Below are 52,900 nucleotides of genomic sequence, written 5' to 3'. Positions count from 1 at the left end.
TTGTTATGACGCGCTTACTTTAGAATAGTACGTTATAGATGTTAAAATATTTCTAGAAATTAATTTGACTTTCCTAATCGATTTGTTCACATCTTGTTTTAATCTACTATATATAGGGTACTTGAAAGGCTATCATCGGACAAAATAAAGAAGGCATGATATAATATAAAGTAGATTTCTATATCATAAAACAAGAACTGTTTGGACATTATTCATTTGAAGATTCTCTATGTTCAAACAATATTAAATTAAATAAGGGGCTCTAAACCCTTGCTACGAAAGGAAAAAACTCAATGGCTACTATTCAATGGTTGGTCTAGAAGATTTAAAATAATAAAACATTGTGAAGTAGAATAAATACTTAAAACCCTTGAAATTCAAGGGTTTTTATTGGTTTAGATTTTAATTATTCACATTGTTATATGTGCTTGATTGAGCAATAATCATCAATAAAAACATTTTTTTGGTGTTGAGTTTGGTGTTCAAATATTTATTATGTTACGGAAAGGAATTTCACAATCTTTCCGTTTTTTTATTTTCTGGAGGAAAAATGACAAAAGAATTACAATCATCACGCTATATTGTCATTTCATTTTTAGTACGTGAAATGGGAATTGATATTGTTGAGGCCATATCTCTTATGGCTGAATTAGAAAAAAGTGGCTTGGTTCGCTTCGAATCAAGTGGAGATTTAATACTCAAAGAACTTGGAGGAACGCTATGAAACGAATTACCGCAAATCAATACCAAACTTCAGAACGGTATTACAAATTACCTAAAATTCTTTTTGAGGATGAGAAATATATGGATATGAAACTAGAAGTAAAGGTGGCTTATTCTATTTTAAAAGATCGTTTAGAATTATCTCTCAGTCGTGGTTGGATAGATGAAGAGGGAGCGGTCTATTTAGTATTTTCTAATTCTAAACTGATGAAGCTATTAGGTTGTTCGAAGTCAAAATTACTGTCCATCAAAAAAACTCTTAAAGAATATGACTTAATTGATGAAGTTCAACAGTCTTCAAGTGAGAAAGGAAGACTAGCTAATAAGATTTATTTAGGGGAATTATCTTCTACCCCAGTAGCTAATTCAAACAGGCCTAGTGTTAAAAAAAGACTAGGGCAGGGTGAAAATGAAACGGCCCCCGTCTCACATTCAGCCCCTAGTGAGACTGAAGTTAGTGAGACTAAATATAGTGAGACTGATTCTTTATTTATTGAGGATGAGGAGGAGAGGGATACTCAACCTATCTTGAAAAGAAAAGTAGAAAAGGTCACAAAATATGATCGAGATTATATTTGGGGATTGGTGCAAGATCAATTTAGACGAGAGGGGTTTTCTGAAACAGCCAGTGAAATTGCTATGACTGATTTTGAGAGAATCTATCAGTATGCTCTTGACAATGTTCGCTTTGTTAGACGAGCGGAAGTACTTGCTGAATTTGTGTTTAATGGCTTGTATTCCGTTTGGAACAACCGTGTTAGAAAAGGAGGTGGTTAAATGTCGCCAATCGAGTGGATATTAGTTATGCTCATTGTCATTTCAAGTGGAGTGACAGTTCTGACAATGATAGTCGATAAGAAAGGGGGGATAAAGAAATGAGATTTATTGATTTATTTTCAGGTATCGGTGGCTTTCGACTAGGAATGGAAAGTGTCGGACACGAGTGTATTGGATTTTGTGAGATTGATAAATTTGCTAGAGAATCTTATAAGTCCATTTTTCAAACGGAAGGAGAAATTGAATTTCATGACATACGAGATGTTTCAGATGACGAATTTAAAAAACTTAGAGGGAAAGTCGATGTCATCTGTGGAGGATTCCCTTGTCAAGCATTTTCAATCGCAGGAAGACGATTGGGATTTGAAGATACTAGAGGAACTTTATTCTTTGAAATTGCTCGAGCGGCCAAACAAATCCAACCACGTTTTCTTTTTCTTGAAAATGTTAAAGGCCTACTCAATCACGATAAGGGACGGACGTTCACCACAATCCTTACCACGCTTGATGAATTGGGGTTTGATGTTGAGTGGCAGATGCTTAACAGTAAGGATTTTGGCGTTCCCCAAAACAGAGAGAGGGTGTTTATTATCGGACATTCTAGAAAGAGAGGTACCAGACTCTTATTTCCTTTCAGACGAGAAGGTCAAGCAACTAACCCTGAGACTTTAAAAATATTAGGGAATTTGAATCCATCAAAAAGTGGAATGAGTGGTAAAGTCTATTATTCAGAAGGTCTTGCGCCAACCTTAGTTCGTGGAAAAGGAGAAGGATTTAAAATTGCGATTCCTTGTATGACACCAGACAGATTAGACAAGAGACAAAATGGTAGACGTTTCAAGGATAATCAAGAGCCAATGTTTACTTTAAATACTCAGGATCGCCATGGTATTGTCGTTGTTGGAGATTTACCAACTAGCTTTAAGGAAACTGGTAGAGTCTATGGAAGTGAGGGCTTATCTCCAACACTGACTACGATGCAAGGAGGAGATAAAATCCCCAAAATACTGATTCCAGAACCAATCCAATTTCTAAAAGTCCGAGAGGCAACGAAAAAAGGATATGCTCAAGCAGAGATTGGGGATTCAATCAATTTAGAAAGACCAAGTTCTCAGCATCGTCGTGGTAGAGTTGGAAAAGGTATAGCTAATACGTTAACAACTAGTGGGCAAATGGGAGTAGTAGTGGCTAGCTATGAAGGAGAAGATAAACAAGTTTACCAAGTAGCTGGTGTTTTAATAGATGGACAATTTTACCGTTTGAGAATACGACGAATCACTCCTAAAGAGTGTTTTCGATTGCAGGGCTTTCCTGATTGGGCTTTTGAAGCTGCTAGAAAAGTCTCTAGTAATAGTCAGCTCTATAAACAAGCTGGTAATAGTGTAACCGTTCCTGTGATTGCCGCAATCGCAAAGAAATTAAAAGAAGTAGAGGAAAAAGATGAAAGCATTAAATAAAGAATCAATACTAGATTGTGATGAATTAGAAACAGAATTACATGACGCAGAAATCAAACAGCTGGATGAACAAATATTTTTGATGCCCAATTATCCATGTGAGTTTGAGGTGACATTTTTAGATGATTACCATAAAAAACACAACTACCCCCTATTTTACGAATCCTATCTTCAAAACATTATGGAATTCCTTGAAAGTCAGGATATAAAGAACGGAGCTGATGCCTTTGTAGATGATCATCAGAATCTTGTTTTTGTTTTATATGGACAAGGCTATAGAGCTGAGGGAAAAGAGGGAATACTTACAACCCAAGTAACTGTAAAAGCTTTTGATGAAGACAAGAAACCGATTAACTTCGCAAATTTATTAGATTCCTTAATCGTCTCAGAATATCAAATGGAACCGAATCTTTGGGAGGTCTCCCATGATTGATCTCTATCTAAGTAAAAATAGCCAAAGAAATCAACTTCTTTTAGACTTCTTCCAAAACTATGGCATCGATGTATCTTGTCATTCAGTTTCTGAAATGACAAAGGACAAATTAATTGAGATGATGAGCTATTCTTCAGATTGTTTCGAGTTTTTATCTCCAAATTTATTACGTTTTAAGAATCGAGATAACCTAAAATTAACAGATTTCATCGAAATGATATTAAAAAATCCTGAACTAACCATCAGACTTCCTCTTGCGGTTTCAAATAAGCGAGTTTATCCAAATCTGAATCTGGAGGAGGCTAGAGCTTTATTGCCAAGAGATACGAAACAATTGATTTACATGGCACAAACACATTATTTATCTAACTAAAGGAGAATCAATATGGCAGAACGATTTTGGGAGAACTTGTCCATTATTTTGGCTGAAAGAAATATCAGCTGGATTGAGTTAACCAGAAAAATGTTTGCGGGAGAGTTTCACTATCCAAGTGAATTGAATCGTTTGTATCAAAAGATTCGTCACTATAAGATGGAACAACGAATGCCTCAAAGTCCATGGGTAGAAAGGATTGTGCAGGTATTAGATTTAGATTATGAAGATTTATTTCGGAGGTAACTATGAAAAGAATAATTCCAGTTTATATATTCCAACAAGTAAATGTCCTATTGGTATCTCTATACTTACTGAAATTTCTTTGTATCGGTGAGTTAACTATACTAGAGATTCTCTATGGAGCGTCGCTCATTTCTTTTTTATGGATGTATGATCAACGCAAACAAGCTCATAAGGTCAATATGAAAACTAGGATGAAATGGCTTGGTGTTGGATTTGTTAGCCTACTGATTATAAGTCTATGTTTTAGCCTAATCCATGCTCAAGGAACCACGAATCAAGCAAACTTAATTGGGCTTCAACATCAAGTTCCTTGGTTTTCATTTTTATTGTTTTTAATCAATGCGAGTATGGTTGAAGAATTTCTGTATCGAGAAATTTTATGGAACTTGGTTAGAAAATTAGATATTCAAGTTGCTTTGACAAGTGTTTTATTTGCCTTAGTACATCATCCAGGAACCATTCTAGCTTGGTGTTTGTATGTTTCATTGGGAATGTTTTTAGGGATGGTGCGCTATAAATCGGATTTATGGGGCAGTATGGGGCTACATTTGGTGTGGAACCTACTAGTTTATAGTTTGATGCTTGTTTAAAATAGGTGGTCTGTCTTACTTATAGATTCAGTTTGAAATAAAAAACTAAATGAATTGATTTTAAAGAAATAAAATGCTAACATATATAGAAGATGTTAGTATTTTGTTTCTAAGAAAGGAGAATGATATGGTTGATAAAAGAGAAAAACTGATGAACTATTTCAATCAGTATGGTTTTTTAACTTTTAAACAAGTAATAGATGAAAATTTACACTACAAAACCTTATTGAAAATGATTACAGAAGGAAAAATCGATGCTGAAGAAAAAGGGCTATATCGCTTACCTGATATTTATTTAGATGAGTGGTTTGTCCTTCAGTATCGATTTCCAAAGGGAATCTATTCTTTGGAGACAGCACTTTGGTTACATGGTTTATCTTTGACTATCCCTTTTAACATGACGATGAGTTTTCCTTATGGTACGAATACCAAAAACATTAAGGAAGCAGATATATGTCCTATTATTTTACGCTCTCACTATAGTGAAGGAATTATTGAAATAGAGCGTCTTCCTGGTCAATTTATTAAAGTTTATGAAGTTGAACGTGTTTTGGTTGAATGTCTAAGACCAGTTCATCAGGTGGATCTTCAAATTATTGCACCAGCGTTTAAGAAATATTTTCAACAGAATCAAATTCATTTACACAAATTATTTTATTATGCCCAACTATTTAAAGTAACTGATAAGTTACAATCTTATACGGAGGTGCTATCTTAATGTTTTCAAATGCGAATAGCTTTAAAGCAAAAATCAAAAATATTTCAAAAGATAAGGGAATTCCAGCTCAACAAGTACAACAACATTATTTAATTGAGCAAGTGTTAAAGATGATTTCTACTAGTCCTTATAGAGATTCCTTCATTGTAAAAGGAGGGTATCTAATAGGTCAAATGATTGGACTAGATAAGCGAACCACAATGGATTTAGATGTCACTCTGAAGGGAACCGAAATGAGCAGAGAAAATTTGATTCATATCTTTGAAGAGATTCTTTGTTCAAAAACTGATGGATTTTCATTTTCAGTAGATAAGCTAGAGCCTATTCGCCAAGATGATGAATATGTAGGATTTTCATTAAAATTAAATGCGACTTTTGATACATTAAAGGAGGTTGTTTTTATTGATATTACTACTGGTGATAAGATCACACCAAGAGAGATAACTTATTCAATGACTTCTATCTTTACTAATGAAAGCATCAAGATATGGACATATAATTTAGAGACTGTACTTGCTGAAAAGTTAGAAACGATCATTAGTAGGGGATTAGCTTCGACACGCCCACGTGATCGATATGATCTTTTCACCTTGTATAAACTTAGAAAAGAAGAGATTAATCTTGAAGTATTAAAAAATGCACTTGAAAATACGGCAGAAAAACGTGAAAGTAAAGATACTATTTATAATTGGGAAGAACAAGTGAGAGGAATTGAAATTTCTGATTATCAGAAAGAGCTATGGATTCGTTATCAACGCCAATTTAAGTATGCTAAAGATATCTCATTTGATAACTCTGTTCAGGTTATTAAGGAAATTATGCAACAAATATTTTAGTACAAAAGTAACTCATTAGTAAAGCAGTGAGTTGCTTTTTTTGTTCCAATAACTCCAAAAATGTGATAAAAATTTCAACTACTCTTATCTATAATAAAGCTACCTGTTCTTTGAAAATTGAATCCACTCCGTCTTGATTAGCGTGCCTGTGTAAGTAGGGACTGAGAGTATTTCCCTGTGAAGGGCAACTGGCACAAGACGTGTGTGAGAATTTTCTAACAGACACGGAGTTTATCGTTACCAGACTTAAACGATGCGACAAACTAGATAAAGGAGTTAATCATGAAAGTAGTAAACTTGTATGATTTGAAACAAATGGGAAATAAAGGTGGTTGTACCATCCAATTGATTCATCACTTTCCCTTTGGTATGGGCTTAGGACATCTCAAAAAAGACTACATTGAATTTAAACGTGTTGGTATCTTTGATGGGAAAGCAGTAGAAGTTACTCTTCGAGAACCTTATTCGAGAGATCTACTGCAGGTTGTCAAGTCGATTAAGCAACGTCAGAAATTGATAGCTTATCGTTATAAAGAAGGAAAGCTGCTATTTGTTAAGAAGGAGGCCTCAGATGTCCTCTGAACAACAGGAACGAATGGCAGTTCAATATGCTGAGCGTAGTCTTTTATTTACTGTAAAAAGTCTTTTAAAGATTCTAGAATGGTCTAGACGTCAGGCTTTAGCACAGGATTCCGCCTATAAGATAGGGGTGCAGAAATTAGAAGAATTGCTACAATCTCCCTATGCGATTGATACGATTAATCTGAAAAAAGATTTTTTAGACAAACCAATTGATATAGAGAAGTTTAAAGCTTTTTTAGAAAAAGAAGAGATTCCTTTAGCCATCGCTTGGCAAGGGGATTCTCTACATTTCTATACGAAAGATCGTTCGATTCTAGACAATCATTTAGACCATCTGCTAGAAAAAATGGTTAATGATCCAGAGAAATTAGCTGATTTTACCATGGATAAGTCATTAGACGATGCAATTGATGAGGCTAAATCCCAAATTACCTTTAGACAAGAAGGAGCCGTCAAACAGAAAGAGATGGTGAGATGATGTACAGTGGAAAGAAATTCCTACTATTCTCACTGTTAGGTATCTTACTAGGCTATCTTTTTCATCGTTTGACGCTTTTGTATGATTCCTATACTGGAAATAGCTTAGATAAATGGACTCATCTTCTGATGGAAGGTCAAGATGAAGTTCTTCAGTCGCCATGGAATGTTTCTTTTACTGGAAAATCAAGTGCTTTTTTTCTACTAGGCTTTGTGATGATGTTGCTGGTTTATCTCTATTTAGAGACTGGCAAAAAACAATACCGAGAAGGGGTAGAATACGGGAGCGCCCGTTTTGGAACTCTAAAAGAAAAGAAGCTCTTTTACGGTAAGGAATTTTCTCATGATACGATCTTAGCACAAGATGTTCGTCTGACATTATTAGATAAAAAACCACCCCAATATGATAGAAATAAGAATATTGCGGTGATCGGAGGTTCAGGAAGTGGGAAGACATTTCGCTTTGTGAAACCCAATCTGATTCAGATGAATAGTTCAAATATTGTCGTGGATCCTAAAGATCACTTAGCTGAGAAAACTGGAAAACTCTTTTTAGAAAATGGTTACCAAGTAAAGGTGTTAGATTTAGTCAATATGAAGAACTCAGATGGCTTCAATCCTTTTCGCTATATAGAGACAGAAAATGATTTGAATCGCATGCTGACGGTATATTTCAATAACACCAAAGGCTCTGGATCCCGTAGTGATCCATTTTGGGATGAAGCTTCTATGACTTTGGTTCGAGCTTTAGCCTCTTACTTGGTCGATTTCTATAACCCACCTAAAACAAGAGAACAGCTCATAGAAGAAAGTCGTTTAAGTCAAAAAGAATACCAAAACTTGTTGAAACGTCAAAAAAAAGAAGTGGAAGAGCGAAAAAAACGAGGGCGTTATCCAAGTTTTGCTGAAATCTCAAAACTCATTAAACACTTATCCAAGGGTGAAAACCAAGAAAAAAGTGTCTTAGAAATTCTATTCGAAAATTATGCTAAAAAGTATGGAACTGAAAATTTTACTATGCGAAATTGGGCAGATTTTCAAAATTATAAGGATAAGACTCTGGATTCTGTTATAGCTGTAACCACTGCTAAATTTGCCCTCTTCAATATTCAAAGTGTCATGGATTTGACCAAAAGAGATACCCTTGATATGAAGACATGGGGCAAGGAAAAATCAATGGTTTACTTAGTTATCCCAGATAACGATAGTACCTTTCGCTTTCTTTCAGCCCTCTTTTTTTCAACCGTATTTCAAACCCTAACAAGACAAGCAGATATTGATTTTAAGGGTCAATTGCCTCTTCATGTGAGAGTTTACTTAGATGAGTTCGCAAATATCGGAGAAATCCCAGATTTTGCTGAACAAACCTCAACAGTCCGTTCTCGGAACATGAGTCTCGTTCCTATTCTACAAAATATTGCCCAACTTCAAGGGCTCTATAAAGAAAAAGAAGCTTGGAAAACCATTCTTGGGAACTGTGATAGCCTAGTATACTTAGGTGGTAATGATGAAGATACCTTTAAATTTATGAGTGGGTTACTCGGTAAACAAACCATTGATGTTCGAAATACTAGTCGTTCCTTTGGCCAGACAGGTTCAGGATCCCTTTCTCATCAAAAGATTGCTCGTGATTTAATGACACCCGATGAAGTCGGAAATATGAAACGGCATGAATGCTTGGTTCGAATTGCCAATATGCCTGTCTTTAAAAGCAAAAAATACAATTCAACCAAGCATCCAAACTGGAAGTACCTAGCCAATCAAGAAACAGATGAACGGTGGTGGAACTATCAGATCAATCCTTTGAATCGAAGTCAAGAAAACCATCTTGAAGGCCTTAGAATTCGTGATTTAACTTTTGAATCTAGTTTAAAATAAAAATAGAAAAGAGGAAATAGATGATTACGCATTTTAAAGGTTTTGTTTATGGAGTAGACGCAAGTGCCATGTTTGCACAAGCTATGTCTTTGTTGCAGAAGGGATTGATTGCAGTTGGTGCCTTTCTCGTTGTTGTAGGGATTGTCAATCTTGCAACCAACATTAAAGATGGTGGACCAGGTGTTCGGAATGCCATTCTTGAAATTGTCGGTGGAGTTATGGTCGGGGCTGCTGGAGCCTTTGTAACCCAGATTTCAATTTAGGAGGATAAACAATGACATGAATCTTAGTTTAGTCTCACCCTTTGTTTACCTTGCATCTGAAAAAATATCAGCTGAAAATTTATTTGAAGGATTTAATGTGGATTTACAATCTACGGTAGATCTGATTAAATCTCTATCTAGCTACAATCCAACCGTTTGGACTTATATGTCTAGTATTACTAAAAGTGTCATGCAGCCTCTTGGAGTTGCGATTTTATCAGTTGTTCTCATCTTAGAATTTTCAAAGATGGCAAAGAAAATTGCTAACTCAGGTGGAGCGATGACCTTTGAAGCATTAGCACCGATGTTGATTAGTTATATTATGGTCGCAGTTGTGATTACCAATACAACTGTGATTGTAGAAGCTATCATCGGGATTGCGAGTCACGCCATTGAACAAGTGGCTTCGATCGTGGCTCACGGTGGGGCAAAGTATGATACCATCTCTGGATTAAAAGGGTCAGGATTTATTGGCCGGATGATTGTGGGCTTTTTCGCCCTCCTCATTTGGCTTGTTCGGATAGTAAGTGCAGCCATGGTTAATCTTTTGGTATCTATTCGATTTATTCAACTCTACCTTATGATCCCATTTGCACCTCTTACGATTCCAACATTTCTAAGTGATGAGTGGAAGTCTATTGGTATTGGCTATTTAAAAAATATTATGGTCTATGCGGTACAAGGAGTTCTTATTTTTCTGATTGTTTCTCTTGTTCCTTTATTTGAATCTGCTGGGAAAATAGCTGTTTCAAATGGTGCAGGAGTCTTGCAATCACTTGCGATTATGTTTGGTAGTTTGATACAAGCTATCTTACTGATTATTGCCCTCGTTGGTTCTCAACGTACGGCGCGCTCAATCTTAGGTATGTAATTAGATAAAGGCTAGGAAGTGATTACTTCTTAGCCTTTTTAGAAAGGAAAGTCATGAATACACGTGTCTTTAAAGACATCTCAAAATACCAACACAGGGCTTGGTTAGGCTTCACCACAAGACAAATCATCTTTGTTTTACCAGCCTTTATTGTCACAATTATTGTTTTGGGCTTGAATCTCTTTTTCTGGCAATTTGGGGATTGGTTTGTTTACGGTTTTGTGTTTGCCTTTACCATCCCCCTCATGCTTTTTGGAGTCTATAAACCCAATGATTTATATTTTGAACATTATTTGAAATACCGTCTTCATTTTGAACTAACGGTTCCCCTACGCACAATTACAGGAAAGAAAGGACCTGAATATGATAAGAAAATCAAATACATTAAAGAAACAGAAAACTTCAATGACTAATCAGAAAGAAGTAGTTAAAGGGAAAAAAGAGGAAGTGTTACCCTCTACAGCGAATAGCCTTGCCTATCAAGCCCTGTATCAAAATGGTCTGATGCAGGTAAAAGAAGATTATTTCTCACAAAGCTATTTACTTGGTGATGTCAATTACCAGACCGTTGGTTTAGAAGACAAGGGCGCAATCATTGAGAAGTATTCTGATTTGATTAACTCTTTAGACGATCAAACCAACTTCCAATTGACCATCTTTAATAAAAGATTGAATTTAGAAAAATTTAGACAAAGTGTTTTGTATGAGGAAAAAGAAGATGGGTATGATAGCTATCGTAAAGAATTGAATCGGATGATGAATCAAAATTTAGACAGTGGTGAAAATAACTTTTCAGCTGTGAAACTGATTAGCTTTGGTAGAAAGGATTCTAATCCCAAACAAGCCTATCGTTCCTTGTCCCAAATTGGAGAATATTTTAAGAGTGGTTTCTCAGAAATTGATGCACGATTTGAATCCTTGGCTGGAGAAGAACGGGTGAACTTGTTGGCCGATATGCTTAGAGGAGAACACCATCTTCCTTTTTCTTACCGTGATTTAACGAGATCTGGTCAGACAACTCGTCACTTCATAGCGCCTAATCTCTTGGATTTTAAAAACAAGAATTACCTACAAATCAATGACCGCTTATTGCAGATTGTCTATGTCAGAGACTACGGTATGGAATTAGGAGATCAGTTTATTCGAGACCTCATGCAAGGAGATTTGGAATTGATTGTAAGCCTTCATGCTCAAAGTTCGACCAAGGCGGATGCCATGAAGAAACTACGAACAAAGAAGACCTTGATGGAATCCCAAAAGATTGGGGAACAACAAAAACTAGCTCGTACAGGTATCTATTTGGAAAAAGTAGGTCATGTATTAGAAAGCAATATCGATGAAGCTGAGGAACTCTTAAAAACCATGACCGAGACAGGAGATAAACTGTTTCAAACAGTCTTCTTGATTGGTGTCTTTGGTCAGGATGAAGAAGAACTTAAACAAGCCCTAGACACGATCCAACAAGTGGCCGGCTCAAATGACCTAATGATTGATAAACTACCATATATGCAAGAAGCAGCCTTTAATAGTTTGCTGCCATTTGGTTGTGATTTTTTAGAGGGAGTATCACGGAGTTTATTAACGTCCAATATAGCAGTGAACTCTCCATGGACTTCAGTAGACTTACAAGACCGTAGTGGGAAATATTATGGTATCAATCAAATCTCAAGCAATATTATTACCATTGATCGTAGCCTATTAAATACACCGTCTGGTCTGATTTTAGGAACATCTGGAGCTGGGAAAGGGATGGCAACCAAGCATGAAATTATCACGACCAAAATCAAGGAATCTGGTGAAAATACTGAAATTATCATTGTGGATCCAGAAGCAGAGTACAGTGTCATTGGACGGGCTTTGGGGGGAGAAATGATTGATATTGCGCCCGATTCCCAAACCTATCTCAATGTTCTTGACTTGTCTGAGGAAAATATGGATGAAGATCCTGTAAAAGTAAAATCAGAATTTCTTTTATCCTTTATTGGCAAGTTATTGGATAGAAAAATGGATGGGAGAGAAAAATCGATTATCGACCGAGTCACCAGACTTACCTATCAGTCATTTAAAGAGCCTTCTTTGGAAGAATGGGTTTTTGTCTTGAGTCAACAACCAGAAGAAGAAGCGCAAAATTTGGCACTTGATATGGAACTGTATGTCGAAGGTTCTCTTGATATTTTTTCTCATAAGACCAATATTCAGACAGGATCTAATTTCTTGATTTATAACGTTAAGAAGTTAGGAGATGAGCTGAAACAAATCGCCCTTATGGTAGTGTTTGATCAGATATGGAATCGTGTTGTTCGGAACCAAAAATTAGGGAAGAAGACCTGGATTTATTTTGATGAAATGCAGCTTCTCTTATTAGATAAATATGCCAGTGATTTCTTCTTTAAATTGTGGAGTCGTGTCAGAAAATATGGAGCCAGTCCTACTGGAATAACTCAAAACGTCGAAACCTTATTGTTAGATCCAAATGGTAGACGGATTATTGCAAATAGTGAATTTATGATTCTCCTCAAGCAAGCAAAAAATGATAGAGAAGAACTGGTTCAACTCTTAGGCTTGTCAAAAGAACTTGAAAAATACCTTGTCAATCCAGAAAAAGGGGCAGGACTGATAAAAGCTGGTTCAGTTGTTGTTCCCTTTAAAAATAAGATTCCTCAAGGTACTCAATTGTTTGATATCATGAGTACAGATCCTGATAAAATGGCTTCTAATTAAGGGGAAGGTAAATGAAGGATAAAAGAGAAATCATACGTGCCCGAAAGGCATTTAGAAGAAGTCTAAAAGATGAGAAGAAATTCTTGAAACAAGGAAAGAAGGAGGTGAGGAAACAGAAAAAAGATTCCGCTGGACTGGATGAAAAAAGATGGAAAAAAGAGATAAAAGAAAAGCTAGAGGAGATGAGAGAAGCTTCAAAGGAGAGAGTAAGACAAGCAAATGAAGACTACAATCATATTCTTCAAAATAGTCCTCCATCTCTTTTGAATCGGAAAGAATTAAGAGACAGACGGTTGCCTCATGCTAGGAAACGATTGAAAATAGCCAAGAAGCAATTTAGAGAAGCCAAGGTAGAAGCAAAAGAAGAAAGAAAAGAGAGTCGTAAAGAAAGAAAAATCAATCAAAAATTTCTCTACGGTCAGGAATCGAAACAAAAATCTAATTTTTTCTTTCAAGGGAAGAGTTTAGAAGAATTAAAAGCTAAGAAAGAAGTCAAGGCCGCAAAAGAGAATCTAAAATCTACTAAACAAGCCTATAAGTCCAAAAAAGTCAGTAGGAAAGCCAAAACTTTTCTTTATGTCCTTGGACGTGAAGGTGGAGAGTTAGCTTCAGAAAATGAAGATTTAGAAGGCTATCGCACACTTCAAGAGACAATTAGAAAAGGGAAACGCTACAGTCGCCTTTCTTATAACCTTGGAAAAGCTAGTGTCAAAACAGGACAAGCAACAGGTCGTTTTACCAAGAAAAGACTGACCAACACAAAAGAGCGATACCATCATTTTAAGGATGGAAAAGGATGGAAACTAGCGAAAGATAAGCCAAGTTCCTTTAAAAATCGGTTTCGAAAATTAAAGAAACAAGGTCTTACAAGTGTCCGAAATATCTATCAAAAACTAAAAGCAGCCTTTTCCTTCTTTACATTTGCGGCTGGAAATCCTGTAACCTGGATAGTTGGAGGAATAGTCTTTCTTCTTTTACTTATAATGAGCTTCTTTTTAGGATTTTCATCTGCTAGTTTGATTCAACAAGATGAATTTGAATTAACAAAAGCTTATACCCACCTAACTTGGGAAGATGCAGAACATACTCGCACAAATGACAAAGGAATTACTTATTACACAAAAGTTGATGATGTGATGGGGTATATGAACTTTAAATTCCATGACTATGAGTTACACAAACCAGTTCACTTATTTAGTTCAGAAACTTACAAGGATTATCTGTCTACTTTGTGGCATGATTTAAACGATGGGGAAGATTTGAAATCCATGCAAGACCTCTATGAAAGTCCTAAGTATAAACTATCGAAAGACGATCAAGAGGAAATTAAGGAACTAAAAGAAGAAGGTGTCTATGCTTCCATGCAGGAATTGGACAATCCATTTGAGGGGAAAAGCAACGAAGATAGTCTAACCATGACTTATCGTTATGGATACTATGATTTAGACGGAAAACCTACTCTTCAGGAGTACATTCTACTAGAAGCGAAGGTTCACCAAACAATTGTCGCACCAATGGATGGTGTTGTATCTCTAGACGGAGATGATGTTATTCTCACTAACGGAAAAGGAGAGAATGAGAGTCGATTGACCTTGTATTCTATTCATAATGGTCGTGCGATTGAGGGGACAAGAGTCCTAACGGGTGATATTATTGGTGAAACACCAGACGATACAGGTTTGAAAGTTTCCTATCAAAAGTATAAGAACAAGAAAGAAAAATTGGTGTATGTCAATCCGCAATTTTATTTTCCAAAAGTCATTCAACTTCAGACAACTATCTTACCTGCCATTGGTCAGTTTGGTGGGGATGAGTTTGAACGAGCAAAACATATTTATGAGTTTTTGAAATCTCAAGGGGCAAGTCCCCAAGCCATTGCGGCAATTTTAGGAAATTGGTCGGTAGAGTCTTCTATTAATCCTAAACGAGCTGAAGGAGATTATTTATCTCCTCCTGTTGGCGCTACCGATTCCTCATGGGATGATGAAAGCTGGTTAGCGATTGGAGGTCCAGCCATTTATAGTGGTGCTTATCCTAATATTCTTCATAGAGGTCTGGGTTTAGGGCAATGGACGGATACTGCAGATGGGTCAACACGGCATACAGCCTTGTTAAATTATGCACGCACCCAAAATAAGAAATGGTATGATTTAGACCTACAACTTGATTTTATGCTTCATGGGGATAGTCCTTACTATCAAAGTTGGTTAAAGGATTTCTTTAAAAATACAGGCAGTGCAGCCAATCTGGCCCAACTCTTTCTGACCTATTGGGAGGGAAATTCTGGTGACAAACTACTGGAAAGACAAACCAGAGCAACGGAATGGTATTACCAAATTGAAAAAGGCTTTAGTCAAACAAATGGAGGACAGGCAAAAAGTGATCCACAATCCCTTGAAGGGGTTCGTGGGGACTTGTATGATCATTCTGTTCCTGGTGGTGGAGATGGTATGGCCTATGCTTATGGACAATGTACATGGGGTGTTGCGGCTCGTATGAACCAGTTAGGCTTAAAATTAAAAGGTAGAAATGGAGAAAAGATTTCAATCATTAATACCATGGGAAATGGTCAAGACTGGGTTGCGACAGCTTCAAGTCTTGGTGGGGAAACGGGCTCTACACCAAGAGCAGGTGCTATTGTTTCTTTTGTAGGAGGTACACATGGTACACCAGCCAGCTATGGTCATGTGGCTTTTGTCGAGAAGGTCTATGATGATGGTTCTTTCCTTGTGTCTGAAACCAACTATGGGGGCAACCCTAACTATACCTTTAGAAAAATCTCTCAAGCAGATAGTGCCATCAGTTTTGCTTATACGACCAAATAGAAGAGTTTACACTTGAAATTGTAGCTATTTAAAGATACAATATGTCTATAAATGAGTGGTCGGCTCATGGTCAATCTGATAGTAATCTTGGACATAAGGGCCAAGCGGTGGCGGACACCAGAACAAAATCCGATAGCAATCTTGGACGTACGGGCCAAGCGGTGGCAGACACCAGAATAAACCGACTGATTAGGTGGCTTACAGGTTCAGTAAGTCATCTTTTTTATATAAAAAATAGCATAAAAATCTAGTTATCCGCATAAAAACTGGACTTATCACACTTTATCAAGGTCAAAACCACTCAATTTACTACTAATTTACTACTTATGAATGAGCTTTGATACGACGATTTATCCTTGAAAAGTGAAGATATAAAGATACTTCCAATAAAATTTGAATATTTAATAGGTAGACACTTCAAAAAATGAGGTGTCTATTTTTTTACCCGATTTTGAAAGGAAGTGAACTTATGAAAACAAAAAATCAAGAATCAAAAGGTCGTTCCCCACTCTTTAAGACCATCAAACATTCATTCAGCCAATAAAAAAGAAAGGATAGGTAAAAATATGGAACTTAAATTTGTGATTCCCAACATGGAAAAAACATTCGGCAATTTAGAATTTGCTGGCGAGGATAAAGTCGTTCAGCGAAGAATCAACGGACGGCTAACTGTCTTATCAAGAAGCTATAATCTCTATTCTGATGTTCAAAGAGCAGATGATATTGTGGTGGTGCTTCCTGCTGAAGCTGGCGAAAAACATTTCGGCTTTGAGGAACGTGTGAAGTTAGTCAATCCACGTATTACCGCAGAGGGCTACAAAATCGGCACTCGTGGTTTTACAAATTACCTTTTACATGCTGACGACATGATAAAAGAATAAAGAAAGAGAGGAAAAATGATGAGATTAGCAAATGGCATTGTATTAGATAAAGACACGACTTTTGGAGAATTGAAATTCTCTGCTCTACGTCGTGAAGTGAGAATCCAAAATGAAGACGGGTCGGTTTCAGATGAAATCAAGGAACGTACCTATGACTTAAAATCCAAAGGACAAGGACGCATGATTCAAGTAAGTATTCCTGCCAGCGTGCCTTTGAAAGAGTTTGATTATAACGCACGGGTGGAACTTATCAATCCCATTGCGGACACCGTTGCTACTGCCACCTATCAAGGAGCAGATGTTGACTGGTATATCAAGGCAGACGATATTGTGCTGACAAAGGATTCTAGTTCATTCAAAGCTCAACCACAAGCAAAGAAAGAACCGACACAAGACAAATAGTCGCTAGGTAGAAAGGAGACTTTTTCGCATGAAACAGCGTGGTAAAAGGATTCGCCCATCTGGTAAAGATTTAGTCTTTCATTTTACGATAGCGTCACTCCTGCCTGTTTTCCTGCTGGTTGTCGGACTGTTTCATGTGAAGACAATCCAGCAGATCAACTGGCAGGATTTTAACCTATCACAAGCAGATAAGATTGACATTCCCTATTTAATTATCAGTTTCAGTGTCGCAATTCTTATCTGCTTGCTGGTAGCGTTTGTATTCAAACGGGTTCGCTATGATACGGTTAAACAACTTTACCACCGTCAAAAACTGGCAAAGATGATACTTGAAAACAAGTGGTATGAATCTGAACAGGTCAAAACAGAGGGTTTCTTTAAAGATAGTGCTGGTCGTACAAAGGAAAAGATAACCTACTTCCCTAAAATGTATTATCGACTTAAAAATGGCTTGATACAGATACGGGTGGAAATCACGCTGGGAAAATATCAAGACCAACTCTTACACTTGGAAAAGAAATTAGAGAGTGGCTTGTACTGTGAGCTGACGGATAAAGAGTTAAAGGATTCCTATGTGGAATATACTTTGCTCTATGACACCATAGCCAGTCGTATTTCTATTGATGAAGTAGAAGCTAAAGATGGTAAACTTCGCTTAATGAAAAACGTATGGTGGGAATATGATAAGCTCCCTCATATGTTGATTGCTGGTGGTACAGGTGGCGGTAAAACTTACTTTATACTGACACTGATTGAAGCCTTGCTTCATACAGATTCAAAACTGTATATTCTTGACCCGAAAAATGCTGATCTTGCGGACTTAGGTTCTGTGATGGCAAATGTCTACTATAGAAAAGAAGACTTGCTTTCTTGCATTGAAACATTCTATGAAGAAATGATGAAACGTAGTGAGGAAATGAAGCAGATGAAGAACTATAAGACTGGCAAAAATTATGCTTACTTAGGTCTCCCGGCACACTTCTTAATCTTTGATGAATACGTCGCTTTCATGGAAATGCTGGGAACAAAAGAAAACACCGCAGTTATGAATAAGCTGAAACAGATTGTCATGTTAGGTCGTCAAGCTGGCTTCTTTCTAATACTGGCTTGTCAACGTCCAGACGCAAAATATTTAGGCGACGGAATCCGTGATCAGTTTAATTTCAGAGTGGCTTTAGGTCGTATGTCTGAAATGGGCTATGGCATGATGTTTGGCAGTGACGTACAAAAGGATTTCTTCTTAAAGCGAATCAAAGGTCGTGGCTATGTTGATGTAGGAACAAGTGTCATATCAGAGTTTTATACTCCCCTTGTACCAAAAGGATATGATTTCTTGGAGGAAATTAAAAAGTTATCCAACAGCAGACAGTCCACGCAGGCGACGTGCGAAGCGGAAGTCGCAGGTGTGGACTGATCTTGCTGGCTGGTGTGGCAATAGCCACGCCAGCACTTAACCCCCCGTATCTAACAGGGGGGTACAAATCGACAGGAAACAGTCAAAAAAACATTAGAAAATCCTTTGGTTACAAGGGATTTACAAAATTTCAGCGTATGTCAAATGGGCTTTAAAAGTTGACATACGCCTTTTTGATTGGAGGGATTTTTACTGAATGAACAAACTTGGTTACAGCATTTAAAAGAAAAACGCTTGGCTTATGGACTATCTCAAAACCGTTTAGCTGTTGCGACTGGTATTACAAGGCAGTATCTAAGCGATATTGAAACAGGAAAAGTCAAGCCATCAGAGGATTTACAGCAGTCCCTTTGGGAAGCTCTGGAACGCTTCAATCCCGACGCTCCCCTTGAAATGCTGTTTGATTATGTAAGAATTCGCTTTCCGACAACAGACGTACAGCAGGTGGTCGAAAACATCTTACAACTGAAACTGTCCTATTTTCTTCATGAGGACTATGGTTTCTATTCTTATTCAGAGCATTATGCTTTAGGCGACATATTCGTCCTTTGCTCCCATGAACTGGACAAAGGAGTTCTGGTGGAATTGAAAGGTCGTGGGTGCAGACAATTTGAAAGCTATCTTCTGGCACAACAAAGAAGCTGGTATGAGTTCTTTATGGACGTTTTGGTGGCTGGCGGTGTGATGAAACGCCTTGACCTTGCCATTAACGATAAGACAGGGATTTTAAATATCCCTGTACTCACTGAAAAGTGCCAACAGGAAGAATGTATCTCCGTCTTCCGCAGTTTTAAAAGCTATCGCAGTGGCGAACTGGTACGCAAAGAGGAAAAGGAATGTATGGGAAACACCCTCTATATCGGTTCATTACAAAGTGAAGTTTATTTCTGTATCTATGAAAAGGACTACGAGCAGTACAAGAAAAATGATATTCCCATTGAAGACGCAGAAGTAAAAAACCGTTTTGAGATTCGATTGAAAAATGAGCGTGCCTATTATGCAGTCCGTGATTTACTCGTCTATGACAATCCAGAGCATACCGCCTTTAAAATTATCAATCGGTATATCCGTTTTGTAGATAAAGACGATTCCAAACCTCGTTCTGATTGGAAACTGAATGAAGAATGGGCTTGGTTTATTGGGAACAATCGTGAACGATTAAAACTAACCACAAAACCAGAGCCTTACTCCTTCCAAAGGACGCTGAACTGGCTATCTCATCAAGTTGCCCCGACCTTAAAGGTTGCGATTAAACTTGATGAAATCAACCAGACGCAGGTTGTAAAAGACATTCTCGACCATGCGAAACTGACAGACCGACACAAGCAGATTTTGAAGCAACAGTCAGTAAAAGAACAGGACGTGATAACAACAAAAAAATAACTCAAATACAAATTCATTGAATATAGAGAGGAGAACATTTTTATGAATTTTGGACAAAACCTTTATAACTGGTTTCTATCAAACGCTCAATCACTGGTGCTTTTAGCAATCGTTGTGATTGGCTTGTATCTTGGCTTCAAGCGTGAGTTTAGCAAACTGATTGGCTTTTTAATTATTGCGATTATTGCGGTTGGCTTAGTCTTCAACGCTGCTGGAGTAAAAGACATTTTACTAGAGCTATTCAATCGCATTATTGGTGCTTAAATAAAACCGTTCTTTTGTGGAATATAAGTGGTTTTCTTATGTTCCGCAAAGGAATGGTACACCAAACGAAGTGCGGTAGGGATTTTTGAATCTCTACAAAGAAAGGACGTGAATATATGGACGATATGCAAGTCTATATTGCGAATTTAGGCAAATACAATGAGGGCGAATTGGTCGGTGCGTGGTTTACCTTTCCCATTGACTTTGAGGAAGTCAAAGAGAAAATCGGCTTGAATGATGAATATGAGGAATACGCCATTCATGACTACGAGTTACCCTTTACGGTTGACGAATACACTTCCATTGGCGAACTCAATCGACTATGGGAAATGGTATCGGAATTACCCGAAGAATTACAATCGGAGCTATCTGCTCTGCTCACTCATTTTTCAAGCATTGAAGAACTAAGCGAACATCAAGAGGATATTATCATTCATTCCGATTGTGATGATATGTATGACGTGGCACGCTACTACATTGAAGAAACGGGTGCTTTAGGCGAAGTACCAGCTAGTCTTCAAAACTATATTGATTATCAAGCCTATGGTCGGGATTTAGACCTTTCAGGAACGTTTATCTCAACCAATCATGGGATTTTTGAAATCGTCTATTAAATCTGTCGGTACATTACTACTGGCAGATTTTCTATTTTACGGGGTGGCTCAATCAGCTACCCCTATTTTTTATGAAAGGATTGATTACATGAAGAAAATACGAAGCTATACCAGTATCTGGTCTGTGGAAAAGGTACTGTATTCTATCAATGATTTTAGACTTCCGTTTCCCATAACCTTTACGCAAATGACATGGTTTGTCGTGTCACTCTTTGCAGTGATGATACTTGGCAACTTGCCCCCTCTTTCCATGATAGAGGGAGCATTTCTCAAATACTTTGGGATTCCTGTGGCTTTCACATGGTTTATGTCTACAAAAACTTTTGATGGTAAAAAGCCTTATGGATTTTTGAAGTCTGTCATTGCTTATGCACTGCGACCAAAGCTGACCTATGCAGGAAAAAAAGTAACGCTTGGCAGAAACCAGCCACAAGAAGCCATTACAGCAGTTAGGAGTGAATTTTATGGCATATCCAATTAAATACATTGAAAACAATCTCGTCTGGAATAAAGACGGGGAATGTTATGCTTACTATGAGCTTGTTCCTTACAATTACTCATTTCTAAGTCCAGAACAGAAAATACAAGTGCATGATTCTTTCAGACAGCTTATCGCACAAAATCGTGATGGCAAAATTCATGCTTTACAAATCAGTACAGAATCCAGCATACGTTCTGCACAAGAGCGTTCCAAAAATGAAGTCACTGGCAAGCTCAAAGCGGTTGCCTATGACAAAATCGACCAACAGACAGACGCTTTAATATCCATGATTGGCGAAAATCAAGTGAACTACCGTTTCTTTATCGGCTTTAAGTTGCTTCTCAACGATCAGGAGTTTTCTATGAAAAGTCTTACCGTTGAAGCAAAAAATGCTTTGTCTGATTTTGTCTATGATGTGAACCATAAGCTGATGGGCGATTTTGTTAGTATGAGTAATGATGAAATCCTGCGTTTTCAGAAGATGGAAAAGCTCTTAGAAAATAAAATCTCTCGTCGTTTCAAAATCCGCAGGTTAGATAAGGACGACTTCGGCTATCTGATTGAACACCTTTACGGACAGACAGGCACTGCCTATGAAGAGTATGAGTACCATCTATCAAAGAAAAAGCTGGATAATGAAACGCTGATTAAATACTATGACTTGATTAAGCCTACTCGCTGTTTGGTGGAAGAAAAACAGCGATATTTGAAAATCCAGCAGGAAGATGAAACCGTCTATGTAGCTTACTTTACCATTAACAGCATTGTCGGAGAACTGGACTTCCCGTTCTCTGAAATCTTCTACTACCAGCAACAGCAATTTACATTCCCGATTGATACGTCAATGAATGTGGAAATTGTAGCGAATCGTAAAGCCCTATCTACTGTCCGCAATAAAAAGAAAGAACTGAAAGACTTGGATAACCACGCTTGGCAAAGTGATAATGAAACCAGCTCCAATGTGGCGGAAGCTCTGGAAAGTGTGAATGAGCTGGAAACCAATTTAGACCAAAGCAAGGAATCTATGTACAAGCTGTCTTATGTGGTAAGGGTATCAGCAAATGATCTTGACGAACTCAAACGTCGTTGTAATGAAGTGAAAGATTTTTATGACGATTTAAGCGTAAAACTGGTACGACCATTTGGGGATATGCTCGGCTTACATGAAGAATTTTTACCTGCCAGCAAGCGTTATATGAATGATTATATTCAATACGTGACCTCTGATTTCCTCGCTGGTTTAGGTTTTGGTGCTACTCAAATGCTGGGGGAAAATGAGGGGATTTATGTTGGCTACAGCTTAGATACTGGACGCAATGTCTATCTGAAACCTGCTCTTGCCAGTCAAGGGGTTAAGGGTTCAGTAACCAATGCGTTAGCGTCGGCTTTTGTTGGTTCGCTGGGTGGTGGTAAATCCTTTGCGAATAACCTTATCGTCTATTATGCGGTGCTTTATGGGGCACAAGCAGTGATTGTAGACCCAAAAGCAGAACGTGGCAGATGGAAAGAAACCTTGCCAGAGATTTCCCATGAAATCAATATCGTCACTCTGACTTCTGATGAGAAAAACAAAGGCTTACTTGACCCTTATGTGATTATGAAAAATCCCAAAGATTCTGAATCACTGGCTATTGATATTCTGACATTCCTTACGGGGATTTCCTCTCGTGATGGGGAACGCTTCCCAATCCTTAGAAAAGCCATTCGTGCAGTAACCAATAGTGAAGTACGAGGGTTGATGAAAGTGATTGAGGAATTACGGGTTGAGAATACGCCACTAAGTACCAGTATAGCCGACCATATCGAAAGTTTTACAGACTATGACTTTGCACATTTATTATTCAGTAATGGTTATGTGGAGCAGTCTATCAGCTTAGAAAAACAACTGAACATTATACAGGTTGCGGACTTGGTACTTCCCGACAAGGAAACTTCCTTTGAGGAATATACCACTATGGAGCTTTTATCCGTTGCTATGCTGATTGTCATTAGTACCTTAGTACCTTTGCTTTAGACTTTATCCATACAGACCGAAGCATTTTCAAGATTGTAGATTTAGACGAAGCATGGAGCTTTTTACAGGTAGCACAAGGAAAAACACTATCTATGAAGCTGGTTCGGGCTGGTCGTGCTATGAACGCTGGGGTATATTTCGTGACCCAAAATACAGACGACCTCTTAGATGAAAAACTGAAAAATAACCTCGGCTTAAAATTTGCATTTCGTTCCACTGACCTTAACGAGATTAAAAAGACCTTAGCCTTTTTTGGTGTAGACCCAGAGGACGAAAACAATCAGAAGCGATTGCGTGATTTGGAAAACGGGCAATGCCTTATCAGTGATTTATATGGTCGTGTCGGTGTGATACAGTTCCACCCTGTATTTGAAGAACTGCTCCATGCCTTTGATACCAGACCACCTGTGCGAAAAGAGGTGTAAATGTGAAACCATCAATAGTAAACAGAATAAAATCAAACTGGACGCTGAAACGTCTAGGTAAAGTGGCAATGACAGTGGCTTTCACACTTGTGATTGCCATTTTTCTTTTAGCCATGCTGGGAACGGTGGTTCAAGCTGCGGGCTTGGTAGATGATACGGTCAATGTGGCAAATGAATACAGCCGATACCCACTTGAAAACTATCAACTGGATTTTTATGTGGATAATAGCTGGGGCTGGCTTCCGTGGAACTGGTCGGACGGGATTGGAAAACAGGTCATGTATGGACTATATGCCATTACCAATTTTATTTGGACAATCAGTTTGTATGTTTCCAATGCGACAGGTTACTTAGTACAGGAAGCCTATTCCTTAGACTTCATTTCCGCTACAGCAGATTCCATTGGTAAGAATATGCAGACCTTAGCTGGTGTGAGTGCAAACGGATTTTCAACAGAGGGTTTCTATGTTGGATTCCTCTTACTCTTGATTTTGGTTCTTGGGGTTTATGTTGCCTATACGGGACTGATAAAGAGAGAAACCACAAAGGCAATTCATGCCATTATGAATTTTGTGCTGGTGTTTATCCTATCGGCTTCCTTTATTGCCTACGCTCCCGACTACATTAAAAAAATCAATGACTTTTCATCAGACATCAGTAATGCCAGTTTATCACTTGGCACGAAGATTGTCATGCCCCATTCCGATAGTCAAGGCAAGGACAGCGTGGACTTAATCAGAGATAGCCTGTTTTCCATACAGGTTCAGCAACCGTGGCTACTGCTTCAATACAACAGTTCAGACATTGAAAGTATCGGTATTGACCGTGTGGAAAGCCTGCTCTCCACCAGCCCAGATTCCAACAATGGCGAAGACAGAGAAAAAATTGTTGCGGAAGAAATTGAAGACAGAAGCAATACCAATCTAACCATTACAAAGACCATTAACCGTTTAGGTACAGTCTTCTTCCTATTTGTCTTCAATATTGGGATTTCCATATTTGTATTCCTATTAACAGGAATCATGATTTTCTCGCAGGTACTTTTTATCATCTATGCTATGTTTCTGCCTGTGAGCTTTATTTTAAGCATGATTCCATCATTTGATGGTATGTCAAAACGAGCCATAACAAAGCTCTTTAATACCATTTTGACACGAGCTGGAATCACATTGATTATTACGACAGCATTTAGTATTTCAACCATGCTCTATACCTTATCGGCTGGTTATCCGTTCTTTTTGATTGCTTTTCTACAGATTGTGACCTTTGCAGGAATCTACTTCAAGCTGGGCGATTTAATGAGTATGTTTTCTCTACAGAGTAACGATTCTCAAAGTGTGGGAAGTCGTGTGATGAGAAAACCTCGTATGCTTATGCACGCTCACATGCACCGTCTACAGCGGAAACTTGGACGTTCCATGACTACTCTAGGGGCTGGGTCTGCCATTGTTACAGGTAAAAAAGGACAGTCGGGTTCGGGGAGTTCTGCAAGGACACAAGCAGATCACTCCCGACCAGACGGAAAGGAAAAATCAACACTTGGAAAACGTATCGGTCAAACCATCGGTACAGTAGCTGATACCAAAGACAGAATGGTAGACACTGCTAGTGGTTTGAAAGAACAGGTTAAAGATTTGCCGACCAATGCAAGATATGCAGTATATCAAGGAAAATCCAAAGTAAAAGAGAATGTCCGTGATTTAACCAGTAGTATTTCTCAAACCAAAGCGGACAGAGCCAGTGGACGCAAGGAACAGCAGGAACAAAGGCGAAAAACCATTGCGAAGCGTCGCTCTGAAATGGAACAGGTCAAACAGAAAAAACAGCCTGCTTCTTCTGTTCATGAAAGACCGACTACAAGACAAGAACAATATCATGATGAACAGACCTCAAAACAGTCTAATATTCAGACTTCATATAAGGAATCTCAACAAGCCAAACAAGAGCGTCCAGCAGTTAAGTCCGATTTTTCAAGTCCAAAAGTGGAACGCCAAGGCAATACCGTTCAAGAAAAAACCGTTCAAAAGCCAGCAACTTCAACCACTACAGCAGATAGAACTTCACAACGTCCAATCACAAAAGAACGTCCGTCTACTGTTCAAAGAGTACCACTACAAAATACAAGAAGTAGACCACCAATCAAAACCGCCACCATTAAGAAAGTCGGTAAGAAACCATGAAGTTGAAAACTTTAGTGATTGGTGGTTCTGGATTATTCTTGATGGTCTTCTCACTGCTTCTGTTTGTTGCCATTTTATTTTCAGATGAACAGGACAGCGGAATTTCCAATATTCATTATGGAGGTGTGAATGTTTCCGCAGAAGTGCTGGCTCATAAGCCTATGGTAGAAAAATATGCCAAAGAATATGGCGTTGAAGAATATGTCAACATACTTCTTGCGATTATACAGGTGGAATCGGGTGGTACAGCAGAAGATGTTATGCAGTCCTCGGAATCCCTCGGTCTTCCACCTAATTCATTGAGTACAGAAGAATCCATTAAGCAAGGTGTGAAGTATTTCAGTGAGTTATTAGCCAGTAGCGAAAGGCTTGGTGTAGATTTAGAATCGGTTATCCAGTCCTACAATTATGGTGGTGGTTTCTTAGGATATGTGGCTAATCGTGGGAATAAATATACCTTTGAACTGGCTCAAAGTTTCTCAAAAGAGTATTCGGGTGACGAAAAAGTGTCTTACCCCAATCCCATAGCCATACCTATCAATGGGGGCTGGCGATACAATTACGGGAATATGTTTTATGTGCAACTGGTAACGCAGTATCTTGTCACAACAGAGTTTAATGATGATACAGTACAAGCCATCATGGACGAAGCTCTGAAATTTGAAGGCTGGAAGTATGTCTATGGCGGAGCTTCCCCGACTACCTCTTTTGATTGTAGCGGACTGACACAATGGACGTATGGAAAAGCTGGAATCAACTTACCACGAACAGCACAACAGCAATATGATGTAACCCGGCATATCCCATTATTGGAAGCAAAAGCCGGCGATTTGGTTTTCTTTCATTCTACCTATAACGCTGGCTCTTATATTACTCATATCGGGATTTATTTAGGCGATAACCGTATGTTTCATGCAGGCGACCCTATCGGTTATGCCGACTTAACAAGCTCTTACTGGCAACAGCATTTAGTGGGAGCAGGACGAATCAAACAATAAGAAAGGACGATTCAATGATGAAATTCGGAAAAAATCAGAATACAGAAAAACAGACACCAAAGGAAAAGAAACCTCGTGTCTATAAGGTCAATCCTCGTAAAAAGGTTGTGATTGTCCTATGGGTACTTTTAGGACTTAGTTTCAGCTTTGCGATATTCAAGCACTTTACAGCCATTGATACCCATACCATTCATGAAACCACCATCATAGAAAAGGAATATGTCGATACTCATCATGTGGAAAATTTTGTAGAGAACTTTGCGAAAGTCTACTATTCATGGGAACTAAACGACAAGTCCATTGATAATCGCATAGAAAACCTGAAAGCATATCTGACAGAGGAACTTCAAGCTCTGAATGTCGATACAGTTCGTAAAGATATTCCTGTATCGTCTTCTGTAAAAGGATTTCAGATATGGACGGTAGAAGCAGATGGCGACAATCAATTTGATGTAACCTACAGTGTAGACCAACTCATTACAGAGGGGGAAAATACAAAGACCGTCCACTCTGCTTATATAGTGAGTGTCTATGTAGACAGTACTGGAAATATGGTACTGGTTAAGAATCCGACCATTACCAACATACCTAAGAAATCAAGTTATAAACCAAAAGCCATTGAAAGTGAGGGGACGGTTGATTCCATTACAACCAATGAAATCAATGAGTTTTTAACGACGTTCTTCAAGCTCTATCCTACAGCGACAGCCAGTGAACTTTCCTACTATGTGAATGACGGGATATTAAAACCAATCGGAAAAGAGTACATCTTTCAAGAACTGGTAAATCCTATTTACAATCGTAAGGATAATCAAGTCACGGTATCGCTGACAGTGGAGTATATCGACCAGCAGACCAAAGCAACGCAGGTATCTCAATTTGATTTGGTACTTGAAAAGAACGGGAGTAATTGGAAGATTATAGAATAACAAATATTGGTACATTATTACAGCTATTTTGTAATCACGTACTCTCTTTGATAAAAAATTGGAGATTCCTTGACAAATATGCTCTTACGTGCTATTATTTAAGTATCTATTTAAAAGGAGTTAATAAATATGCGGCAAGGTATTCTTAAATAAACTGTCAATTTGATAGTGGGAACAAATAATTGGATGTCCTTTTTTAGGAGGGCTTAGTTTTTTGTACCCAGTTTAAGAATACCTTTATCATGTGATTCTAAAGTATCCGGAGAATATCTGTATGCTTTTTATGCCCTTTTGGGTTTTTGAATGGAGGAAAATTACATGAAAATTATTAATATTGGAGTTTTAGCTCATGTTGATGCAGGAAAAACTACCTTAACAGAAAGCTTATTATATAACAGTGGAGCGATTACAGAATTAGGAAGCGTGGACAAAGGTACAACGAGGACGGATAATACGCTTTTAGAACGTCAGAGAGGAATTACAATTCAGACAGGAATAACCTCTTTTCAGTGGGAAAATACGAAGGTGAACATCATAGACACGCCAGGACATATGGATTTCTTAGCAGAAGTATATCGTTCATTATCAGTTTTAGATGGGGCAATTCTACTGATTTCTGCAAAAGATGGCGTACAAGCACAAACTCGTATATTATTTCATGCACTTAGGAAAATGGGGATTCCCACAATCTTTTTTATCAATAAGATTGACCAAAATGGAATTGATTTATCAACGGTTTATCAGGATATTAAAGAGAAACTTTCTGCCGAAATTGTAATCAAACAGAAGGTAGAACTGTATCCTAATATGTGTGTGACGAACTTTACCGAATCTGAACAATGGGATACGGTAATAGAGGGAAACGATGACCTTTTAGAGAAATATATGTCCGGTAAATCATTAGAAGCATTGGAACTCGAACAAGAGGAAAGCATAAGATTTCAGAATTGTTCTCTGTTCCCTCTTTATCACGGAAGTGCAAAAAACAATATAGGGATTGATAACCTTATAGAAGTGATTACGAATAAATTTTATTCATCAACACATCGAGGTCAGTCTGAACTTTGCGGAAAAGTTTTCAAAATTGAGTATTCGGAAAAAAGACAGCGTCTTGCATATATACGTCTTTATAGTGGCGTACTGCATTTGCGAGATTCGGTTAGAATATCGGAAAAGGAAAAAATAAAAATTACAGAAATGTATACTTCAATAAATGGTGAATTATGTAAAATTGATAAGGCTTATTCCGGGGAAATTGTTATTTTGCAGAATGAGTTTTTGAAGTTAAATAGTGTTCTTGGAGATACAAAGCTATTGCCACAGAGAGAGAGAATTGAAAATCCCCTCCCTCTGCTGCAAACGACTGTTGAACCGAGCAAACCTCAACAAAGGGAAATGTTACTTGATGCACTTTTAGAAATCTCCGACAGTGACCCGCTTCTGCGATATTATGTGGATTCTGCGACACATGAAATCATACTTTCTTTCTTAGGGAAAGTACAAATGGAAGTGACTTGTGCTCTGCTGCAAGAAAAGTATCATGTGGAGATAGAAATAAAAGAGCCTACAGTCATTTATATGGAAAGACCGTTAAAAAAAGCAGAGTATACCATTCACATCGAAGTTCCACCGAATCCTTTCTGGGCTTCCATTGGTATATCTGTAGCACAGCTTCCATTAGGGAGCGGAGTACAGTATGAGAGCTCGGTTTCTCTTGGATACTTAAATCAATCGTTTCAAAATGCAGTTATGGAGGGGATACGCTATGGCTGTGAACAAGGATTGTATGGTTGGAATGTGACGGACTGTAAAATCTGTTTTAAGTATGGCTTATACTATAGCCCTGTTAGTACCCCAGCAGATTTTCGGATGCTTGCTCCTATTGTATTGGAACAAGTCTTAAAAAAAGCTGGAACAGAATTGTTAGAGCCATATCTTAGTTTTAAAATTTATGCGCCACAGGAATATCTTTCACGAGCATACAACGATGCTCCTAAATATTGTGCGAACATCGTAGACACTCAATTGAAAAATAATGAGGTCATTCTTAGTGGAGAAATCCCTGCTCGGTGTATTCAAGAATATCGTAGTGATTTAACTTTCTTTACAAATGGACGTAGTGTTTGTTTAACAGAGTTAAAAGGGTACCATGTTACTACCGGTGAACCTGTTTGCCAGCCCCGTCGTCCAAATAGTCGGATAGATAAAGTACGATATATGTTCAATAAAATAACTTAGTGTATTTTATGTTGTTATATAAATATGGTTTCTTGTTAAATAAGATGAAATATTCTTTAATAAAGATTTGAATTAAAGTGTAAAGGAGGAGATAGTTATTATAAACTACAAGTGGATATTGTGTCCTGTATGTGGAAATAAAACACGATTAAAGATAAGGGAAGATACTGAATTAAAAAAATTCCCCCTCTATTGTCCGAAATGCAGACAAGAAAATTTAATTGAAATAAAGCAGTTCAAAGTAACTGTGATTACAGAGCCAGACGCAAAGACGCAGAGCCGATAAAATGAGATTAATACAATCTCATTTTATCGGCTCTTTCCGTTATGTATGGATTCTTTTAATTAGTCTTCGATGTTTCTTGCTTCGTTGATACCGCTGGCTAAAGATTCCATTAAGGATAGTTCTTTGTCTGTAAAGCTATCCATGTATTTCTCTATCTGTAATCGTCGGGTGCTTTTTACCAAGTTATTAGCAGGTAGGGGTCCCGAGCGCCTACGAGGAATTTGTATCGATAAGAAATAGATTTAAAAATTTCGCTGTTATTTTGTACATTTAACTTGACGGTGACATCTCTCTATTGTGAGTTATTAGTGGTACAGTTTTCAACCGTTTTAATTATAAAAAAGTGGTGCATTTTTAAATTGGCACAAACAGGTAACGGTTATTGCAGGTGTATTTCTTATCTATGGGTTTAACATGGATTTTATCATTAAAATCATGAGTATTGTCCGAGAGTGATTGGTCTTGCGTATGGTTAACCCTAAAGTTATGGAAATAAGACTTAGAAGCAAACTTAAGAGTGTGTTGATTGTGCATTATCTTAAAATTTTGTATAATAGGAATTGAAGTTAAATTAGATGCTAAAAATTTGTAATTAAGAAGGAGGGATTCGTCATGTTGGTATTCCAAATGCGTAATGTAGATAAAACATCTACTGTTTTGAAACAGACTAAAAACAGTGATTACGCAGATAAATAAATACGTTAGATTAATTCCTACCAGTGACTAATCTTATGACTTTTTAAACAGATAACTAAAATTACAAACAAATCGTTTAACTTCTGTATTTATTTATAGATGTAATCACTTCAGGAGTGATCACATGAACAAAAATATAAAATATTCTCAAAACTTTTTAACGAGTGAAAAAGTACTCAACCAAATAATAAAACAATTGAATTTAAAAGAAACCGATACCGTTTACGAAATTGGAACAGGTAAAGGGCATTTAACGACGAAACTGGCTAAAATAAGTAAACAGGTAACGTCTATTGAATTAGACAGTCATCTATTCAACTTATCGTCAGAAAAATTAAAACTGAACATTCGTGTCACTTTAATTCACCAAGATATTCTACAGTTTCAATTCCCTAACAAACAGAGGTATAAAATTGTTGGGAATATTCCTTACCATTTAAGCACACAAATTATTAAAAAAGTGGTTTTTGAAAGCCATGCGTCTGACATCTATCTGATTGTTGAAGAAGGATTCTACAAGCGTACCTTGGATATTCACCGAACACTAGGGTTGCTCTTGCACACTCAAGTCTCGATTCAGCAATTGCTTAAGCTGCCAGCGGAATGCTTTCATCCTAAACCAAAAGTAAACAGTGTCTTAATAAAACTTACCCGCCATACCACAGATGTTCCAGATAAATATTGGAAGCTATATACGTACTTTGTTTCAAAATGGGTCAATCGAGAATATCGTCAACTGTTTACTAAAAATCAGTTTCATCAAGCAATGAAACACGCCAAAGTAAACAATTTAAGTACCGTTACTTATGAGCAAGTATTGTCTATTTTTAATAGTTATCTATTATTTAACGGGAGGAAATAATTCTATGAGTCGCTTTTGTAAATTTGGAAAGTTACACGTTACTAAAGGGAATGTAGATAAATTATTAGGTATACTACTGACAGCTTCCAAGGAGCTAAAGAGGTCCCTAGCGCCTACGGGGAATTTGTATCGATAAGGAATAGATTTAAAAATTTCGCTGTTATTTTGTACAATAAGGATAAATTTGAATGGTACCATAAACGACCGTTTATGGTACCTTTTCATTTTCCTGCTTTTTCTAAATGTTTTTTAAGTAAATCAAGTACCAAAATCCGTTCCTTTTTCATAGTTCCTATATAGTTATACTTAATGAGTTATGGTACATTTAAATTATAAAATTAAGGAGGTTTTTTTATGATTTTTGGCTATGCTCGAGTGAGTACGGATGATCAAAATCTTAGTTTACAAATTGATGCACTTACTCATTATGGAATTGATAAATTATTTCAAGAAAAAGTAACTGGTGCGAAAAAAGACCGACCGCAATTAGAAGAAATGATCAACCTACTACGTGAAGGAGATTCTGTTGTCATTTACAAGTTAGATCGAATTTCACGATCAACTAAACATTTGATTGAACTTTCTGAATTATTTGAAGAACTTAGTGTCAATTTTATATCTATTCAAGATAACGTAGATACTTCAACGTCTATGGGAAGATTCTTTTTCCGAGTTATGGCTAGTTTAGCAGAACTGGAACGGGATATTATTATTGAACGAACTAACTCTGGTCTTAAGGCAGCCAGAGTCCGAGGAAAAAAAGGGGGCCGTCCAAGTAAAGGTAAGCTATCAATTGATTTAGCTTTAAAAATGTATGACAGCAAAGAGTATTCTATTCGTCAAATTCTTGATGCCTCTAAATTAAGCAAAACAACCTTTTACCGTTACCTCAATAAAAGGAATGCTTAAGATATGGCTATGAAAAGAATTTTAACTACTTCACAGCGTGAACAACTTCTTTCTGTAGACCACTTATCAGAAGAGGATTTTAAAGCGTATTTTAGTTTTTCTGATTATGATCTGGAGGTTATTAATCAACACCGTGGAAAGGTCAATAAACTAGGATTTGCGATACAACTTTGTTTGGCCCGGTATCCTGGGTGTTCTTTAAGTAATTGGCCGATTAAATCAACCAGACTAACTTCTTATGTGAGTCGACAGCTCCATCTTGATGCAATTGATTTAAATTCATATGATCATAGAAATACACGTGCAAATCACTTCAACGAGATCTTAGAAGTATTCAACTATCATCGATTCGGTAGTGCTAATACACAAAAACAGTTAATAGAATATTTAATTGAACTAGCTTTAGAAAATGATGACTCTATCTATCTAATGAAAAAAACAATTGATTTCTTAACTCGAAAAAGAATTATTTTTCCATCTATAGCTACACTTGAAGACATTATAAGCCGCTGTCGAGATAAAGCAGAAAACAACTTATTTTCAATATTACTCTGTTCATTAACAGATATACAAATTGAAAAACTAGAGAGTTTGTTTCAAATTTATGAAGAGACGAAAATAACTAAACTCGCTTGGCTAAAAGACATTCCAGGTAAGGCAAATCCAGAAAGCTTTATGAGTATTTGTAAAAAAGTGGAAGTGATTGCTTCCATGGGACTCGGGACAATTAATGTCTCCCATATTAATCGGAACAGGTTTCTTCAGCTAGCTAGACTAGGGGAAAATTATGATGCATATGACTTCTCCCGTTTTGAGCTTGAAAAAAGATACTCTTTACTTATTGCTTTTTTAGTCAATCATCATCAATATCTGATCGATCAACTGATTGAGATTAATGACCGCATTTTAGCAAGTATTAAACGCAAAGGGACACGTGATTCACAAGAACAGTTAAAAGAAAAAGGAAAATTGGCTACTAAAAAATTGGAACATTATGCTTCTTTAATTGATGCTCTTCACTTTGCAAAAGATAATGATAGTAATCCTTTTGACGAAATTGAACGAATCATGCCTTGGGAAGATTTAGTACAAGATGGAGAAGAAGCTAAAAAAATTACAGGTAATAAAAATCATGGCTATTTAGAAATGGTTCGAAATAAAGCTAATTACCTCCGAAGATACACGCCAATGTTATTGAGGACCCTTTCGTTCAAAGCAACTCCGGCAGCAAATCCAGTCCTCATGGCCCTAACTCAACTAACTGATTTACACAATAGTGGTAAAAGAAAAATACCGGCAGATACTTCTACTGATTTTGTGAGTAAAAAATGGAAAAGCCTTGTTCGGCCAGAAGAGGGGAAAATAGATCGGTCTTACTATGAGTTAGTAGCTTTCACCGAGCTAAAGAACAATATTCGATCAGGAGATATTTCAGTTGAAGGAAGTATGATCCATCGAAATATTGATGATTACTTAGTTGATTTATCTGCTTGTATTGATTCAGAAACTATTCCAGACACGTTTGAGGACTATTTAAAGGATCGGGAAATAATTTTAGATTTACAGCTTCAATTTTATTCGACAGTTGATAAGAGAATTTCAAGAGCAAACCTTAAAAAGTTGGAAAAAGTTACACCTAGCGAAGCAGAAATATATAGAAAAAAACTTTATTCAATAATTCCTAAGATAAGGCTTAGTGATCTTTTAATTGAGGTGGACAGTTGGACCAACTTTTCACAAGAATTTAGTCATGATTCTACAGGGAAACCGCCGAGTGAACAAGAAAGAAAAATTATTTTTGCTGCTTTGCTGGGTTTAGGGATGAATATTGGTCTTGAAAAAATGGCCCAATCAACTCCTGGAATTTCTTATTCTCAGTTAGCCAATGCCAAACAATGGCGCTTTTATAAAGAAGCTCTGACTCGTGCTCAATCTGTTTTGGTTAATTATCAGTTAAAGCTTCCTGTTGCAGACTTTTGGGGTGAAGGAAAAACCACTGCTTCAGACGGAATGCGCGTCCCAGTGGGCGTCTCAGCTCTAAAATCCGATGTTAATCCACATTACAAAAGTATGGAAAAAGGAGCTACAATGATTCGATCAATAAATGATAGGCATACGACTCATCATATCGAGGTTGCTTCAACTAATACAAGGGAAGCTACTCATACCCTTGATGGCCTACTTTATCATGAAACAGATCTAGATATTGAGGAACATTTTACTGATACAAATGGGTATTCTGATCAGGTGTTTGGAATGACCGCATTACTAGGCTTTGATTTTGAACCTCGCATCAGAAATATAAAAAAATCACAATTATTTTCTATCAAATCACCTTCCTACTACCCTAACTTATCAGAAGATATAAGCGGAAAAATCAATGTAAAAATTATTGAAGAAAACTATGATGAAATTAAACGAATCGCCTATTCGATTCAAACAGGAAAAGTATCTAGTTCTTTACTATTAGGAAAGCTAGGCTCATACGCACGTAAGAATAGAGTAGCTCTTGCACTGAGAGAACTAGGTCGCATTGAAAAGAGCATTTTTATGATAGATTATATTACAGATAGTGAGCTACGGCGAAGGATCACTCATGGACTAAATAAGACAGAAGCGATTAATGCTTTAGCTAGAGAACTATTTTTTGGGCGACGCGGAAAATTTATGGAGCGCGATATTCGCCGACAACTTCAAAGTGCTAGTGCGCTTAATGTGTTAATAAATGCAATAAGTATATGGAACGCCGTCTACTTACAAGCAGCTTATAATTATCTCGTCAAAATAGATCCCGAAGTAACTAAGTATATGAAGCATGTATCTCCTATTAATTGGGAGCATATCACTTTTCTTGGAGAGTATAAATTTGACTTGTTATCTATTCCTAAACACTTAAGAGAATTGAATATAAAAAATAAATAGGCCTTGAAACATTGGTTTAGTGGGAATTTGTACCCCTTATCGATACAAATTCCCACTAAGCGCTCGGGACCCCAGGTAAGAAAAATTCATCAACGGAAACATGAAGTAACGATACAAGGTCATAAAGAACTTGTATGCTGGGGTGTTGCCCTTTATTTTCAATATTAGTTAAGTACCGTGGGTCAATTTCAATCAATGCTCCCACTTGTTCACGAGTTAAACCTCGTTTCAATCGAGCTTCTTTAATGGCTAAACCAAAGGCTCTAAAATCATATTTATCTTCTTTTTTACGCATAGTAGACCACCTCTATACATTTTATTGTTCCTACTGAATTAAAAACAGGTATAGAAAAACGTGTTATATGGTTTATAGGTTTATATTTAATAAAAAGCACTACTAAACGCCAATAAAAAAAACCGTTATATGGTAGTGCTATTTACGCTGTTAAAATATTGTATATTACTTCCAAATGGCGGTTTGTTGGAGGTCAACGTCGCCATGAAGTACATCATATACAATAAATTTCCTTACATTGGGTTCTTGTCAAAAAAAGTCGTCTATCTGCAATAGATAAGTACGTCCACCAATGTGGTTTTATAAATCATATAGATAGAATAACAGAAGCATGTAAACAGAGAAATAAATCTGTTTATATGCTTTTTTGGCTATTCAGAACTTTTTTACAAAGTTTATTTATCAGTAATGCAACAAATCCCCCTTTCACATTGGGACTAAGAGTGAAAGGAGATAAACGAGCAAGGCTCACTTCCTTTCCTAGACAGAAAGGGGGTGAGAAACATGAAACCATCTTCTTTTCAGACCACAATAGAAAATCAGTTTGACTATATCTGTAAACGTGCTATGGAAGACGAGCGAAAGAATTATATGCTTTATCTTTCAAGGATTGCAAAGCGTGAGGTGTCCTTTTCGGATGTTGGCGATTATCTTGTTAGCCAGTTTGCGACAACAGATAACTATTCAACTGACTTTCAGATTTTTACACTCAATGGGTTATCAGTAGGCGTTGAAAATGATTTGTTGAGTGAAGCATTACGTGAGTTGCCAGACAAGAAACGTGAAATTCTACTGCTGTTTTACTTTATGGACATGAGCGATTCAGAAATTGCAGACCTGTTGAAATTGAACCGTTCTACTGTCTATCGGCATAGAACCAGTGGACTAGCCTTAATTAAAAAGTTTATGGAGGAATTTGAAGAATGAAAACACAATATCCTATGATTCCCTTTCCTCTCATTGTAAAGGCAACAGATGGCGATACCGAAGCGATTAACCAGATTCTACATCATTACAGAGGGTACATAACGAAGCGTTCCCTACGACTTATGAAAGATGAATATGGCAATCAAAGTATGGTCGTTGATGAAGTCTTACGTGGAAGAATGGAAACCAGACTGATTACAAAGATTTTGTCATTTGAAATTAAGTAATATCCTCTCTCCTTTCGTGGAAGCGTGCTAAACCATTCCACGCTTCCCGAACAGGGAGGTTTGTTATTCCACCAAAGCATATTGAGCTTTCAATGTGTTTTGATAGGCTAACGAGCCATTGTTCTTTGAAAACTGAATAAAAGTAATCGAATACGTTTCGATAAGAAAAGAGCCAACGGAACTAACCGCCATGACCTATCTTATAAAGATAGCGAGCGATTCATGTTAGTGATCCGAGAAGCAATCTTTAGCAGGATTGCCTGCAACGACATTCTTATCGTGATAATGATACTCCCATACAGTCAATAGTCCGAGCGTGATAAAACCGTCGCAGGCAATGAGTATGGCTACATGAGAACCATGCAGGGGTGGAACTCCCGTGAGCTTTGCTAAAGCTGTTCGATTGCTGGTAAAACAACTTTTATGAAATCCAAATAAGTGATTTGGAAAGGAGGATTTTATGAAGCAGCCTGACATTCCTATTTGGGAACGTTATACCCTAACCATTGAAGAAGCGTCAAAATATTTTCGTATTGGCGAAAACAAGCTACGACGCTTGGCAGAGGAAAATAAAAATGCAAATTGGCTGATTATGAATGGCAATCGTATTCAGATTAAACGAAAACAATTTGAAAAAATTATAGATACATTGGACGCAATCTAGCGTCGCCAAAGGGTCTTGTATATGATAAAATAGTATTAAGTCGTATCAAGGCTCTTTCCATAAAGGAAAGGAGCAAATGCCATGTCAGAAAAAAGACGTGACAATAAAGGTCGAATCTTAAAGACTGGAGAGAGCCAACGAAAAGACGGAAGATACTTATACAAATATATAGATTCATTTGGAGAACCGCAATTTGTTTACTCGTGGAAACTTGTGGCTACAGACCGAGTACCAGCAGGAAAGCGTGATTGTATCTCACTTAGAGAGAAAATCGCAGAGTTACAGAAAGACATTCATGATGGTATTGATGTTGTAGGAAAGAAAATGACACTCTGCCAGCTTTACGCAAAACAGAACGCTCAAAGACCAAAGGTTAGAAAAAACACTGAAACTGGACGCAAATATCTTATGGATATTTTGAAGAAAGACAAGTTAGGTGTAAGAAGTATTGACAGTATTAAGCCATCAGACGCTAAAGAATGGGCTATTAGAATGAGTGAAAATGGTTATGCTTATCAAACCATCAATAACTACAAACGTTCTTTAAAGGCTTCATTCTATATTGCTATACAAGATGATTGTGTTCGGAAGAATCCATTTGACTTTCAACTGAAAGCAGTTCTTGATGATGATACTGTCCCTAAGACCGTACTAACAGAAGAACAGGAAGAAAAACTGTTAGCCTTTGCAAAAGCTGATAAAACCTACAGCAAAAATTATGATGAAATTCTGATACTCTTAAAAACAGGTCTTCGTATTTCAGAGTTTGGTGGTTTGACACTTCCAGATTTAGATTTTGAGAATCGTCTTGTCAATATAGACCATCAGCTATTGAGAGATACTGAAATTGGGTACTACATTGAAACACCAAAGACCAAAAGTGGCGAACGTCAAGTTCCTATGGTTGAAGAAGCCTATCAAGCATTTAAGCGAGTGTTAGCGAATCGAAAGAATGATAAGCGTGTTGAGATTGATGGATATAGTGATTTCCTCTTTCTTAATAGAAAGAACTATCCAAAAGTGGCAAGTGATTACAACGGCATGATGAAAGGTCTTGTTAAGAAATACAATAAGTATAACGAGGATAAATTGCCACACATCACTCCACATAGTTTGCGACATACATTCTGTACCAACTATGCAAATGCAGGAATGAATCCAAAGGCATTACAGTACATTATGGGACATGCTAATATAGCCATGACGCTGAACTATTACGCACACGCAACATTTGATTCCGCAATGTCAGAGATGAAACGCTTGAATAAAGAGAAGCAACAGGAGCGTCTTGTTGCTTAGTAGTACAAATGAATTTACTACTTATTTACCACTTCTGACAGCTAAGACATGAGGAAATATGCAAAGAAACGTGAAGTATCTTCCTACAGTAAAAATACTCGAAAGCACATAGAATAAGGCTTTACGAGCATTTAAGAAAATATAAAAAGATAATTAGAAATTTATACTTTGTTTATTTGAAAAAACAGTAAGAAAGCGTAAAAAATCAATTCCTGTACTAGCGTGTAATTGAAATTTTTTAGTTTTGGCGTTAGAACTGTTTCCTCAGTCCTAGCCCCTTCTCTTTTTGATAAGTATGCTTGGCGGAAAGTAGTTTGTAAATGATTCTGAGAATCTTATGAGCATAAGCAATGACGGCCTTCATCTTGCTTACTCTTTGGGAAATTCTATTATAAAAAAAAGAAAAAGCTGGATCCTTGGAATGTGCTGCAATTAATCCCGACATGGTCAAAGCCTGTTTTATTTAGCGATTTCCTTGCGTGATGTGTGAGGATTTTTTAATGCCAGCACTATAGGCTAAACATCTTTTTCTGTCATGAGTTAGCAGGCTCTGCCTGCTTAGAGTTTTACATATGCTACTATCTTAGTTATAGCTAACTTAAATTCTCATTTATTAAGTATACCTAAGTTTTATGTTTAAATTTTGTATAGAATAGTTGTATCACTTAACAAAGCTATGTTTACGCTTTCAATCAAGCCTCATTTATGATACTATTATGGTAATAGAAAAAATTCTTAGTTCGCTAAAAACCTTTATTCGAGATCCAGAGGAAATAGAAATTTTATCCATTAAAAATACGTTTCATAAGTTACTTACTTAATATTAATAGAATTCCAATTTGTATAATTAAATCAAAGATGACACTGGAATCAGGAGGATTTATTATGGTTAATAATGTAGCTGTTAAAGTCTCAAACCTTTCAAAAGAATTTTTGTTAGGGCAAGACAAAACTGTCTCTATTTTGAAAGATGTTTCTTTATCTGTCAATTACGGGGAATTTGTATCAATACTTGGTGTCAGTGGTTCTGGAAAGTCTACTTTGCTAAGTTGCTTATCAAGTTTATCTGAACCAACAAGTGGCGAAGTTGTTATCAATGGTATAAATCCATATACCTTAAAAGAAGGGAAGCTTGCTAAATTTAGAAGGCAAGATATTGCAATTATTTTTCAAAACTATAATCTGGTACCCGCTCTACCTGTACTAGAAAATGTTACACTTCCTCTGAGACTCTCAGGAAAGAGTGTTGATAGAAATAAAGTAAAAAAAATGTTGGATAGTTTGAATTTTAAAGCAGAACTATCATCATTAGTTGCTACCTTATCAGGTGGAGAACAGCAAAAAGTGGCTATTACTCGTGCAATAATAGCTGATAGTAAAATTATTTTTGCTGATGAGCCAACAGGAGCTCTGGACAGCGTCTCAAGAAAACTTATTTTTGAAACACTTCGTAATTTAGCGAGTCAAGGAAAATGTGTTCTTATGGTCACTCATGATATTGAGTTGGCTTCAAAAACTGACAGAGCACTCATTTTAAAAGACGGAAAAATATCTCGACAAATTATTAAACCTTCAGCTGATGAGCTCTATCAAGCACTTGAAAGTAGTAAAGATTAATTTGAGGAGGATTTATTATGCTAAAATTAATCATTTACCAATTTCAGTACTCAAAAAGACAATGGTTAGGAACAATACCATTACTATTTGTATCTAGCCTGATTGTTGGAACATCTTTATTTGGTATTGCTAGTGCAATAAAGACTGCTAATATTAACGCTTCACAACTTTTTCAAATGCTAATAGTTTTTGGCGGGACTACTCTATTTTTCCTTATTTCAAATAATATAAGACTGCTAATAGATATCTTTAAAAAGGATTACCAATTATGGGCTACCCTAGGCGCAAGCAGAACTCAGCTATCTTTATTAGTATCTGGACAGTTTTATTTAATGGCAGTGATTGTTAGTAGTATTGGTACAATACTTTCATTTATCATGGCAGATAGTTACTACAAATTTTTACAAAATTTATTAGGAAGAGATGAGTTACCTGATTTAGTTATTACAGCCAACATTCAATCAATTTTATTGAGTGTTTTCATAGTCCCAACAATTGTCGGGATAGGGGCTTACTTTTATTCAAGTCGTATACTTAAAATATCATCAATATTAAAACCAAAAAAGAAAAAAAGAAAAGTTACAGTAACTGGTTTTATTAACATCTCTGTTCGTTTAATCCTATGGTTACTATGTATAGGTTTGATTGTTTCAGCAAGTTTTAGTAGAAACAAAGAAATAATTTCAACACAGTCAAGCATAATATTATTTTTATTAATTATTCACATCCTTATTATTCAATCACTATCTCCATCAATTCAAGTGTTTCTAATAAAACTTTTAATGAGGATATTTCCAACTGAAAATTATGTAATTAATACAGGCTTTTGGAATCTACTATCCAATCCTAGTTATTTGAAAAGTATACAAACTTCAATGAGCATGGGAGTAACTCTCATTTCTGGGTTTATTCTTTACACCCAAAATATGTATTCATTCATGAATACAGCAAACGGTGTACTCGAAGCAAGAGCTTCCTTTATTGCTTATCTGTCTGCTCCAATTATTCTGATTATTACTAGTTCTATTTCTCTTACAATTTTATCTTCTAATAAAGATATTGAAGACATTAAACAGTTAAAGACACTGGGAGTGTCAAGATCACAACTTTTTAAAATACGTATAGGCGAGGCAATAATACATTCGGTGTTAATTTTATTAGTATCAGTAGTTTTCAATTTAATTATTTTAATTTTAGTTAGCTTTATTGGCCAACTTTTAGGCAGTAGTTTAATAGACATATCAGGTTTCTGGCAACCGAGTCTTATAGTTATTTCTTTGTTAGTTATTTTTTATAGTATTACAAAGGGATTTTATATATTTAGAGATAGATAAATTGGATTAGTTACTGATTCAAAAGAATACAAACACGTTTCAATCATGACTTCCATTATAAAAACCTCCTGTTAACTATTTGAACAATAGAACAAGAGGCTACTAGTAAGATATTTTCATGCTCAAGGCATATTCGAGTCATCTCATGACTCTTGTTCAACCAGTTTGACATACAGGCTAGGAAAAGCCCTATTAAAGATCACGTATTGGTATTGTTCACCTTTATTATAGGCTAAACATCTTTTTCTGTCATGAGTTAGCAGGCTCTGCCTGCTTAGAGTTTTACATGTAATCTATTTTAATAGTAATGTTTTATCATTTTTAAGAGAACGCAGTTTTAGCTCGTTCTCTTTTTTGTTGTGATACTTCTTTCAAGGAATATTTGGTAGGATTGGAGTGAAAAAAGATTAACTAGGAAAGAAGGAAGTATATGGAAGCCATTTATCAACGTGATTCGGATCAAGATGGACTAACTGATGCTCAAGAATTGGCGCTAGGAACCAATCCTCTTAGCGCAGATTCTGATGGTGATGGACGTTCAGATTTAGTGGAAATAGAAGAAGGAACCAATCCCTTAGAAAAGGATTTACAAGACATAGACCAAACAAGTATCACTGAACCGTCCTCAGTATTTATGGAAATGAAACAAGAGATTTCAGATATGATGGAGAGTCACTACAAGGAATTTATACAGGCTCTGATTAGTATTGAAACAGGGATTGAAAACCAACAAGACCTAGAAGACTTATATACTTACTACATGAGAACGGATGCCGTTTCTCTTTTATCTAGTGATTTAGAAATCAGTCCTCAAGAGGTTGAAATGGAGATAGAGTTGTAGGGGAATCATGTGATTCTCCTATTTTCGTATAGATGAAAGGAGCGAGTATGGAAGTAATACAATTATTGGCTATGTTTCGTGGAACAATTCCAAAAGATAGAGAGAAAATGGACTTATTTCTTCGTTATCAAGCGCAACATTTTGATGAGAAATGGCAGGATTTGGTAGAGAGTTTTTTGACTGAAGAGGGCAAAATAGAAGAGATACCTCATGTCTATTCGTTTCATCAAGATATTATTTCTTTCCTAGAGGACAGTTCTGAAAATAATGACCAAGATTTAGAAAGTTATACAAGAAATTTTGGACAAGCAGGTCTAAGTAAATTATCTCAATTAAGTAGTTGGGAGAAATACTTGGTGCAAGAAGTCGCAATCTATAACCTTTCCACTCGATTTTACATCCAATCTGAAAAAGAGAAGTTAGAACCATTAAGTGAGCTTGTATTTCATCAGAATCAGGATGTCAATTTAGTCAATGTCTATCGAGTTGCGAATAATCTATCTGACCGTATTAGTAGAGATATAGAGGAATTTCTTCTAATGGTTGACTCAAAAGAGCTTAAAAAAGAAGTTCTTGAGATTCATTTTGAAGAAAAAGAGGGAGATGTTCTAGCCTATTTGGGTTCAGAATTGATGGCTACTTTAGATACCGTTACGGATCTTGTCCAACATGAAGAAAACTACACACAACTCCCACTGACACAAAAGCTGAAGATTATTACTCATTTTGATGAAGTAAAGGCTATAAGAGAAAAGTCTAATCAAGTAGAGGAAGTTTTATCTCCTTCAAGTGATATTGAACAGGAAACGGAAGAAACGAACTCTTTTTCTAATGTCGATAAAATTGTAGAAGAAGCTTTGAGGGAATATCCAATCGGTTCACAAGTAAGTTATAAAGGACAAGTATTTCAATTGGTTTCGATTGAAAATGCACAGTTAAATGACTTAATTCGCCTAGAGCTATTAAATGATTCCAAGCAGTTATTTGAAGAGAATCCTATCTTATACTTGAACAGTTTGGAAGAGATTGAACAAGTATTGTCTCGTGTAGAACTTGAGAAAGAAGATTCAGAGATTGAGATTGATTCATCAAGTGAAAGTCAGGAAATAGATTTGTTTTCCTACCTGGAAGAAGAAAATGAAAAGGATAAGGAAACAGAAACGCTTATTGTAGGCATAGAAGAGACGGATGTCCCTGTTCAAGATTTTGTTTTTCCAGATGATTTAGAGGACTTTTATCCTAAGACAAATCGAGAAAAGATTGAAACGAATATCGCCGCAATTGATCTTGTTAAAAGATTAGAAAAAGAGGGACGACAAGCAAGTCCAGAAGAACAAGAGCTACTAGCTAAGTATGTCGGCTGGGGCGGTCTTGCCAATGAATTTTTCGATGAACTCAATCCAAAGTATGAAACAGAACGTTTAACTCTTAAGAGTTTAGTAAGTAAATCAGAATACTCCACTATGAAACAAAGTTCTCTCACAGCCTATTATACAGACCCAATGATTATTCGCCAGATTTGGCAAAAGTTACTGGATGATGGTTTTGAGGGAGGAAGGATATTAGATCCTTCTATGGGGACTGGGAACTTCTTTGCGGCTATTCCTAGAAGTATACGAGAGAAATCAGAACTCTATGGGGTTGAATTAGACAGTGTGACAGGCGCAATCGCAAAACAACTCCATCCAAATGTCCATATTGAAGTGCGAGGATTTGAAGAAGTTCCCTATCAAAATAATAGTTTTGATTTAGTCTTAACGAATGTTCCATTTGGAAATTTTCGGATTGCTGATAAAAACTATGATAAACCTTATATGATTCACGACTACTTTGTCAAACACTCACTTGATTTAGTAAGAGACGGAGGACAAGTGTCGATTATCTCATCTATCGGGACAATGGATAAGCGGACAGATAATGTCTTACAAGAGATTAAAACCAACACTCATTTTTTAGGGGGAGTCCGTTTGCCGGATACGGCTTTTAAAAGCATTGCAGGTACTCGAGTGACCACAGATCTCCTCTTCTTTCAAAAGGATCAAGCAAAGAATCTTAATGAGGAGGAACTTGTCTTTAGTGGCTCTATTCCCTTTGAGGAGGATAAGCGTGTCTGGATCAATCCCTATTTTGATGGGAAACACAATATACAAGTTTTGGGTCAATATGAGGTACGAAATTTTAATGGAGGAACCCTCAATGTTAAGGGGGTATCAGAAACATTATCTACTGACATAATGAAAGCATTAGAGAATGTGGGAGCACCTAAACAAATTGACAATTCTTTGAAAGTACCTGTTTTTATCCAAGAAGAAGTGGATAATTCTATCCCAAGTCGTATACGTGAGGACATAGCGCTCTATTCTTTTGGATATGAGGGAAATCAAATTTATTACCGAGATACGCATGGCATTCGGAAAAGTTCAAAAGTAGACGAAATTAGTTATTATGTAGATGAGAAGGGAGATTTTAAAGCTTGGGACAGTTCTTTGTCTGAACATAAAATAGACCGATTCGTGCAACTTCATTTGACAGATGAGGAAGCACTAGATGTTTACAAGTCAGAAGAAGCGAGTAAAAGAGGGAAATATAAGGGACTGTTCAAAAAAACTGTATTTTATGAAAGCCCCTTATCGGATAAGGACATTGGTCGCATTAAGGGAATGGTTGATTTGAGAGAGACCTATCAATCCTTAATTGAAATTCAACGTCATCAAGATTATAGTCGGGCTGATTTTCAGGAATTGCTTAGTAAACTCAATCGTGAATATGACCGTTTTGTAAGTCAATTTGGATACTTGAATGCTTCCGTTAATCGGAACTTATTTGATAGTGACGATAAGTATTCTTTACTAGCAAGTTTAGAAGATGAATACATCGATTCTAAAGATCAGAAAGTAAAATATAAAAAATCTTTAGCCTTTGAGAAAGCATTGGTTAGGCCAGAGAGAGTGATCGCAAGAGTCTCAACGGCTCTAGATGCCTTAAACTCTAGTTTATCGGATGGTAGAGGGGTTGATTTAGACTATATGGTATCAATTTATCCCGAACATAGCCAAGCTGCTATTTTAGATGAGTTAGGTGACCAGATTTTAATGGATCCAGAAAGCTATTTAAGAGGAGAAAGAAAATATCTTTCTAAGAACCAGTTTTTATCAGGAGACATTCTCAACAAGATAGAAGTAGTTCAACTATTAGTAGAGGAAAACAACCAAGAATATGATTGGAACCATGCTTTAGATTTGTTAGAATCTGTTCGCCCTCCACGGATTCATCTGGCAGATATTGAGTTTAAAATAGGGTCACGTTGGATTCCTCAATCCGTTTATGGTAAATTTGCTTTTGAATGTTTTACCAATCGTGAATTTGAATTGTCTTCGCCAGATGTTGAACAAGTCATTGAAGTGAATCCTGTCGATGGCCAGGTTCATTTAAGGACATCATTTGCTTATCGCTATCCAAGTGCCAAAGATAGTAGTCTTGGAGTCAGTGGGTCACGTTATGATACAGGAAGAAAGATTTTTGAGAATTTACTTAATTCGAACCAACCGACGATTACCATGACTGTTACGGAAGGAGAAAAGAAAAAGACTATCACAGATTTGGAAAAAACCTCTGTTCTAAGAGCAAAAGAGCAGCATTTACAAGAGCTATTTCAAGAATTTGTCTCACGGTATCCCGAAGTCCAACAAGTCATTGAGGAAAGCTATAATAGTCTTTATAATCGAACGGTTAGTCGAGAGTATGACGGTAGCCATCTAGTCATTGATGGCTTGGCACAAAACATCAGTCTTCGTCCTCACCAAGAGAATGCCATTCAAAGAATCGTAGAAGAAAAAAGAGCCTTATTAGCTCATGAGGTAGGTTCAGGAAAGACCTTGACCATGCTTGGTGCTGGGTTTAAATTAAAGGAGTTAGGGATGGTTCATAAGCCCTTATATGTAGTGCCCTCTAGTTTGTCTGCTCAATTTGGCCAAGAAATTATGAAATTTTTCCCTACTAAAAAAGTCTTTGTGACCACTAAGAAAGATTTTGTGAAGGCGAGAAGAAAACAATTTGTTTCTCGTATTATTACAGGAGATTACGATGCCATTGTCATTGGGGATTCTCAATTTGAAAAAATCCCTGTCAGTAAGGAAATACAGATGAATTATATCGAGGATAAACTCAATGAACTACGAGAGATTAAAACACATTCTGAAAATAAGTACACCGTTAAAGAAGCAGAGCAATCAATAAGTGGTCTTGAGAGACAATTGGAAGAACTCCAACGCTTTAATCGTGATAGTTTTATTGATTTTGAGAACTTAGGAATTGATTTTCTCTTTGTGGATGAAGCACATCACTTTAAAAATATACGTCCAATTACTGGACTTGGAAATGTAGCAGGGATTACCAATACAACGTCTAAGAAGAACGTGGATATGGAAATGAAGGTTCGACAGATTCAGGAAGAACATGATTTTAAAAATATTGTCTTTGCGACAGGAACACCTGTTTCAAATTCAATTAGTGAGCTGTATACTATGATGAACTACATTCAACCGGATATCTTAAAACGCTATCAAGTTGATTATTTTGACTCTTGGGTAGGTGCTTTTGGAGAAATTCAAAACTCTATGGAATTAGCTCCTACAGGGGATAAGTACCAGCCTAAGAAACGATTTAAAAAGTTTGTCAATCTACCTGAGTTGATGAAAATCTATAAAGAAACAGCCGACATTCAAACACAAGATATGTTGGATTTACCTGTTCCAGAAGCTCGTATTATACCTATTGAGAGTGAGTTAACTGAAAACCAGAAACTCTATTTAGAAGAATTAGTTATGAGGTCAGATGCGGTTAAATGTGGAACAGTTGATCCAAGCCAGGATAACATGTTAAAAATTACGGGTGAGGCACGAAAATTAGCTATTGATATGCGTTTATTGGACTCTAGTTATAGTCTAGCAGACAATCATAAACTGCTTCAGGTAGTGGATAATGTTGAGAGAATTTATCGAGAAGGAATGGAAAATAAGGCTACTCAGATGATTTTTTCAGATATTGGCACACCTAAGAAAAAGGACAATGGCTTTGATGTTTATTCTGAGATTAAGGCATTATTAGTTGATAGAGGAATCCCTAGTAAAGAAATTGCCTTTGTACATGATGCCAATAGTGATGAAAAGAAGAATAGTTTGTCTCGAAAGGTCAATGCAGGAGAGGTGCGGATTCTCCTTGCTTCAACTGAAAAAGGAGGAACAGGTTTAAATGTTCAGAGCAAGATGAAAGCAGTTCATCACCTGGATGTACCGTGGAGACCAAGTGACATTCAGCAACGTAATGGACGTATTATCCGACAGGGAAATGAAAACAAGGAAGTGGATATTTACCACTACATTACCAAAGGTTCATTTGATAATTATCTATGGGCAACTCAGGAGAACAAACTCCGTTATATTAAGCAGATTATGACTTCTAAGGAGCCGATTCGTGCTGCGGAAGACATTGATGAGCAGACCATGACAGCTTCTGATTTTAAGGCACTAGCAACAGGTAATCCTTATCTCAAATATAAGATGGAACTAGAGAATGATCTAACTCTATTAGAAAATCAAAGACGCGCCTTTCAACGCAGCAAGGATCACTATCGTCATACAATCTCTTACTGTAAAGAAAATATACCCATTCTTGAGAAACGATTAAGCAAGTATGAAGGCGACATTCAACAGTCTGAAATGTCGAAAGACCAGGCATTTTCTATGACGGTAGGTAAGCAAGCTTTTGATCAACGAGCTGAAGCAGGGGAATCCCTACACCGTCTTATCCGTCATAATCAAGCTGATATTAAAGAATTTCGCACCCTAGCCAGTTATCGAGGGTTTGAGATTAAAATGCTTAGTCTTCCAACAAATCAACCTCTTCCTGAAACCTTCTCTGTTAAGATTGTAGGAGAAAATCAGTATTCTGTCAGTTTAGATTTGTATTCTCCTTTGGGGGCCATTCAAAGGCTTCAGTATACGATTGATCACATTAAAGAGGACCAAGTGAAAACTCAGAACTTATTGGATGAATTAAAGGATAAATGGACTACTGCTAGAGTAGAAATTGAGAAAAATTTTCCAAAGGAAGAGGATTATCAAACTAAAAAGGCCGAATACGATGTACTCGCGCCATTGATTGAAACAGAAACAGATTTAGATATTATTGATCAGGCCCTAAGACAATTCCACGAAAAAGGAAAGGAAAAGCAAGAACAACTTTCTTTTGAATTAGATTAAAAAATAGATATAAATAGCGGACAAGAAAAGAAAAGCGCGGTAGAATAAAGATAGAAAGAAACGAGGTAACGATTATGATGGAAGATACCTATTATCAATTAGAAGAGGCCTTGGTACAGGGATTTCAAACACCTGAAGAATATCAAGCCTACAAGGAGCTAAAGGAACATTATGAGGAAGTTACTGGGGATTACAGTTTTTCTAAACGAGAACTCACTAGCCAATTGGAAATCACTCTTCAAAATCATCGAGGTGTGGACTTTGAAGAACATGAAAAAGAGGAGTATTTGGAATTAGTTCAAAAACTAGAAGAGTTTGATTCTTCTCTTGCCACCCATTATCGACAGTTGATTGATTAGAAAGGAGAAAGTCATGAATGATTTACTCCTTATCCCAGTAATTTTTTTAGCAGTAGGAGGAATTCTCATTCTTTTATGGAGGATCTTCCTTATTGCCAGTGGACTTTTCCTGATTGGTTTTGTCAGTTTTCTTATTTTCGTGGAGGTCTATGGAATTTATTTGTTCTTTACTGAACCTACTTTATACTTTGATGATATCAGACAACATGGTTTAACTAGTTTTACGGCTGTGTACCTTTTCATCAATCTGATGTTGGTTCTAGGATTCAGTTGGCGTTTCATAAACTCCAAAACTAAGAAAAGTATGTAAACTTGTTAGATGGTTAAAAAACTTTATCTGAATCTAAATTCGGATAAGGTTTTTTATTTGCCTTGATTCTTTCATATACATCATAGCTAAATTGGAGTAATAATTTATGAAAATCATTATCCTCACTATTATTACTTGTATTTATGGCTTGTTTATGTCGTTCAATATGAGAAAGAGCTCTTCTCAAATTTATATTATAAACTGAAGACAGCTAATTTTGATATTTTTCTCTGAACTGTACGATTTTGCGCCTGAAATGTAGGAATTACCTTTCGTTGTGATGTGATAAAACTTACAAGTTCTTTTTGTTATTCTTGACCTAGTTTTTATAGAAAGAAGGTCTAAGATGTTAAATAAAGTCAAAACTAAAGCCTTAATTAGTGTTGGAGCAGTGGCTGCGACTAGCTTTATTCTCATGATGGGATATACTGCTGGTCAACATTCTACTGCTAAACAAAGTCGCAAAGAAATCGAATTGGCTGCAGCTAAACTTGTAGAGGACAAACAAGCAGAAGATAAGGCAAGTATTTTGTCATCGGATACTGTAAAAGAATTTTTGACTCAGTACTATACGAAAGAAAAGCTCGGAGAAAATAATACACGTATTCAACCTTATATGACTGAATCGGCTTATTCTCAAGAATTGTCAAGTCAAAATGATGCCATGAACCAAGTGTATAAGGACTATATTTTGGATTATCATTTTGAAAAAGCAGATATCTTTGTCAATCAGACTACGAATCAAGCTATTGCCATGGTCTCTTATAATGTAACCTATGTATCCGATTTAAAGAATGCCAACCAATCAAAGACCAATCAGACAGAAACCAGAACGGTTAAATTGTCCTATTCTAAACTACCAGGTAAGTTATTGGTCAATCAAGTACAGGTTTGGAAATCTGGGTTAGATGATTTAGATAAGGCCACTCCCAAAACTTTAGAAGAATCCTCATCTGTTCCATCACTGCCAAATACTACAACAAAATGATGATATTGCATGGAAATAGAAGAATGTAAGCAAATTTCAATTCTTGATGTAGCCAATCGTTTAGGTATCTCCTTTAAACAAGTTTCGAGCAGTGTCTATGAACATCCTGAACACGATTCATTTCGGATTTTTTCAACTACCAATACTTTTAAATGGTTTTCAAGAGATATTCAAGGTGATGTCATTGATTTTGTTCGACTTGTTAAGGGAATTTCCTTTAAAAAAGCTCTAGCATTTCTTTCTGAAGAACCTTTTCAAAAAGAAGCTGTTCAAGAAAAAAGAGAGAGACCATTTTATTATCCTTTAAATAGAATAGAAGATTCTAACTGTAGTCTGGCCAGATATTACTTAACAGAATGTAGAGGAATTTCAGAAGAAATCGTACAAAAGATGATTCAACAAGGTTTGATAGCACAAGCCAGTTGGAAAACAAATGAAACTGTTGAACCTGTTATTGTTTTAAAAAGTTTTGATCATCGTCACAAACTGCAGGCAGCAAGCTTACAAGGGATTTATAAGAATCATTCTCTTCCAAGAGAGAGGTTGAAAACGATTCTAAAAGGAAGCCATGGACATGTTGGAATATCCTTTGATATTGGTCACCCCAATAGACTGGTCTTTTGTGAATCGTTCATCGACTTGATGAGCTATTACGAGCTACATCAACAAAGTCTATCAGATGTTCGTTTGGTATCTATGGAGGGATTAAAAAGGTCTGTTGTCGCTTATCAAACTTTACGACTGATAGCTGAAGAAAATCAGAAATTGGAATTCTTAGATACAGTAATACCTTCAAAGTTATTGCCTTTAATCAATACAATTCGTGATACCACCAGCTATTTTGATAATCATCCTGATTTATTGACACTGGCAGTAGATTGTGATGATGCAGGTAAAGATTTTTCTGATAAGTTATCTCAATCAGGATTGCCTGTTTTACTGGATTTACCTGATAATGAATCTGGGAAAGAAAAACGAGACTGGAACGATATTCTTCGAGAAAAGAAATCAGATTTACAATTTATGCTTGAGACTGTAAAAGAGACATTTGGAAATCCACCAGTAAGACAAACTTCTCAATGTTTAGAATTGTGATAACAAAATCAAGATGTTTTAGCTAATATTAGTATGAAGGAGGATCGTATATGACCATAATCGAACGCTTAGAAGAAAAGGTCACTAGGCAAGAGAGTAAGGTAGCAAGAGAAACAGAAAAACTAGCTGCTTACAAAGAGCAACTAGAGACAGCGATGTTTGCGACGTTCAAAAGGCGTCAAAGCATTAGTCACATGAGTTTTGAAGAAGCTCTTGACCATGCCTTTGGTAAAGAAAGACAATTCGATGATTCTGAATTTAGAAAGGATGAAATGAGTGAATGACAAAAGATTGGAATTTTAATCAACCATTAGAAAGTAAATCAGAAAATCAAGAAGATCCAGATAAAATTGCGGCCTTATTTGGAAATCATCAAGGAGGTAATGATGTAAATTATGAAGCAGCTTTTCAAAAGCGAAAACAAGCACCTGTGACGGAATCAAATCCTAGTTCTAAATCCAAAGTTACAGAGGTTAGAACAGGAAAAGAGACAGATATCACTACAAGTTATCAGCAACATCTTAAAAGACTGATTGCAGATAACAATAGCGATATTCAAAGTAGTCAAAAGAAAATTGAAGAGCTACATACGTTGATTGACACAAAGAATAAAGACAATAAGAAATTGCAGTCCATTTATGATGCGATTTCCGAATTACACTAAGCAGTCCTGATAGGCTGCTTTTTTTGAGAGGTTATAGATGTTTACAACATTTTTTAAGAAAAATCACGACAATAGTGATATATTTAAAAAGCTGATTCATAGACTATCTGATATGTCTTCCCAAGATCTTGAAAAAATAGACCGACTGCTAGATATCATTTTCACTCCAGATCAAGGATCAGAACAACTAAAAACAGAATCAACTTACAGAGAAGAAACTTTGGACGACACATTAAAGGAAGCTAAGAATCAACTTCATAAGGAACAATTGGAGAAGAATTTAGAGAGGTTTAGGAAAAACAGTCAATAACGCACCAATTTTGGTGCGTTATGCTTTTTTATGCTATAATTG

52 protein-coding genes and 4 pseudogenes are annotated in these 52,900 nt (G+C 36.6%); 52 read left to right on the top strand and 4 right to left on the bottom strand.

Annotated features, from left to right (window positions below):
- The first annotated feature begins 550 nt into the window (after nt 1–550).
- From HT701_RS00265 to HT701_RS00115, 32 genes and pseudogenes are all read left to right on the top strand, one after another.
- On the top strand, nt 551–724 hold the full coding sequence (locus HT701_RS00265) for a hypothetical protein (RefSeq protein ID WP_000159603.1): 174 nt from the start codon (nt 551–553) through the stop codon (nt 722–724).
- Nucleotides 721–1,500, top strand: coding sequence for a replication initiator protein A (locus HT701_RS00260; protein ID WP_000822769.1), 780 nt, complete (start codon nt 721–723; stop codon nt 1,498–1,500). The genes HT701_RS00265 and HT701_RS00260 overlap by 4 nt, the downstream gene beginning before the upstream one ends.
- 98 nt (nt 1,501–1,598) lie before the next feature.
- Entirely contained in the window at nt 1,599–2,957 is a 1,359-nt protein-coding gene (dcm, locus tag HT701_RS00255) for a DNA (cytosine-5-)-methyltransferase (RefSeq protein WP_001210972.1), read from the top strand.
- Nucleotides 2,941–3,390 carry a hypothetical protein gene (locus tag HT701_RS00250; protein WP_000645881.1) on the top strand — a complete coding sequence of 150 codons (450 nt, stop codon included), beginning with the start codon at nt 2,941–2,943 and terminating at the stop codon, nt 3,388–3,390. Before dcm ends, HT701_RS00250 begins: the two co-directional genes overlap by 17 nt.
- Nucleotides 3,383–3,763, top strand: coding sequence for a hypothetical protein (locus tag HT701_RS00245; RefSeq protein ID WP_000566541.1), 381 nt, complete (start codon nt 3,383–3,385; stop codon nt 3,761–3,763). Before HT701_RS00250 ends, HT701_RS00245 begins: the two co-directional genes overlap by 8 nt.
- A gap of 12 nt (nt 3,764–3,775) precedes the next feature.
- Nucleotides 3,776–4,009, top strand: coding sequence for a hypothetical protein (locus tag HT701_RS00240; RefSeq protein ID WP_000840776.1), 234 nt, complete (start codon nt 3,776–3,778; stop codon nt 4,007–4,009).
- Between the two features lie 2 nt (nt 4,010–4,011).
- Entirely contained in the window at nt 4,012–4,599 is a 588-nt protein-coding gene (locus tag HT701_RS00235; RefSeq protein ID WP_000821269.1) for a type II CAAX endopeptidase family protein, read from the top strand.
- Between the two features lie 73 nt (nt 4,600–4,672).
- Complete coding sequence (locus tag HT701_RS00230; RefSeq protein WP_041974923.1) at nt 4,673–5,317, top strand: type IV toxin-antitoxin system AbiEi family antitoxin domain-containing protein; 645 nt, start codon at nt 4,673–4,675, stop codon at nt 5,315–5,317.
- Nucleotides 5,317–6,153 (top strand): nucleotidyl transferase AbiEii/AbiGii toxin family protein, encoded by an 837-nt coding sequence (locus HT701_RS00225; protein WP_172931066.1) that lies wholly within the window; start codon nt 5,317–5,319, stop codon nt 6,151–6,153. Before HT701_RS00230 ends, HT701_RS00225 begins: the two co-directional genes overlap by 1 nt.
- A 282-nt stretch (nt 6,154–6,435) precedes the next feature.
- The gene (locus tag HT701_RS00220) at nt 6,436–6,735 is read left to right on the top strand and encodes a hypothetical protein (RefSeq protein WP_000869753.1); all 300 of its coding nucleotides are present in this window, start codon (nt 6,436–6,438) and stop codon (nt 6,733–6,735) included.
- Nucleotides 6,725–7,213 carry a hypothetical protein gene (locus tag HT701_RS00215; protein WP_000093674.1) on the top strand — a complete coding sequence of 163 codons (489 nt, stop codon included), beginning with the start codon at nt 6,725–6,727 and terminating at the stop codon, nt 7,211–7,213. The genes HT701_RS00220 and HT701_RS00215 overlap by 11 nt, the downstream gene beginning before the upstream one ends.
- A complete protein-coding gene (locus tag HT701_RS00210) occupies nt 7,213–9,090 on the top strand; it encodes a type IV secretory system conjugative DNA transfer family protein (RefSeq protein ID WP_001841744.1) in 1,878 nt (625 codons plus the stop codon). The genes HT701_RS00215 and HT701_RS00210 overlap by 1 nt, the downstream gene beginning before the upstream one ends.
- Before the next feature lie 20 nt (nt 9,091–9,110).
- Nucleotides 9,111–9,353, top strand: coding sequence for a hypothetical protein (locus HT701_RS00205; protein ID WP_000627865.1), 243 nt, complete (start codon nt 9,111–9,113; stop codon nt 9,351–9,353).
- Nucleotides 9,354–9,369: 16 nt separating this feature from the next.
- Complete coding sequence (locus tag HT701_RS00200; protein ID WP_001054256.1) at nt 9,370–10,224, top strand: conjugal transfer protein TrbL; 855 nt, start codon at nt 9,370–9,372, stop codon at nt 10,222–10,224.
- Between the two features lie 53 nt (nt 10,225–10,277).
- A complete protein-coding gene (locus tag HT701_RS00195; RefSeq protein WP_001097590.1) occupies nt 10,278–10,637 on the top strand; it encodes a PrgI family protein in 360 nt (119 codons plus the stop codon).
- Nucleotides 10,630–12,945: an AAA family ATPase gene (locus tag HT701_RS00190; protein ID WP_172931065.1), complete on the top strand. Its 2,316-nt coding sequence runs from the start codon at nt 10,630–10,632 to the stop codon at nt 12,943–12,945. Before HT701_RS00195 ends, HT701_RS00190 begins: the two co-directional genes overlap by 8 nt.
- Before the next feature lie 11 nt (nt 12,946–12,956).
- Nucleotides 12,957–15,770 (top strand): phage tail tip lysozyme, encoded by a 2,814-nt coding sequence (locus tag HT701_RS00185; RefSeq protein ID WP_033705457.1) that lies wholly within the window; start codon nt 12,957–12,959, stop codon nt 15,768–15,770.
- Nucleotides 15,771–15,821: 51 nt separating this feature from the next.
- Nucleotides 15,822–15,950, top strand: coding sequence for a hypothetical protein (locus tag HT701_RS11690; protein WP_256363417.1), 129 nt, complete (start codon nt 15,822–15,824; stop codon nt 15,948–15,950).
- 386 nt (nt 15,951–16,336) lie between these two features.
- The gene (locus tag HT701_RS00180) at nt 16,337–16,651 is read left to right on the top strand and encodes a YdcP family protein (RefSeq protein ID WP_000420682.1); all 315 of its coding nucleotides are present in this window, start codon (nt 16,337–16,339) and stop codon (nt 16,649–16,651) included.
- A gap of 15 nt (nt 16,652–16,666) precedes the next feature.
- Nucleotides 16,667–17,053, top strand: a complete 387-nt coding sequence (locus HT701_RS00175; protein WP_000985015.1) for a YdcP family protein — start codon at nt 16,667–16,669, stop codon at nt 17,051–17,053.
- A gap of 28 nt (nt 17,054–17,081) precedes the next feature.
- Nucleotides 17,082–18,467, top strand: a complete 1,386-nt coding sequence (locus tag HT701_RS00170) for an FtsK/SpoIIIE domain-containing protein (protein WP_000813488.1) — start codon at nt 17,082–17,084, stop codon at nt 18,465–18,467.
- A 2-nt stretch (nt 18,468–18,469) separates the two neighbouring features.
- Nucleotides 18,470–18,622, top strand: a complete 153-nt coding sequence (locus HT701_RS00165; protein ID WP_000879507.1) for a hypothetical protein — start codon at nt 18,470–18,472, stop codon at nt 18,620–18,622.
- Nucleotides 18,623–18,644: 22 nt separating this feature from the next.
- Entirely contained in the window at nt 18,645–19,850 is a 1,206-nt protein-coding gene (mobT, locus tag HT701_RS00160; protein WP_000398284.1) for a MobT family relaxase, read from the top strand.
- A 42-nt stretch (nt 19,851–19,892) separates the two neighbouring features.
- On the top strand, nt 19,893–20,114 hold the full coding sequence (locus tag HT701_RS00155; protein WP_001009056.1) for a hypothetical protein: 222 nt from the start codon (nt 19,893–19,895) through the stop codon (nt 20,112–20,114).
- Between the two features lie 116 nt (nt 20,115–20,230).
- Nucleotides 20,231–20,728: an antirestriction protein ArdA gene (locus HT701_RS00150; protein WP_000342539.1), complete on the top strand. Its 498-nt coding sequence runs from the start codon at nt 20,231–20,233 to the stop codon at nt 20,726–20,728.
- A gap of 88 nt (nt 20,729–20,816) precedes the next feature.
- Nucleotides 20,817–21,209 carry a conjugal transfer protein gene (locus HT701_RS00145; protein ID WP_000723888.1) on the top strand — a complete coding sequence of 131 codons (393 nt, stop codon included), beginning with the start codon at nt 20,817–20,819 and terminating at the stop codon, nt 21,207–21,209.
- Nucleotides 21,193–23,648, top strand: a pseudogene (locus tag HT701_RS00140) (ATP-binding protein). Before HT701_RS00145 ends, HT701_RS00140 begins: the two are co-directional and overlap by 17 nt.
- Nucleotides 23,649–23,650: 2 nt before the next feature.
- On the top strand, nt 23,651–25,828 hold the full coding sequence (locus HT701_RS00135) for a membrane protein (RefSeq protein WP_000804748.1): 2,178 nt from the start codon (nt 23,651–23,653) through the stop codon (nt 25,826–25,828).
- Nucleotides 25,825–26,826 carry a bifunctional lysozyme/C40 family peptidase gene (locus tag HT701_RS00130; RefSeq protein WP_172931064.1) on the top strand — a complete coding sequence of 334 codons (1,002 nt, stop codon included), beginning with the start codon at nt 25,825–25,827 and terminating at the stop codon, nt 26,824–26,826. Before HT701_RS00135 ends, HT701_RS00130 begins: the two co-directional genes overlap by 4 nt.
- A gap of 14 nt (nt 26,827–26,840) precedes the next feature.
- Entirely contained in the window at nt 26,841–27,755 is a 915-nt protein-coding gene (locus HT701_RS00125; RefSeq protein ID WP_172931063.1) for a conjugal transfer protein, read from the top strand.
- A 318-nt stretch (nt 27,756–28,073) separates the two neighbouring features.
- On the top strand, nt 28,074–29,993 hold the full coding sequence (tet(M), locus tag HT701_RS00120) for a tetracycline resistance ribosomal protection protein Tet(M) (protein WP_172931062.1): 1,920 nt from the start codon (nt 28,074–28,076) through the stop codon (nt 29,991–29,993).
- A gap of 118 nt (nt 29,994–30,111) precedes the next feature.
- Entirely contained in the window at nt 30,112–30,279 is a 168-nt protein-coding gene (locus HT701_RS00115; RefSeq protein ID WP_000336323.1) for a cysteine-rich KTR domain-containing protein, read from the top strand.
- A gap of 59 nt (nt 30,280–30,338) precedes the next feature.
- Here the strand turns inward: HT701_RS00115 and HT701_RS00110 are convergent.
- Nucleotides 30,339–30,476, bottom strand: a pseudogene (locus tag HT701_RS00110) (XRE family transcriptional regulator); the annotation flags it as partial.
- 283 nt (nt 30,477–30,759) lie between these two features.
- On the opposite strand from HT701_RS00110, the pseudogene HT701_RS11685 reads away from it, so the two are divergent.
- The 5 genes and pseudogenes from HT701_RS11685 to HT701_RS00090 all read left to right on the top strand — a co-directional run.
- Nucleotides 30,760–30,843, top strand: a pseudogene (locus tag HT701_RS11685) (MLS leader peptide); the annotation flags it as partial.
- Nucleotides 30,844–30,891: 48 nt separating this feature from the next.
- On the top strand, nt 30,892–30,975 hold the full coding sequence (locus tag HT701_RS00105) for a 23S rRNA methyltransferase attenuation leader peptide (RefSeq protein WP_001814874.1): 84 nt from the start codon (nt 30,892–30,894) through the stop codon (nt 30,973–30,975).
- A 124-nt stretch (nt 30,976–31,099) separates the two neighbouring features.
- Entirely contained in the window at nt 31,100–31,837 is a 738-nt protein-coding gene (gene erm(B), locus HT701_RS00100; RefSeq protein ID WP_001038790.1) for a 23S rRNA (adenine(2058)-N(6))-methyltransferase Erm(B), read from the top strand.
- Nucleotides 31,838–32,191: 354 nt separating this feature from the next.
- Nucleotides 32,192–32,746, top strand: a complete 555-nt coding sequence (locus HT701_RS00095) for a recombinase family protein (RefSeq protein WP_000576156.1) — start codon at nt 32,192–32,194, stop codon at nt 32,744–32,746.
- Nucleotides 32,747–32,749: 3 nt separating this feature from the next.
- Nucleotides 32,750–35,668 carry a Tn3 family transposase gene (locus tag HT701_RS00090; protein WP_001240982.1) on the top strand — a complete coding sequence of 973 codons (2,919 nt, stop codon included), beginning with the start codon at nt 32,750–32,752 and terminating at the stop codon, nt 35,666–35,668.
- 73 nt (nt 35,669–35,741) lie between these two features.
- Here HT701_RS00090 and HT701_RS00085 read toward each other — a convergent pair.
- Nucleotides 35,742–35,963, bottom strand: a pseudogene (locus tag HT701_RS00085) (helix-turn-helix transcriptional regulator); the annotation flags it as partial.
- Between the two features lie 504 nt (nt 35,964–36,467).
- Here HT701_RS00085 and HT701_RS00080 point away from each other — a divergent pair.
- Nucleotides 36,468–36,890 (top strand): sigma-70 family RNA polymerase sigma factor, encoded by a 423-nt coding sequence (locus HT701_RS00080; protein ID WP_000804885.1) that lies wholly within the window; start codon nt 36,468–36,470, stop codon nt 36,888–36,890.
- Nucleotides 36,887–37,117 carry a helix-turn-helix domain-containing protein gene (locus tag HT701_RS00075; protein WP_000857133.1) on the top strand — a complete coding sequence of 77 codons (231 nt, stop codon included), beginning with the start codon at nt 36,887–36,889 and terminating at the stop codon, nt 37,115–37,117. Before HT701_RS00080 ends, HT701_RS00075 begins: the two co-directional genes overlap by 4 nt.
- 225 nt (nt 37,118–37,342) lie before the next feature.
- Here HT701_RS00075 and HT701_RS11290 read toward each other — a convergent pair whose 3' ends face one another.
- The gene (locus HT701_RS11290) at nt 37,343–37,594 is read right to left on the bottom strand and encodes a hypothetical protein (protein WP_078839139.1); all 252 of its coding nucleotides are present in this window, start codon (nt 37,592–37,594) and stop codon (nt 37,343–37,345) included.
- Between HT701_RS11290 and HT701_RS00070 the strand changes: the two genes are divergently transcribed.
- The 8 genes from HT701_RS00070 to HT701_RS00035 all read left to right on the top strand — a co-directional run bounded on the left by HT701_RS00070 (nt 37,578) and on the right by HT701_RS00035 (nt 49,801).
- Nucleotides 37,578–37,781, top strand: a complete 204-nt coding sequence (locus HT701_RS00070) for an excisionase (RefSeq protein WP_050264650.1) — start codon at nt 37,578–37,580, stop codon at nt 37,779–37,781. The genes HT701_RS11290 and HT701_RS00070 overlap by 17 nt on opposite strands.
- An 81-nt stretch (nt 37,782–37,862) precedes the next feature.
- Nucleotides 37,863–39,080 (top strand): tyrosine-type recombinase/integrase, encoded by a 1,218-nt coding sequence (locus tag HT701_RS00065; protein ID WP_033607237.1) that lies wholly within the window; start codon nt 37,863–37,865, stop codon nt 39,078–39,080.
- An 885-nt stretch (nt 39,081–39,965) separates the two neighbouring features.
- Nucleotides 39,966–40,697: an ABC transporter ATP-binding protein gene (locus tag HT701_RS00060; RefSeq protein ID WP_000247939.1), complete on the top strand. Its 732-nt coding sequence runs from the start codon at nt 39,966–39,968 to the stop codon at nt 40,695–40,697.
- 17 nt (nt 40,698–40,714) lie between these two features.
- On the top strand, nt 40,715–42,031 hold the full coding sequence (locus tag HT701_RS00055; protein ID WP_000915988.1) for an FtsX-like permease family protein: 1,317 nt from the start codon (nt 40,715–40,717) through the stop codon (nt 42,029–42,031).
- A 430-nt stretch (nt 42,032–42,461) separates the two neighbouring features.
- Nucleotides 42,462–42,872: a thrombospondin type 3 repeat-containing protein gene (locus HT701_RS00050; RefSeq protein ID WP_000387507.1), complete on the top strand. Its 411-nt coding sequence runs from the start codon at nt 42,462–42,464 to the stop codon at nt 42,870–42,872.
- A 47-nt stretch (nt 42,873–42,919) separates the two neighbouring features.
- Nucleotides 42,920–49,132, top strand: a complete 6,213-nt coding sequence (locus HT701_RS00045) for a DEAD/DEAH box helicase family protein (RefSeq protein WP_240152336.1) — start codon at nt 42,920–42,922, stop codon at nt 49,130–49,132.
- 74 nt (nt 49,133–49,206) lie between these two features.
- Nucleotides 49,207–49,491 carry a DUF5962 family protein gene (locus HT701_RS00040; RefSeq protein ID WP_000969645.1) on the top strand — a complete coding sequence of 95 codons (285 nt, stop codon included), beginning with the start codon at nt 49,207–49,209 and terminating at the stop codon, nt 49,489–49,491.
- A 13-nt stretch (nt 49,492–49,504) separates the two neighbouring features.
- On the top strand, nt 49,505–49,801 hold the full coding sequence (locus tag HT701_RS00035; protein WP_000998888.1) for a DUF5966 family protein: 297 nt from the start codon (nt 49,505–49,507) through the stop codon (nt 49,799–49,801).
- 13 nt (nt 49,802–49,814) lie between these two features.
- Here the strand turns inward: HT701_RS00035 and HT701_RS00030 are convergent, their stop codons facing one another.
- Nucleotides 49,815–50,012, bottom strand: a complete 198-nt coding sequence (locus HT701_RS00030; RefSeq protein WP_074187117.1) for a hypothetical protein — start codon at nt 50,010–50,012, stop codon at nt 49,815–49,817.
- 135 nt (nt 50,013–50,147) lie between these two features.
- Here HT701_RS00030 and HT701_RS00025 point away from each other — a divergent pair, with 135 nt between their 5' ends.
- The 5 genes from HT701_RS00025 to HT701_RS00005 are packed head-to-tail and all read left to right on the top strand — an operon-like array spanning nt 50,148 to nt 52,858.
- Nucleotides 50,148–50,789: a hypothetical protein gene (locus tag HT701_RS00025; protein ID WP_000933083.1), complete on the top strand. Its 642-nt coding sequence runs from the start codon at nt 50,148–50,150 to the stop codon at nt 50,787–50,789.
- Nucleotides 50,790–50,798: 9 nt separating this feature from the next.
- On the top strand, nt 50,799–51,884 hold the full coding sequence (locus HT701_RS00020) for a toprim domain-containing protein (RefSeq protein ID WP_000401905.1): 1,086 nt from the start codon (nt 50,799–50,801) through the stop codon (nt 51,882–51,884).
- A gap of 50 nt (nt 51,885–51,934) precedes the next feature.
- On the top strand, nt 51,935–52,168 hold the full coding sequence (locus tag HT701_RS00015) for a DUF5965 family protein (RefSeq protein WP_000152419.1): 234 nt from the start codon (nt 51,935–51,937) through the stop codon (nt 52,166–52,168).
- The gene (locus HT701_RS00010; protein ID WP_000159213.1) at nt 52,165–52,548 is read left to right on the top strand and encodes a DUF5945 family protein; all 384 of its coding nucleotides are present in this window, start codon (nt 52,165–52,167) and stop codon (nt 52,546–52,548) included. Before HT701_RS00015 ends, HT701_RS00010 begins: the two co-directional genes overlap by 4 nt.
- Nucleotides 52,549–52,585: 37 nt before the next feature.
- Nucleotides 52,586–52,858: a hypothetical protein gene (locus HT701_RS00005; protein WP_000495438.1), complete on the top strand. Its 273-nt coding sequence runs from the start codon at nt 52,586–52,588 to the stop codon at nt 52,856–52,858.
- The last annotated feature ends 42 nt before the right edge of the window (nt 52,859–52,900 follow it).

Origin of the sequence: Streptococcus sp. 10824 (genome assembly GCF_013276595.1) — a bacterium.
GTDB classification, from domain to species: Bacteria; Bacillota; Bacilli; order Lactobacillales; family Streptococcaceae; genus Streptococcus; species Streptococcus pseudopneumoniae.
The sequence above is the reverse complement of the archived record's forward strand: the minus strand, read 5'-3'. Positions and strand labels throughout refer to the sequence as shown.

Coding starts and splice junctions, on each gene's coding strand:
- HT701_RS00265 (WP_000159603.1), top strand. CDS start 551: ATGACAAAAGAATTACAATCATCACGCTATATTGTCATTTCATTTTTA.
- HT701_RS00260 (WP_000822769.1), top strand. CDS start 721: ATGAAACGAATTACCGCAAATCAATACCAAACTTCAGAACGGTATTAC.
- dcm (WP_001210972.1), top strand. CDS start 1,599: ATGAGATTTATTGATTTATTTTCAGGTATCGGTGGCTTTCGACTAGGA.
- HT701_RS00250 (WP_000645881.1), top strand. CDS start 2,941: ATGAAAGCATTAAATAAAGAATCAATACTAGATTGTGATGAATTAGAA.
- HT701_RS00245 (WP_000566541.1), top strand. CDS start 3,383: ATGATTGATCTCTATCTAAGTAAAAATAGCCAAAGAAATCAACTTCTT.
- HT701_RS00240 (WP_000840776.1), top strand. CDS start 3,776: ATGGCAGAACGATTTTGGGAGAACTTGTCCATTATTTTGGCTGAAAGA.
- HT701_RS00235 (WP_000821269.1), top strand. CDS start 4,012: ATGAAAAGAATAATTCCAGTTTATATATTCCAACAAGTAAATGTCCTA.
- HT701_RS00230 (WP_041974923.1), top strand. CDS start 4,673: ATGCTAACATATATAGAAGATGTTAGTATTTTGTTTCTAAGAAAGGAG.
- HT701_RS00225 (WP_172931066.1), top strand. CDS start 5,317: ATGTTTTCAAATGCGAATAGCTTTAAAGCAAAAATCAAAAATATTTCA.
- HT701_RS00220 (WP_000869753.1), top strand. CDS start 6,436: ATGAAAGTAGTAAACTTGTATGATTTGAAACAAATGGGAAATAAAGGT.
- HT701_RS00215 (WP_000093674.1), top strand. CDS start 6,725: ATGTCCTCTGAACAACAGGAACGAATGGCAGTTCAATATGCTGAGCGT.
- HT701_RS00210 (WP_001841744.1), top strand. CDS start 7,213: ATGTACAGTGGAAAGAAATTCCTACTATTCTCACTGTTAGGTATCTTA.
- HT701_RS00205 (WP_000627865.1), top strand. CDS start 9,111: ATGATTACGCATTTTAAAGGTTTTGTTTATGGAGTAGACGCAAGTGCC.
- HT701_RS00200 (WP_001054256.1), top strand. CDS start 9,370: ATGAATCTTAGTTTAGTCTCACCCTTTGTTTACCTTGCATCTGAAAAA.
- HT701_RS00195 (WP_001097590.1), top strand. CDS start 10,278: ATGAATACACGTGTCTTTAAAGACATCTCAAAATACCAACACAGGGCT.
- HT701_RS00190 (WP_172931065.1), top strand. CDS start 10,630: ATGACTAATCAGAAAGAAGTAGTTAAAGGGAAAAAAGAGGAAGTGTTA.
- HT701_RS00185 (WP_033705457.1), top strand. CDS start 12,957: ATGAAGGATAAAAGAGAAATCATACGTGCCCGAAAGGCATTTAGAAGA.
- HT701_RS11690 (WP_256363417.1), top strand. CDS start 15,822: ATGAGTGGTCGGCTCATGGTCAATCTGATAGTAATCTTGGACATAAGG.
- HT701_RS00180 (WP_000420682.1), top strand. CDS start 16,337: ATGGAACTTAAATTTGTGATTCCCAACATGGAAAAAACATTCGGCAAT.
- HT701_RS00175 (WP_000985015.1), top strand. CDS start 16,667: ATGATGAGATTAGCAAATGGCATTGTATTAGATAAAGACACGACTTTT.
- HT701_RS00170 (WP_000813488.1), top strand. CDS start 17,082: ATGAAACAGCGTGGTAAAAGGATTCGCCCATCTGGTAAAGATTTAGTC.
- HT701_RS00155 (WP_001009056.1), top strand. CDS start 19,893: ATGAATTTTGGACAAAACCTTTATAACTGGTTTCTATCAAACGCTCAA.
- HT701_RS00150 (WP_000342539.1), top strand. CDS start 20,231: ATGGACGATATGCAAGTCTATATTGCGAATTTAGGCAAATACAATGAG.
- HT701_RS00145 (WP_000723888.1), top strand. CDS start 20,817: ATGAAGAAAATACGAAGCTATACCAGTATCTGGTCTGTGGAAAAGGTA.
- HT701_RS00130 (WP_172931064.1), top strand. CDS start 25,825: ATGAAGTTGAAAACTTTAGTGATTGGTGGTTCTGGATTATTCTTGATG.
- HT701_RS00125 (WP_172931063.1), top strand. CDS start 26,841: ATGATGAAATTCGGAAAAAATCAGAATACAGAAAAACAGACACCAAAG.
- HT701_RS00105 (WP_001814874.1), top strand. CDS start 30,892: ATGTTGGTATTCCAAATGCGTAATGTAGATAAAACATCTACTGTTTTG.
- HT701_RS00095 (WP_000576156.1), top strand. CDS start 32,192: ATGATTTTTGGCTATGCTCGAGTGAGTACGGATGATCAAAATCTTAGT.
- HT701_RS00090 (WP_001240982.1), top strand. CDS start 32,750: ATGGCTATGAAAAGAATTTTAACTACTTCACAGCGTGAACAACTTCTT.
- HT701_RS00080 (WP_000804885.1), top strand. CDS start 36,468: ATGAAACCATCTTCTTTTCAGACCACAATAGAAAATCAGTTTGACTAT.
- HT701_RS00075 (WP_000857133.1), top strand. CDS start 36,887: ATGAAAACACAATATCCTATGATTCCCTTTCCTCTCATTGTAAAGGCA.
- HT701_RS00070 (WP_050264650.1), top strand. CDS start 37,578: ATGAAGCAGCCTGACATTCCTATTTGGGAACGTTATACCCTAACCATT.
- HT701_RS11290 (WP_078839139.1), bottom strand. CDS start 37,594: ATGTCAGGCTGCTTCATAAAATCCTCCTTTCCAAATCACTTATTTGGA.
- HT701_RS00065 (WP_033607237.1), top strand. CDS start 37,863: ATGTCAGAAAAAAGACGTGACAATAAAGGTCGAATCTTAAAGACTGGA.
- HT701_RS00060 (WP_000247939.1), top strand. CDS start 39,966: ATGGTTAATAATGTAGCTGTTAAAGTCTCAAACCTTTCAAAAGAATTT.
- HT701_RS00055 (WP_000915988.1), top strand. CDS start 40,715: ATGCTAAAATTAATCATTTACCAATTTCAGTACTCAAAAAGACAATGG.
- HT701_RS00050 (WP_000387507.1), top strand. CDS start 42,462: ATGGAAGCCATTTATCAACGTGATTCGGATCAAGATGGACTAACTGAT.
- HT701_RS00045 (WP_240152336.1), top strand. CDS start 42,920: ATGGAAGTAATACAATTATTGGCTATGTTTCGTGGAACAATTCCAAAA.
- HT701_RS00040 (WP_000969645.1), top strand. CDS start 49,207: ATGATGGAAGATACCTATTATCAATTAGAAGAGGCCTTGGTACAGGGA.
- HT701_RS00035 (WP_000998888.1), top strand. CDS start 49,505: ATGAATGATTTACTCCTTATCCCAGTAATTTTTTTAGCAGTAGGAGGA.
- HT701_RS00025 (WP_000933083.1), top strand. CDS start 50,148: ATGTTAAATAAAGTCAAAACTAAAGCCTTAATTAGTGTTGGAGCAGTG.
- HT701_RS00020 (WP_000401905.1), top strand. CDS start 50,799: ATGGAAATAGAAGAATGTAAGCAAATTTCAATTCTTGATGTAGCCAAT.
- HT701_RS00015 (WP_000152419.1), top strand. CDS start 51,935: ATGACCATAATCGAACGCTTAGAAGAAAAGGTCACTAGGCAAGAGAGT.
- HT701_RS00010 (WP_000159213.1), top strand. CDS start 52,165: ATGACAAAAGATTGGAATTTTAATCAACCATTAGAAAGTAAATCAGAA.
- HT701_RS00005 (WP_000495438.1), top strand. CDS start 52,586: ATGTTTACAACATTTTTTAAGAAAAATCACGACAATAGTGATATATTT.